The organism is Herbaspirillum sp. SJZ107 (assembly GCF_006715485.1).
GTDB lineage: Bacteria > Pseudomonadota > Gammaproteobacteria > Burkholderiales > Burkholderiaceae_D > Telluria.
Genome location: NZ_VFNH01000002.1, coordinates 744,446 through 802,116, shown reverse-complemented (window position 1 = coordinate 802,116; position 57,671 = coordinate 744,446). Strand labels below are relative to the sequence as shown.

Here is a 57,671-nt window from a genome sequence, read left to right as displayed (position 1 = left end):
GATCGAGCAGCAGATGAGCGGGATCGACAAGCTGATGTACATGGCCTCGACCAGCGACGACAGCGGCCGCTCGACCACGACCCTGACCTTCGAGACCGGCGCCGACCCGGACATCGCCCAGGTGCAGGTGCAGAACAAGCTGCAGCTGGCGATCCCCCAGCTGCCGACCCAGGTGCAGCAGTCAGGCGTGCGCGTGACCAAGTCGAGTCCCTCCTTCCTGATGGTGATCGGCTTCGTGTCGACCAACCACAGCATGAGCAAGTACGACATCGCCAACTTCCTGGTCTCCAAGGTCCAGGATCCGATCAGCCGCGTCAACGGCGTGGGCGACCTGAACGTGTACGGCACCCAGTATGCGATGCGGATCTGGCTCGACCTCTCGAAGCTGAACTCGTTCCAGCTGAATCCGACCGACGTCACCGCCGCCCTCACCGCCCAGAACGTGCAGGTCTCGGCCGGCCAGCTGGGCGGACTGCCGGCCGTGGGCAACCCGCAGGTGGCGGCCACCATCACCCAGGCCACGCTGCTGCGCACGGTCGAGGACTTCGGCGCCGTGGTGCTCAAGACCCAGCAGAACGGCGCGCTGGTGCGCCTGCGCGACGTGGCGCGCATCGAGCGCGGCCCGGAAAACTTCATCGTCGACAACCGCTACAACGGCGAGCCGGCGTCCGGCCTGGGCATCCAGCTGGCGCCCGGCGCCAACGCGCTCGAGACCGCGGAGCTGGTGCGCGCCCGCATCGCCGAGCTGCAGCCGGTGTTCCCGGCCGGCCTGAAGGTGGTGTACCCGAACGACGTCACACCCTTCATCCAGGTCTCGATCCATGAAGTGGTAAAGACCCTGCTCGAGGGCATCGTGCTGGTGGTGCTGGTGATGTACCTGTTCATGCAGAACATCCGCGCCACCCTGATCCCGTCGATCACGGTGCCGGTGGTCCTGCTCGGCACCTTCGGGCTGATGGCGGCGCTCGGCTTCACCATCAACACGCTGTCGATGTTCGGCCTGGTGCTGGCGATCGGCCTGCTGGTCGACGATGCCATCGTGGTGGTCGAGAACGTCGAGCGCATCATGCGCGAGGAAAAGCTGCCGGCCAGGGAAGCGACGTCCAAGGCGATGAGCCAGATCAGCGGCGCGCTGATCGGCGTGGCGATGGTGCTGTGCGCGGTGTTCGTGCCGGTGGCCTTCTCGCCGGGGACCGTGGGCGCGATCTACCGCCAGTTCGCGCTGACCATCGTGGTGTCGATGCTGCTGTCGGTGTTCGTCGCGCTGTCGCTGTCGCCGGCCCTGTGCGCCATCCTCCTCAAGGATTCGGCCGAACACGATCACGGCTTCTTCGGCTGGTTCAACCGCAGCTTCGAAAGCACCCGCGCCCACTACATGCGTGGCGTGAAGGGCGTGGCCAGGCGCTGGGTGCTGTGGATGCTGGTGTTCGCCGCCTCGCTGGCGGCGACCGCGTTCATGTTCCTGCGCCTGCCGACCTCTTTCCTGCCGAACGAAGACCAGGGCTACATGTTCGTGCAGGTGCAGACCCCGGCCGGGGCCACCCAGAACCGTACCGGACAGGTGCTGGACGAGATCAGCCAGTACCTGCTGCGCGACGAAAAGGCGATGGTCGACGCCACCTTCACCGTCAACGGCAACAACAACGCCGGCCGCAGCCAGAGCCAGGGCCAGATCTTCGTGCGCCTGAAGGACTGGGACGACCGCAAGGACGAGGAACTGGGCGTGGAAGCGCTCTCCGACCGCATCAAGAAGCGCTTCAGCTCCAGCAACGTGGCGATCATCTTCCCCACCAGCCCGCCGCCGATCCGCGGCCTGGGCAATGCCGCCGGCTTCGACCTGCAGCTGCAGGACCGCGGCGGCCTCGGGCACGACGCCCTGGCGCAGGCGCGCGACCAGCTGCTGGCCGCGGCGCGCAGCCATCCGGCGCTGGCCCAGGTGCGCTACAACGGCGTGGCCGACAGCCCCGGCTTCAAGGTCGACGTCGACCGCGAAAAGGCCGGCGCCTTCGGCGTCGCACCGAGCGACATCGACCAGGCCTTCTCGATCGCCTGGGGCTCGCGCTACGTCAACAACTTCCTCGATACCGACAACCGCATCAAGCGCGTGTACGTGCAGGCCGACGCGCCCTTCCGCATGAATCCCGAGGACCTCGGCAAGCTGTACGTGCGCAGCCAGTCGGGCAGCATGGTGCCGCTGACGGCGGTGGCCAGCGGCCAGTGGACCAGCGGCCCGTCGCAGCTGCAGCGCTACAACGGCGTCGAGTCGATGAACATCCAGGGCCAGGGCGCGGCCGGACGCAGCTCGGGCGAGGCGATGGAAGCGATGGAAGAACTGGCGAAAGCCCTGCCCAAAGGCATCGGCATCGCCTGGACCGGCACCTCCTACCAGCAGCAGCAATCCGGCAACCAGGCGCCGCTGCTGTATGCGCTGTCGATCCTGGTGGTGTTCCTCAGCCTGGCCGCGCTGTACGAAAGCTGGTCGATCCCGGTGGCGGTGATCCTGGTGGTGCCGATCGGCGTGCTGGGTGCGCTGGCGGCGACCATGGCGCGCGGGCTGACCAACGACGTGTATTTCCAGGTCGGCCTGCTGGTGACGATCGGCCTGTCGGCCAAGAACGCGATCCTGGTGGCCGAGTTCGCGCACGCGCGCCAGGCCGAAGGCGCCAGCGCCTTCGATGCCGCCGTCGAGGCCGCCCACATGCGGATCCGGCCGATCCTGATGACCTCCCTCGCCTTCATCCTGGGCGTGCTGCCGCTGGCGATCTCGCGCGGCGCCGGCGCCGCCAGCCAGCATGCGATCGGCACCGGCGTCATTGGCGGGATGCTGACGGCGACCCTGGTGGCGCCGCTGATGATCCCGATGTTCTATATCGTGGTGGCGCGCCTGTTCGGCGGACGCAAGAAGGCTGCGCCCGCGGGCGAAGCCGCGAAGCCGGAGACGGCCGAGCTGGATGCGGCGGGCAAGGGCTGATATCTTGAACAATAAAACAACATGTTTGGGCGATAATGGCGGCATGACACCGCACCCCGCTTCCGCTGTATGAACCCTACCCATGCATTCCCGCTCGGCGGCGGCCGGACCGGCGCGGCGATCCGTGCGCGCGACTGGTCCGGGTCGCCGCTCGGTGCGACCGAGACCTGGTCGACCACCCTGCGCGCCACCCTGAACGTGGTGCTGGCCTCGGCCTTTCCGGCCTTTATCGTCTGGGGACCGGAACGCGTCACGCTGTACAACGACGCCTATGCCGGCATCCTGCACGACAAGCACCCGGGCGCCATCGGCCTGCCCTTCCGCGAGGTGTGGCCGGAAATCTGGGACGTGCTGGCGCCGCTGGTGCATCGCACGATGGTCGAGGGCGAAAGCTTCATGATGGAAGACCTGCCCCTGCTCATGATGCGCAAGGGTTATCCCGAAGACACCTGGTTCACCTATTCGTACGCGCCGCTGCGCGAGGATGACGGCCCGATCCTCGGCCTGCTGTGCACCTGCATCGAGACCACCGAAGCGGTACAGGCGCGCGAACGCCAGGCCGCCAGCGAAGCCGCGCTGCGCAAGAGCGAAGCGGCGGCGCGCGAGAATGGCGAGCGCGTGCAGCTGGCGCTGCAGGCCGGCGCCATCATCGGCACCTGGTTCTGGGACTTGCCGAGCGACCGCTTCACCGTGGACGAGGGCTTTGCGCGGGTCTTCGGCCTGGACCCGGCACTCGGCCGCGAGGGCCTGAGCCTGGCGCAGGTGGTCGCCAACGTCCACCCCGACGACCAGGCCGGGCTGGCAGCCGCGATCGAGCAGGTGCGCACGCACGGCGGCCATTACGCCCACCAGTACCGGGTGCGGCGCGCCGATGGCCGCTATTACTGGATCGAGGCCAACGGCCGGGTCGACCTGGGGCCGGACGGCACCGGACTGTATTTCCCTGGCGTGCTGATCGACGTGGAAAAGCGCCGTGCGGTCGAGGCCGAGCGCGACCAGGCCATCGTCAAGCTGCGCGCGCTGAACGCCGAACTCGAACAGAAGGTGATCGCCCAGGCGCTGGCGCGCGGCCGCACCTGGCAGGTCAGTCCGGACATCCTGGGCGTGCTGAATGCCGACGGCTACTTCGAAGCCTCGAATCCGGCCTGGGAAACGACGCTCGGCTGGACCGAGGAGGAACTCGCCAGCACCCGCTTCACCGATTTCATCCACCCCGACGACCTGGCCCGGACCCAGGCCACCTGGCACGACATATTGGTGCGCAACCTGCCGGCGCTGCGTTTCGAGAACCGCTACCGCCACAAGGACGGCGGCTGGCGCTGGCTGTCGTGGGTGGCGGTGCAGGACGACGCCAAGGTGTACTGCTCGGCGCGCGACGTCACGGTCGAGAAGGAAGCCGAGGCGGCGCTGGCCGAGCGCACGGCGGAGCGCGACCGCATGTGGGACACCTCGCCCGACCTGCTGCTGGTGATCGGCTTCGACGGCGTGTTCCAGCGCGTGAATCCGGCCTGGACTGCCCTGCTCGGCTATGCGCCCGACGAACTGGTCGGCCACCACGTCAACGAGTTCGTGGTCGAGGAAGACCATGCGCAGACGGTCGGCGCCTTCGTCGAGGCAGCCGAGGGCGGCAAGCCGCGCATCGTCAACCGCTACCGCCACAAGGACGGCTCGCAGCGCTGGATTTCCTGGGCCGCGGTCCCGGAGGGCCAGCTGACCTATGCCACCGGACGCGACATCACCGTCGAGCGCGAGCGCATGGCCGAGCTCGAAGTGGCGCAGGAGCAGCTGCGCCAGGCCCAGAAGATGGAAGCCGTGGGCCAGCTCACCGGCGGCCTGGCGCACGACTTCAACAACCTGCTGGCCGGGATCACGGGCAGCCTGGAACTGATGAAGATGCGCATGGCGCAGGGCCGCATCGAGGACATCGAACGCTACATGACGGTGGCGATGGGCGCCAGCCGCCGCGCCGCGGCGCTGACGCACCGCCTGCTGGCCTTCTCGCGCCGCCAGACGCTGGCGCCGAAGCCGACCGACGCCAACGCGCTGGTCGGCGGCCTGCTGGACATGATCCGGCGCACGGTCGGACCGGGCATCGAGGTGGAAGCGGTCTGCATCAGCGGCCTGTGGCCGACCCTGGTGGACCAGCCGCAGCTGGAAAACGCGCTGCTCAACCTGTGCATCAACGCGCGCGACGCGATGCCGGACGGCGGCCGCATCACCATCGAGACCGCCAACCGCTGGGTCGACCGCCACGGTGCGAAAACGCTCGACATGCCCGAGGGCCAGTACATCTCGCTGAGCGTGTCCGACACCGGCACCGGCATGACGCCGGACGTGATCGCCAAGGCCTTCGATCCCTTCTTCACCACAAAACCGCTGGGCCAGGGCACCGGCCTGGGCCTGTCGATGATCTACGGCTTCGCCCAGCAGTCCGGCGGCCAGGTGCGCATCTATTCCGAAGTCGGCCAGGGCACCATGGTCTCGATCTACCTGCCGCGCCACCGCGGCGCCGCCGACCCCGACGACGCCCCGTCCTCCCTGCCCCTGGCCGCCCAGGCCGGCGCCGGCGAGACCGTGCTGGTGGTGGACGACGAACCGGCGGTGCGCATGCTGGTCACCGATGTCCTGCACGACCTCGGCTACACCGCCATCGAAGCCGCCGACGGCGCCGACGGCCTCAAGATCCTGCAATCGCAGGCGCGCATCGACCTGCTGATCTCCGACGTCGGCCTGCCGGGCATGATGAACGGACGCCAGATGGCGGACGCGGCGCGGGTCAACCGGCCTGGCCTGAAGGTACTGTTCATTACCGGATTCGCGGAGAATGCGCTGCTGAACAACGGGCAGCTGGAGCCGGGCATGTCGGTGCTGACGAAGCCGTTCCCGGTGGATACGCTGGCGGCAAGGATTCGGGAGCTGATCTCTGCATAGGAGGCAAGCCGTCCGCTTTACCGCTTTCTATTGCAATCCGTCATTGTTTGCATCCACGCATCCCTGCACTTGATGATGCTTGGCAATACTTGCTTTATTTCTTCATGACCTATTTTTCTCGAACAATGAATTTTCGTCAAAGTCGAGAATGACCGCGCCAATAGACTGTGCTTCCCTCAGCGTTGCGCATCAAGCACATGACGGAGGGCATGCGGGTATGTACCCGCATCGAACACAAACGTGAGGAAAACCATGAACGACCACATACAGCAAGTCGAAAACGATATCGTTGAAGTCTCCGTGACCGAAGTGATGGCTGCCGAAGGCGAGCTGGCCGGCATTTGCACCTCTGCGACGGTCTGCATCGAGGCAACCAGCAGGTTCATCTCCACCCTGTAATGCCGGCTTTTCCAGGGCGTCCGCGTCCTGGTTTCTCGGGGCGCCGCTGTGCGCCATTTCGAAAGCTTTGCACCGATATCCGCATAGAGGATTGGAATCGTCATGGCATCTGCTGCAGGCATATTCGATGAAGTTCCCTTGCAAAAACTGCGTCCGTCGGCCGTGTATCTGAATGCACGCCGCTACGGCATGAACCGGGACCGGGCACTCGCCTGCGCCGATACCTGGAAAAACGTCTTCAATACCTGTTTCACGCAACGCGTTGCCGGACAGTTCTACAAGGTCTCGTCGGTCAATCTGGTCGATTTCCCGGCCGAGCAGCCAACCGGCTGCCTGTTCGTGACAGCGCATTTTTCGGCCTATACCTTCGTCTCGATCGCGCTGGCCCGGCACTATAAAAAGAACCTTCATATCGTGGTCGGCACGCCGCCGAAGGAATTCGAGGATTACCTCGTCGACAGCCTTGCCGAAGCCGGTGTCGTCGCAACAATCATCCGCAGCGATTTCTCCCAGTTGCGCAAGATCCGGCGCGCGGTCGATGCGGGAGAATTGGTGGTTTCCCTGATCGACGTGCCCTGGCATCGCACGGTGATCAAGGACCGCCGGTATGAATATTTCAAGCTCGGCGCAGGAGAAATCCAGGCCAGCCGCTCGATTTTCAAGATCGCAGATCGCCTGGACCTGTTGCCGACCCTGGTCCTGTGCGTGCCCAACGGGGACGCCTTCGATATCGTCTTCCACGGCCATTCGTCGCAGCAGGCCAGTTTCGACATCCTGGCGGATTTGATCGAACGCCATCCTGGGCATTTCGAACGGTTTTGCGAGATGCACATGTACTACCGGGGCGGCCACCCATGCAATGACCTGACCACGTTTCTGATCGGTGCGCACCGCTACGTGGCCGTCGCCACGCGGCAGCGCTACTGGAAACTGGGCGCCGCCGCCACCCGGTACATCGAGGAACAACTCGGCCTGGACGACAACCGGGATGCAGCCTCGGCCACGATCAAGCACCTGGTGCGGCAACTGACGGGCGTGGATCATGACGACGTCATATATTTTTGATTCGCGTGCATTTTCGGGTGATGAGAATGGCGGCCGCGCAGCCTGTCGATGAAAATGAAAAAGCGTGCCTCGATTGTTTTATTGCCGCGTCAGGTCGTGCGCCTACTCGCTGCACCGATCGCCTGGCTGTGCGGACCGGTCACGATGGGCGCAGCACTGATCCTGGAAAGCGCCTGGCTGGCCGCCAATCTGCCGGCTCACGCGGGGTTTTTCCATGATTATGCTGAACTCGACGGTATTGCCAAGGCTGCCGTATTGGCGCTTGTGTTCGTATCCATCCTGTTCCACGAGTTATGCCATGCAGCAGTTGGCCTCAGGCGCGGTGGTGGTATCGGCGAGGTGAGACTCGGGACAATGGCCTGCATGCCCTATTGTTTCACCACCATCCCAGGCTTTTCCGCGATGACGAGGGCCGACCGGCTGGCTGTCTTGTTCGGCGGCATCGTAGGGCAGATGGCCCTCGCGATGATTGCACTGGCGCTGACGGCGCAAGGTACCTGGTTATATCTCGCAGCTGAAACCGCAATCCTTGTTGCGTTGTGCAATATGTTGCCGATAACCGGCCTGGATGGACACGGTATCTTGCGCGAACTTCGCGGCCGCGCACCGATCAGCGCCGCATGATGTGCGCCGCTGATTTATGCCGCTATTCCCGTGTCCCAGGTTTTTATTTGCAGCGATGTCCACATTGCCCAACCCAGTCATGCGACCACCATTTCGCCCCTGTTTTTTTGCGCTGACCCTATCGGTGCTTTCTTCCCATGCTGCAGCGGCGCCGACGATCGATCCGCTTTGGCAAAAGGCCAGGCAGGCGCTCGATGCATCGGTAACGACAATCCGCAATACGCCGCCGTGGCCCGGACCCGCTTCAAAATCGGACGCAGCCGCGATGGCGCGTGGCTGCCGGAATCGGCGGTTGTCGATGCGACGGTCCACATGTTGTTTGAAGAGCTGCGGGTCGTCAGCAAATACACGTTCCGCTCATGGGTCCCGCGGCCGGCGCCGGTATAAAAAAACCGGGACACATGGTCCCGGCTTCCGTTTCAACCTACTGATGACCGATCAACGCTTGCGCGGCGGCGGCAAGTCCGTGCAGCTGCCTTCGTAGACTTCGGCAGCCATGCCGATCGACTCGCCCAGCGTCGGGTGCGGGTGGATGGTCTTGCCGATGTCGACGCCGTCGGCGCCCATCTCGATGGCCAGCGCCACTTCGCCGATCATGTCGCCGGCATTGGTGCCGACGATGGTGCCGCCGACGATGCGGTGGGTTTCGGCGTCGAACAGCAGCTTGGTGAAGCCTTCGGCGCGGCCGTTGGCGACGGCGCGGCCCGAGGCGGCCCACGGGAAGTGGCCCTTCTCGACCTTGATGCCTTTTGCCTTGGCTTCGTCCTCGGTGAGGCCGGCCCATGCCACTTCCGGATCGGTGTAAGCCACCGACGGGATCACCTTGGCATCGAAGAAGGCCTTCTCGCCGTGCGCGGCTTCGGCGGCGACGTGGGCTTCATGCACTGCCTTGTGGGCCAGCATCGGCTGGCCGACCAGGTCGCCGATGGCGAAGATGTGCGGCACGTTGGTGCGCATCTGGCCATCGACTCCAATGAAGCCGCGGTCGGTCACTGCCACGCCGGCTGCCTCGGCACCGATCTTCTTGCCGTTCGGGCTGCGGCCGACGGCCACCAGCACCAGGTCGTAGGTCTGCGCTTCCGGTGCAGGCTTGCCTTCCTCGGCCGACTCGAACGTGACCTTGATCCCTTCCGGCAGCGCTTCCACGCCGACGGTCTTGGTCTTCAACATGATGTTGTCGAAGCGGTGCGCGTTGTACTTCTGCCAGACCTTGACGGCCTCGCGGTCGGCGCCCTGCATCAGGCCGTCCATCATCTCGACCACGTCGATGCGCGCACCCAGGGTCGAGTACACGGTCGCCATTTCCAGGCCGATGATGCCGCCGCCGATGACCAGCATGCGCTTCGGCACCTGGCGCAGTTCCAGCGCGCCGGTCGAGTCGACGATGCGCGGGTCTTCCGGCACGAAAGGCAATTTGACGACCGAGGAACCGGCCGCGATGATCGCCTTCTGGAAGCGGACGACCTTCTTGCCGCCATCCGCTGCCGTGACTTCGATGTGGTTCGGGGAGAGGAACTTGCCCACGCCCTGCACCACGTTGACCTTGCGGCCCTTGGCCATGCCGGCCAGGCCGCCGGTCATGGTCTTGATCACGCCGTCTTTATAGGCGCGCAGCTTGTCGATGTCGACGTCGGGCTTGGCGAAGCTGACGCCCAGGTCGGCCATGTGCGCGGTCTCGTCCATGATGTGCGCCACGTGCAGCAGCGCCTTGGACGGGATGCAGCCCACGTTCAGGCAGACGCCGCCCAGGGTCGCGTACTTCTCGACCAGCACGGTGTTCATGCCCAGGTCGGCCGAGCGGAAGGCGGCCGAGTAGCCGCCCGGACCCGCGCCCAGGACCATCATTTCGCATTCGACGTCAACCTGGCCGCTGTAGCTCGACGCGTTCGGTGCCGGTACCGAGTTCGGTGCGGCCGCATCGGCTTTATGGGCCGGCGCGTACGAGTCGGTCGGGCCGGCAGCGGCGGTCGGTGCCACGGCCTGGGCGCCGATCTGGGCGGCCGGCTTGTCCGAGGCTGCACCAGCCGCAGGGGCCGGAGCGGCAGCGGGAGCGGAGGCTGCGGCGCCGGCTTCTTCACTGATCGTCAGCAGCAGCGAACCTTCGTTCACCTTGTCGCCGACCTTGACCTTCAGTTCCTGCACGACGCCGGCGTGCGTGGACGGGATCTCCATGCTCGCCTTGTCGGATTCGACGGTGACCAGCGACTGGTCGACCTTGATGGTGTCGCCCGGCTTGACCATCAGCTCGATGATTTCGACGTCCTTGAAATCGCCGATGTTCGGTACTTTGACTTCAACGGTACTCATAGTGGTCGGCTCCTTACAGCAGCGTCTTGCGCAGGTCGGCCAGCACGTCGGCCAGGTAGGCCGCGAAGCGGGCAGCACCGGCGCCGTCGATCACGCGGTGGTCGTAGGACAGCGACAGCGGCAGGGTCAGGCGCGGCTGGAAGCTCGAACCGTCCCACACCGGCTTCATCGACGACTTGGACAGGCCCAGGATGGCCACTTCCGGTGCGTTGATGATCGGGGTGAACGCGGTACCGCCGATGCCGCCCAGCGACGAGATGGTGAAGGTCGCGCCCTGCATGTTCGACGGCGACAGCTTGCCTTCGCGCGCCTGTGCCGACAGCTCGCCCATTTCGGTGGCGATCTGCGAGATCGACTTCTTGTCGGCGTCCTTGATGACCGGGACCACCAGGCCGTTCGGGGTGTCGGCCGCGAAGCCGATGTTGTAGTACTGCTTCAGGATCAGCGCGCCGTTCGGCTCGTCCAGCGACGAATTAAACGCCGGGAACTTCTTCAGCGCGGCAACCGACGCCTTGATCACGAAGGCCAGCATGGTCAGCTTGGTCGGCGACTTGGCTTTCGCATAGGCGGCGTTGGACTCGACGCGGAAGGCTTCCAGGTCGGTGACGTCGGCATCTTCGAAATGCGTGACGTGCGGGATCATGACCCAGTTGCGATGCAGGTTCTGGCCACTGATCTTCTTGATGCGGGCCAGCGGCTGCGATTCGGTCGGGCCGAACTTGCTGAAGTCGAGCGACGGCCACGGCAGCAGGTTGATGCCGCCGACGCCGGCGCCAGCGGCGGCCGGGGCCGGTGCGGCGGCCGGAGGTGCGCTCATCACGCCTTTCACGAAGCCCTGCACGTCCTGCTGGGTGATGCGGCCCTTCGGACCGGAACCCTTGACCTTGCCGAGGTCCACGCCCAGTTCGCGGGCGAATTTACGCACCGACGGCGAGGCGTGGGCGCTGGCGAAGCTCGGGGCCGGCGCGGCGGCCGATGCTGCAGCCGGTGCAGCGGCCGGCGCTGCAGCCGGTGCGGCGGCCGGCGCCGGTGCGGCTGCGGACGGTGCGGCAGCAGGCGAGGCTGCGGCAGGCGCGCTCGGCGCTTGCGCCTCGCCAGCGGCGCCACCGGCCGCTTCGACCAGCAGCACCAGCGAACCTTCGGCGACCTTGTCGCCGACCTTGACCTTGATTTCCTTGACGGTACCGGCGTGGCTGGACGGGATCTCCATGCTGGCCTTGTCCGATTCGACCGTGATCAGCGACTGGTCGACCTTGATCTGGTCGCCCGGCTTCACCATCAATTCGATGACTTCGACTTCCTTGAAGTCGCCGATGTCCGGTACGGTGACTTCGACGATGCCACCCGACGCAGCCGGTGCGGCGGCAGCAGCGGGAGCAGCAGGTGCGGCGGCGGGCGCAGCAGCGGCAGGCGCGGCGGCGGGCGCCGCGGCCGGCGCGGCTTCGGCGCCGGCGGCTTCTTCGACCAGCAGCACCAGCGAACCTTCGGCGACCTTGTCGCCGACCTTGACCTTGATTTCCTTGACGACGCCGGCGTGGCTGGAAGGGATCTCCATGCTCGCCTTGTCCGATTCCACCGTGACCAGCGACTGGTCGACCTTGATGGTGTCGCCCGGCTTGACCATCAGTTCGATGACTTCCACTTCCTTGAAGTCGCCGATGTCGGGGACTTTGACTTCCACAATGCTCATGTTTATTAGCTCCGTGTTATTTTTAGCTCAGCCAAGATGCGTCATTCCCGCGCAGGCGGGAATCCAAGTTTTGCGAGTCGCTACAAACTTGGATCCCCGCCTTCGCGGGGATGACGTTCATACGCTATCTCAGCACTCAAGCATTACTGGGTCACAGGATTCGGCTTGTTCGGATCGATACCGTACTTGGCGATCGCGTCTGCAACAACCGATGCCGCGATCTTGCCTTCTTCTGCCAGCGACTTCAGCGCGGCGACCGTGATGTAGTAACGGTTCACCTCGAAGAACTCGCGCAGCTTGGCGCGGGAATCCGAGCGGCCGAAGCCGTCGGTGCCCAGCACCTTGTAGGTGCGGCCGTTCGGGATGTAGGCACGGATCTGCTCGGCGAACATGCGCATGTAGTCGGTGGTCGCGACGATCGGGCCGGTGGTGTCCTTCAGCAGCTGGGTCACGTACGGCAGGCGCGCTTCCTCGGCCGGGTGCACCAGGTTCCAGCGGTCGGCGTCCTGGCCGTCACGGGCCAGCAGCGTCAGCGACGGGCAGGACCAGACGTCGGCGGCGACGCCCCAGTCGTTCTGGAGCAGCTCGGCGGCGTACTCGGACTCGCGCAGGATCGTGCCCGAGCCCATCAGCTGGACGCGGTTGGCGGCGCCGGCCTGGCCTTCGCGCAGCAGGTACATGCCCTTCAGGATGCCCTCTTCCTGGCCTTCCTTCAGGCCCGGCTGCGGGTAGTTCTCGTTCATGATGGTGATGTAGTAGAACACATCTTCCTGCTTCTCCACCATGCGGCGCAGGCCGTCCTGGATGATGACGGCGACTTCGTGGCCGTAGGTCGGGTCGTAAGGAATGCAGTTCGGGACCGTGGCCGCGATGATGTGGCTGTGGCCGTCCTCGTGCTGCAGGCCTTCGCCGTTCAGCGTGGTGCGGCCTGCGGTGCCGCCCATCAGGAAGCCGCGGGCACGGATGTCGCCGGCCAGCCAGACCAGGTCGCCGACGCGCTGCATGCCGAACATCGAGTAGAAGGTGTAGAACGGGATCATCACGCGGTTGTTGCTCGAGTACGAGGTCGCCGCGGCGATCCACGAGCTCATGCCGCCCGCTTCGTTGATGCCTTCCTGCAGGATCTGGCCCGCCTTGTCTTCGCGGTAATACATCACCTGGTCCTTGTCGACCGGTTCGTACAGCTGGCCCTGCTGGTTGAAGATACCGATCTGGCGGAACAGGCCTTCCATGCCGAAGGTACGCGATTCGTCGACCAGGATCGGCACGATGCGCTGGCCCAGGCTCTGGTCCTTCAGCAGCGCGGTGATGGTGCGCACGTAGGCTTGCGTGGTCGAGATCTCGCGGCCGGCGGCGGTCGGATCAAGGACGGCCTTGAAGGTCGACAGCGGCGGCACGACCAGCTTTTCGTCGGCCTGCTGGCGGCGCGACGGCAGGTAGCCGCCGAGGGCCGCGCGGCGCTCGTGCAGGTACTTCATTTCAGGCGCGTCGTCGGACGGCTTGAAGAACGGAATGTCGGCCAGCTTGTCGTCCGGGATCGGGATGGCGAAGCGGTCGCGCATTTCGCGGATGGCCTCATCGTCCAGCTTCTTGGTCTGGTGCGCGGTGTTGCGCGCCTCGCCCGACTTGCCCATGCCGAAGCCCTTGACGGTCTTCACCAGCAGCACGGTCGGCGAACCCTTGTTCTCCTGCGCGTTCTTGAACGCGGCATAGATCTTGTGCGGGTCGTGGCCGCCGCGGGTCAGGCGCCAGATGTCGTCGTCGCTCATGTTGGCGACCATCTTCAGCAGCTCCGGATCCTTGCCGAAGAAGTGCTTGCGCACGTAGGCGCCGTCTTTCGCCTTGTAGTTCTGGTATTCGCCGTCGACGGTTTCCATCATCACGCGCTGCAGGATGCCATCCTTGTCCTTGGCCAGCAGGGCGTCCCAGCCCGGGCCCCAGACGACCTTGACGACGTTCCAGCCGGCGCCGCGGAAGTCGGCTTCCAGTTCCTGGATGATCTTGCCGTTGCCGCGCACCGGACCGTCCAGGCGCTGCAGGTTGCAGTTGACGACCATGACCAGGTTGTCGAGGCGTTCGCGGGCGGCCATGCCGATCGCGCCCATCGATTCCGGCTCGTCCATCTCGCCGTCGCCGCAGAAGACCCAGACCTTGCGCTCGGCCGTATCGGCGATGCCGCGGGCGTGCAGGTACTTCAGGAAGCGCGCCTGGTAGATCGCCATCAGCGGGCCCAGGCCCATCGACACGGTCGGGAACTGCCAGAAGTCCGGCATCAGTTTCGGGTGCGGGTAGGACGACAGGCCCTTGCCGTCGACTTCGCGGCGGAAGTTCAGCAGCTGCTCTTCGGAGATGCGGCCTTCCAGGAAGGCGCGCGCGTAGATGCCGGGCGACGAGTGGCCCTGGATGTACAGCAGGTCGCCGCCATGGTTTTCCGACGGGGCTTTCCAGAAGTGGTTGAAGCCGATGCCCAGCATGTTGGCCAGCGAAGCGAAGGACGAGATGTGGCCGCCCAGGTCGCCGTCGGCGCGGTTGGCCTTGACCACCATCGCCATCGCGTTCCAGCGCATCCACGAGCGCAGGCGCTCTTCGTATTCGAGGTTGCCCGGGCAGTGCTCTTCGAGGTGCGCCGGGATGGTGTTGACGTATGCAGTGTTGCTGGAGAACGGGACATGGGCGCCGCGGCGGCGGGCCAGGTCGACCAGGCGCTCCAGCAGGTAGTGGGCGCGATCGGTGCCTTCGAATTCGATGACGGCTTCGAGCGCGTCGAGCCATTCCTTGGTCTCGAGCGTATCCGGGTCGTTGGCGGCTTGGGCCGTCAACTGGTCGAGTTGAGCTGACATTACTGCGTCTCCTTGAGTTGGTGCCCCACCCGACCTTGGTCATGTCTTTGGACGTTTGGTGGCAGAAAAGACTTCCCTAATAAAGCCTGACGATTTTACCAGTGGATCAGCCGTTTTTCAAAATACGATATTCAATTTCATAATATGGAATTCCCCTATGAAAGCCGCATGGAATCGGCATTCCCGCGCTGTCGACAGGGTCAAACCAGTCATTTCTGGAGGTCTGCGGACGCATCTATAAATATGACAATGAACGTCCGCGGACGGCGCGCGATACCTGCGCCGCTTATAATTTCGTTTTTGTCCAGACAGTGAGTTTCCAGCCATGCCCGCCCAACTGATCGACGGAGTCCAACTTTCCAAACAACTGCGTGCCGACATCGCCGCGCGCGCCGCCACCCTCACCCAGGCCGGCCACCAGCCGGGCCTGGCCGTGATCATCGTCGGCGACGACCCGGCCAGCCACGTCTACGTGCGCAACAAGGTCAAGGCCTGCGGCGAAGTCGGCTTCCATTCGGTGCTGGAGAAGTACGAGGCCGATTTTTCGGAACAGGCACTGCTGGATCGCATCGCCGCGCTGAACGAAGACCCGGCAATCCACGGCATCCTGGTGCAGATGCCGCTGCCGAAGCACATCGACTCGTCGAAGGTGATCGAGGCGATCGCCACCAGCAAGGACGTGGACGGCTACTCGGTGCTGTCGGCCGGCGAACTGGTCGCCAACCTGCCCGGCTTCCGTCCGTGCACGCCGTACGGCTGCATGAAGCTGATCGAATCGACCGGCTACGATTTGCGCGGCAAGCACGCCGTCGTCATCGGCCGCTCGAACACGGTCGGCAAGCCGATGGCCTTGCTGCTCTTGCAAGCCAACGCAACCGTCACCATCTGCCATAGCGCAACGCCGGACCTGGGCTACCACACCCGCCAGGCCGACGTCATCGTGGCCGCCGTCGGCCGCCGCAACACCGTGACCGCCGACATGGTCAAACCGGGCGCGATCGTGATCGACGTCGGCATGAACCGCGACGACGCGGGCAAGCTGTGCGGCGACGTCGATTTCGCTGGCGTCAGCGAAGTGGCCTCGCACGTGACGCCGGTGCCGGGTGGCGTCGGTCCGATGACGATTACCATGCTGTTGATGAATACCGTCGAATCCGCGGAACGCGTGCTCGGCAAGAAGCAGGAACGCCCTGGACAGGCAGCAGGCATGATCCCGGCGCCCGGTGTTGCATAACCCACCGCATGACTATGGAAGGAAGACCATGAGTATCGACACCAGCAATCCCCTTCTCGACTTCTCGGGACTGCCCCGTTTCGACCTGATCCGTCCGGAACACGTGACTCCCGCGATCGATCAACTGATCGCCCATGCGCGCGAGGTGGTGACGCAGCTGGAAGCGCCCCTTGACACCGTCACCTGGGACAATTTTGTCGTACCGCTCGAGGAAGCGACCGAGCAATTCGGCCGCGCCTGGGGCGTGGTGAACCACCTGAACCACGTGATGGACACGCCGGAACTGCGTGCCGTCTATAACGAAAACCAGCCGAAGGTCACCGAGTTCTTCACCGAGCTGGGCCAGAACGAAGCGCTGTTCGCCAAATACAAGGCGCTGCACGCCAGCCCGGAATTCGTCACCCTGAGTCCGGCACGCAAGCGCATCGTCGACAACGCGCTGCGCGATTTCCGCCTGGGCGGCGCCGAGCTGCCGGAAAAGCAGAAGGAGCGTTTCGCCGAAATCCAGGAGCAGCAGGCCGCGCTGTCGACCCGCTTCTCGGAAAACGTGCTGGACGCCACCAACGATTTCAAGCTGCTGGTCGCCGATGAAGCCGACCTGGCCGGCCTGCCCGACGACGCCAAGAGCGCGGCCCGTGCCGCGGCCGAGCGCGACGGCAAGAGCGGCTGGCAATTCAGCCTGCATTTCCCGTCCTATTTCCCGATCCTGCAGTTCGCCGACAAGCGCGAACTGCGCGAACAGATCTACCGCGCCAACGCCACCAAGGCGTCCGAAATGGGCGTGGTGTTCTCGGAAGTCGAGAAGTGGGACAACACGGGCAACATCGCCCAGCTGCTGAAGCTGCGCGACGAGGAAGCCAAGCTGCTCGATTTCACCAGTTTCGCCCACGTGTCGCTGGAACCGAAGATGGCCGAGAGCCCGGAACACGTGATCGAGTTCCTGGAAGACCTGGCGCGCCGCGCGCGTCCGTATGCCGAGAAGGACCTGGAAGAGCTGCGCACGTTTGCCAGGGACGAGCTGGGCATCGCCGACATGCAGGCCTGGGACGTGGCCTACGCCTCCGAAAAGCTGCGCGAAAAGCGCTACGCCTTCTCGGCCCAGGAAGTCAAACAGTACTTCCCCGAGCACAAGGTGATCGACGGCCTGTTCGGCGTGATCTCGCGCCTGTTCGGCGTGACGATCGCCCTGGACCAGGCACCGGTGTGGCATCCGGACGTGCGCTTCTTCCGCATCGAAAAGAACGGCCAGCTGATTGGCCAGTTCTACCTCGACCTGTACGCGCGTCCGGGCAAGGGCCAGGGGGCGTGGATGGACGACGCCCGCGGCCGCAGGCTCACTACCGGCGGCATCGTGCAGACGCCGATCGCCTACCTCACCTGCAACTTCACCCCGCCGGCGCAAGTCGACGGCAAGCTGCAGCCGTCGCTGTTCACGCACGACGAAGTGACCACGCTGTTCCACGAGTTCGGCCACGGCCTGCATCACATGCTGACCGAAGTCGACGAATTGTCGGTGTCCGGCATCTCGGGCGTGGAATGGGATGCGGTCGAGCTGCCGTCCCAGTTCATGGAAAACTTCTGTTGGGAATGGGATGTCCTCCAGGGGATGACATCCCATGTCAAAACGGGCGAACCGCTGCCGCGCGCGCTGTACGACAAGATGCTGGCCGCGAAAAACTTCCAGTCCGGCATGCAGACGCTGCGCCAGGTCGAGTTCTCGCTGATCGACATGCACCTGCACTACGACTTCGACCCCAACAGCCAGCAGACCGTGCAGGCGCTGGTGGACGATGTGCGCAGCAAGTTCTCGGTGCTGGTGCCGCCATCGTTCAACCGCTTCCAGCACTCGTTCGGCCATATCTTTGCCGGCGGTTACGCGGCGGGGTACTATAGCTACAAGTGGGCGGAAGTCCTGTCGGCGGACGCGTATGCGGCCTTCGAAGAGGCGGTCGAGGCCGGCGGCGGCGAGCTGCTGGACCAGACCGGCAAGCGCTTCCACCAGGAGATCCTGTCGGTGGGCGGCTCGCGTCCGGCGCTCGAATCGTTCAAGGCCTTCCGCGGCCGCGAACCGAACATTGACGCGCTGCTGCGCCACAGCGGGATGCAGGCTTGACGCCATGACGCTGCGGAGGCTTCGATGAAGCGAACACACAATGGGCATCCCGGACACCGGCGGCTGGCAGCCGCCCTGCTCGGACTGGTCCTGCTGGTGATCGCCGAAGCCGCCGCCGCGCAGGTCTATAAATGGAAGGACGAGCACGGCGTGACCCACTACGGCGACACGCCGCCGCCGCGCGTCAAGTCCGACATCCTCAAGACCGACAGGCCGGTACCCACCCGGGCGCCGGTGCTGCCGTACGAACTGGCGCGCGCCGTGCAGGCGGCGCCGGTCGTGCTCTACACCACCGCACGCTGCGACGGCTGCGACCAGGGCCGCGCCCTGCTGCGCGCACGCGGCATTCCGTTTTCCGAACGCACCGTCAACAGCGGCGCAGACCAGCAGCAGCTGGAACGCGCCAACGACGGCAGGAGCGAGCTGCCGCTGCTGCTGGTCGGCAGCCGCAAGGTCGCCGGTTTCCAGGCCGCGGCCTGGCAGGATGCCTTGACGGCAGCCGCCTACCCGCGCCAGAAGATGCTGCCGCCGTCCTACCAGTTCGCGGCGCCGGTACCGGCGGCAGGCGCTTCCACCGTTGCGCCCCCGGCCTCCACTACCACGAGCGCCCCGCCGACCCCGCCCGTGCGCGGGCAGATGAAGATGCCGCCGGACGAGGCCGCGGCCCAGGCCGCCGACCAGCAGCCGCGCAGCCGGCAGTCCCCCGCGGCCGGCACGCCGCCCACGCAATAAGTTCACCCCGAGCCCCGTATGACCCGGATCGATTTCCATACCAATATCCCCGATAAGCTCAGCTATGCATGCCGGCTGGCGCGCAAGGCCTATGCGGCGCGCGGCAAGCTGGTGCTGCTGGCCGACGGCCCGGCCCAGGCCGCCGAGCTGAACGATGCCCTGTGGACCCTGTCCGGCACCGATTTCATCCCGCACGTGATGGCGGGCGACCCGCTGGCGCCGGAAACGCCGGTGATCGTCACCTTCGACGAAGCCGCCGAGCTGCCGCACCGCGACATGCTGGTCAACCTGACGCGCCGCACCCCGGCCGGCTTCGAGCGCTTCGAGCGCGTGTTCGAGATCATTTCGACCGACGAGGAAGACGCCGCGGCCGGCCGCGCGCGCTACGTCGCCTATAAACGGCAGTCGTATCCACTGACCCACTTCGTGGCGGGCAAGCCATGACCCCGACGCCTGCCTACGACGAGAGCATTCCGGTGCTGACCGAGGTGGTGGCCGAGGCGGCGCCGCCTGCCGAAGCCCCGCCTGCGGATGGAGTGCCTGCAGCGGACATCGTGGAAGCGGTGGCGCCCGCGGTGCCGGCCGCGGCACCGACCGCCGAAGACCACGAAAACAACGCCTGGCAAGCCCTCGAAGAACGCCTGGTCGCGCGCGTGCTCGACCGCCTGCAGGACCGCGTCGAACTGACGCTCGAAGACCAGATCCGCACCAGCCTGGCGCCGCTGCTCGACCACGTGGCCACCCGCCTGGCCGCCGAGCTGCGCGACGGCCTGCAGCACACCGTCGAACAGGTCGTGTCGCGCGCCGTGTCCCAGGAACTCGCGCACCTGAAATCGCGCACGCCCTGATCCTTTCCCGCCTCATCCGGGGGCGTGGCCGCACTGCACAGGTGCGGCCTTCATCAAGCTTTGCGAAGCCGGCAATTTGCTGTACCTTTGCCATGCGCAAATACGTTGCACTGCGGCCTTGAGAGCTTGGTTAATCCCCTTGGAGAATTGAACATGCAGGTCACCACCAGAATCATCCCGTTTGCCATCGCCCTGGCCTTTGCCGGATCGGCCGGCGCCCAGCAGGTCGTCAAGCTCGGCCACGTGGCGCCGATCTCCGGCCCCAGCGCCCACCTTGGCAAGGACATGGAAAACGCCGCGCGCATGGCGGTCGACGAGCTGAATGCCAAGGGTGTCGCCATCAACGGCCAGAAGGTGACGATCCAGCTGGTGTCGGAAGACGACGGCGCCGATCCCAAGCAGGGAACCGCAGTGGCGCAGAAGCTGGTCGACGCCCACGTCAACGGCATCATCGGCCACCTGAACTCGGGCACCTCGATACCAGCGTCGAAGATCTACCACGACGCCGGCATCGTGCAGATTTCGCCGGCGACCACCGCGCCGCAGTACACGGCGCAGCGCTTCCCCGGTGCCTTCCGTGTGGTGGCGAGCGACGTCAAGCTCGGCGCCACGATGGGCAAGTATGCGATCGACACGCTGAAGGCGAAGAACATCGCGATCATCGACGACCGCACCACCTATGGCCAGGGCGTGGCCGACCAGTTCGCCAAGGGCGTGAAGGGCGGTGCGGGCGTACGCGTCGTCGGCCGCGAATTCACCAGCGCGACCGCGACCGACTACACCGCCATCCTGACCTCGATCAAGGCCAAGAAGCCCGATCTGATCTTCTTTGGCGGGATGGATTCGGTGGCCGGTCCGATGCTGAAGCAGATCAAGGCGCTCGGCATCCCCGCAACCTTCATGGGCGGCGACGGCATGTGTACCGACGCGCTGGGCCGCCTGGCCGGGGCCGGCCTCGGCGAAGGCAAGGTGTTCTGCGCCGAAGCGGGTGGCGTCAAGGGTGCGCAGGAAAAGGTGATGGAAGACTTCCGCGCGCGCTACAAGAAGAAATTCAACATGGACGTGCAGCTGTACGCGCCCTACGTCTACGATTCGGTGATGGTGATGGCGACGGCGATGCAGAACGCCAAATCGGCGGACCCGGCCAAGTACCTGCCCGAGCTGAAGAAGATCAGGTACGAAGGCGTGACCGGCACCATCCAGTTCGACGACAAGGGCGACATCAAGGATGGCGCGCTGACCTTGTTCACCTACAAGGGCGGCAAGCGGACCAGGCTGGACGTGGTGCGCTGAGCCTGGCTTCCACGGCATAAAAAAAGCCACTGCATGCAGTGGCTTTTTTCTTGTTCATGGCGCGATCATTTCTGCGCCAGCACCCATTTCACCAGCGTGCGGGCTTCGGCCTCGCTCACCTGCGGATTGGCCGGCATCGGCACCGGACCCCAGACGCCCGAACCGCCCTTCAGGACCTTCTGCACCAGCTTGTCTTCGGCGCCCTTCTGGCCGGCATATTTGGCGGCGACGTCCTTGTACGCGGGACCGACCAGCTTGTTGCCGACAGCGTGGCATGCCATGCAATTCTTGGCCTTGGCCAGATCGGCTTGCGCAAAGGCGCTGGCGGACGACAATGCGGCCAGGGCAGACACCGCTATCAACATCAGGGACCGTTTCATTCTCTTTTCTCCAATAGAAAAAGCTCTACAGCTCAGATGTCCGATTCTAGCGTGTTTCACGCACCAGAGTGGCATCGACATATTCCGTAACGGCTGAAACACATTTTCGTTGACGAACAGGCAGGATTTCGTTGCCGGTAGGCATTACTGTTGTAGGATGCCAGTTGAAAGGAATTGCCATGCCATTGATCCTGTTGATCCTCGTTCTCGTTGTCCTGCGCTTCTTCGAAGTCTGGAAATTTGCCGGGCTGTCCTGGTGGTGGATCGTCGGCCTGATGGTCGCCGGCTTCATCTGGTTCGAGTTCATCGAAAAGATGCTCGGCCTCGATAAAAAGAAAGCCCACGCGGAAGACGAAAAGCGACGCCAGGCGCGCGTCAAGCAGAGCTTCGACAAACGCCGCTAAACATCAAACCGGGGTCAGAGCCCGATTTGAGACTTATCACTAATCGGTGACGGCGCCCTCGCTTGCCGGCTTGGCGAGCGCTGCGAATTTCGCCAGCACGCCGCGGGTGTAGCGCGGTGCCGGCGGGGTCCAGGCGGCGCGGCGGCGGGCGATCTCGTCGTCCGCGACGTTCAGCTGGATCAGCAGCCGGTGCGCATCGATCGTGATCGAATCGCCCTCCTCCACCAGCGCGATGGTGCCGCCCTCGAAGGCTTCCGGCGTCACGTGCCCCACCACCATGCCCCAGGTGCCGCCCGAGAAGCGGCCGTCGGTGATCAGGCCGACCGATTCGCCCAGTCCCTTGCCGATCAGCGCCGCGGTGGGCGCCAGCATTTCCGGCATGCCGGGGCCGCCGCGCGGCCCGAGGTAGCGCAGCACCAGCACGTCGCCGGCGTTGATGCGGTTGGCCAGGATGGTGTCCATGGCGCTGGCTTCGTCGTCGAACACGCGCGCCGGGCCGGTGATCACCGGGTTCTTCAGGCCGCTGATCTTGGCCACGCAGCCTTCCGGCGACAGGTTGCCCTTCAGGATCGCCAGGTGCCCTTCCGCATACAGCGCACGGTCGAGCGGCCGGATCACGTCCTGCCCGGCCGGCGGCGTCGACGGCACATTGGCCAGCTCCTCGGCCAGCGTGCGCCCGGTGATGGTCATGCAGCCGCCATGCAGCAGGCCGGCGTCCAGCAGCAGCTTCATGACCTGGGGGATGCCGCCGGCGCGGTGCAGGTCGGTCGCCACGTACTCGCCCGACGGTTTCAGATTGCAGATCACCGGTACGCGCCGGCGCACGCGCTCGAAATCGTCGATCGTCCATTCCACCTCGGCCGCGTGGGCGATCGCAAGGTAGTGCAGCACCGCGTTGGTCGAACCGCCGGTGGCCATGATCAGCGCCACCGCATTCTCGATCGATTCGCGGGTGATGATGTCGCGCGGCTTGAGGTCGCGCTCCACCGCCTCCACCAGCACGCGCGCCGACTCGGCGGCGGAATCGGTCTTTTCGTCGTCGGGATTGGCCATCGTCGACGAATACAGCAGCGACATGCCGAGCGCCTCGAACGACGAGGACATCGTGTTCGCGGTGTACATGCCGCCGCAGGAGCCGGACGACGGGCAGGCGTTCTTTTCGATGCCGTCGAAATCTTCCCGGCTCATGCGCCCCGCCGTGAATTCGCCGACCGCCTCGAAGGCCGACACGATGGTCAGGTCCTTTCCTTTCCAGTGCCCGGGCCGGATGGTGCCGCCGTACACATAGATGCCCGGCACGTTGGTGCGCGCCAGCGCGATCATCCCGCCCGGCATGTTCTTGTCGCAGCCGCCGATCACGACCACGCCATCCATCCACTGGCCGTTGACGCAGGTCTCGATGCTGTCGGCGATCACTTCGCGCGAGATCAGCGAGAACTTCATGCCCTCGGTGCCCATCGACATGCCGTCCGAGATGGTCGGCGTGCCGAACACCTGCGGATTGGCGCCGGCATCCCTGACCGCCGCCACCGCGGCGTCGGCCAGCTTCTGCAGGCCGGCATTGCAGGGCGTGATGGTGGAGTGGGCGTTGGCGACGCCGATCATCGGCTTGTCGAAATCGGCTTCGCGGTAACCCATCGCATAGTACATCGAGCGGTTCGGGCTGCGGGCGACCCCTTCGGTGACGTGGCGGGAACGGCGGTTGTAGGGCATGGCGGTCTCCTCGATATGCGTATACAAAAAGCATGCACCGCACACAGCGTCAGGTCAAATGAGTTTCCGCACCGTGTGATATTCTCGGCGAATCACAGCATCGAAAACCACGATAAATACATATCGCCGAACGTCTGCCCATGCACCTTGAACTGCGCCAGCTACGTTATTTCGTCACCGTCGCCGAAGAGCTCCACTTCGGCCGCGCCGCCGTGCGCCTGCACATGACGCAGCCGCCGCTGTCGCAGGCCATCGCCGCCCTCGAAGACCAGCTCGGCGCGCCGCTGTTCCTGCGCAACCGCCGCACCGTGGCCCTGACGCCGGCCGGCGCCGCCCTGCTGCCCGAAGCGAAGCGGCTGCTGGCGGAAGCGGAGTCGCTGCCGGAGCTGGTACGGCGCGCCGCCGCCGGCGAAGCGGGCCGGCTGGCGATCGCCTTCATCACCTCGGCCGACTACAGCGTGCTGCCGCCCTTCCTGCGCCGCTACAGCGAGCGCTATCCGGACGTGCACCTGAGCCTGCACGAAGCGACTTCCGACGTGCAGGTCGAGGAACTGCTGCGCGGACGCATCGACGCCGGCTTCCTGATCCCGCCGCTGCCCGACCGGGCGCTGGCGCAACTCGACTACCTCAAGGTGCTGGACGAGCCGCTGATCCTGTGTGCGCCCACCGGCCTGGCGCTGCCGCCGGATGGTGCCGCGGTGCGGCTGCAGGACGTGCCGCACCTGCCGCTGATCATTTTCCCGCGCGAGGTCTCGCCGGCCCTGCACGACGCCATCCTGTCGTGCTGGCGCGCGGCCGGCATCACGCCCGCCGTCGGCCAGCAGGCGATCCAGATGCAGACCATCGTCAGCCTGGTCTCCGCGGGCATGGGCTTGGCACTTGTGCCACAATCCGTCTCCAACCTGATGCGGCCGGGCGTAGAATACCGTGCCCTCGCCGACCCGACGCCGCGCGTCGACACCGGCATCGCCTGGCGCCGCGACAACCCGTCGCCGGTACTGCAGGGTTTTCTGGAATTATTGAGGACTATCTAATATGCTCGTACACCCGCACCCGAATCCGATCGCCTTCAGCATCGGCCCCGTCGACATCCACTGGTACGGGATCATGTATGTGCTCGCCTTTGCCCTGTTCGTGATCCTGGGCCGGGTGCGCATCAAGACCCAGCCCCACGTCGCCGCGCAAGGGTGGAAGAACGAAGACCTGGACGACATGCTGTTCTACGGCATGCTGGGCGTGGTGATCGGCGGGCGCCTGGGCGAAGTGCTGTTCTACCGGCCCGATTACTTCCTGGCGCACCCGGCCGAGATCTTCATGACCTGGCATGGCGGCATGTCCTACCACGGCGGCTTCATCGGCGTGCTGATCGCGATGGCCTTGTGGGCGAAAAAGCGCGGCCGCAACCTGCTCGACGTGTATGACTTCATCGCGCCGATGGTGCCGATCGGCTATGCCTGCGGCCGCCTGGGCAATTTTATCAACGCCGAACTGCCGGGCCGCGCGGCCGATCCTTCCCTGCCCTGGGCCATGAAATGGTGGGTCGATTCGCCGGCGCTGGTGCACCCGTCGCCGCTTTACCAGATGCTGGTCGACGGTGTCCTGTGCTTCATCATCGTGTGGCTGTTCGCGCGCAAGCCGCGGCCGCGCCTGGCGGTCGGCGCGCTGTACACCCTGCTTTACGGCTGTGCCCGCTTCTTCACCGAGTGGTTCCGCGTGCCGGACTGGGAAACCCATGTGTTCGGCCTGCCGATCACCTCGGGCCAGGTACTGTCGCTGCCGATGATCGTTGCCGGCATCATCATGCTGGGCTGGGCTTATTCGAACGGTAACAAACGCACCGTGCATGCCTGAGCTGCGTTAGCCGCCGCACGCAAATGACAAAGGGAAGCCATGCGCTTCCCTTTTTCGTTAATTGGAGCACCGTTCCGGGCACGCCACGCCATTATCTTTTTGACATGGCAAAGCAAATCTCACCCAAAAAGATGTACGCGATGCAGCGCATGGCGGCCGCCCTGCGGCGCGCCGCGGCCGCACGGCCTTTCGGCCCGGCGACCGATCGCGCGCTGCGCTGGGCTGCGGCCTGGGGCATGGCGGCGGGCATCCGGGTACAGGGCAGCCACCTGCGGCTGCGGCGCCATACCCTGATCGGCGTCAGCGCGTAACGAAACTTACTCGGCCTGTCCGGTTCTCAGGCCGCGCGAATTGGCATCGGTACGGAACAGGATCGGTTGCGCGTTGCCGGCATGGACGGCCGGCGCGGCGGCGGCGCGTGCGGCAAAGGCGATCACCTGGTCGACCTCGTGCCGCCGCGGCGACTTGGCGCAGACCGGGTCGGTGGCGGCGGCGTCGCCCGCCAGCATGAAGGCCTGGCAGCGGCATCCGCCCAGGTCGCGCCCCTTTTCGTCGCAGCTGCGGCAGGGTTCCTGCATCCAGTCGTTGCCGCGGTAGGCATTGAAGGCGCGGCTGTCGCGCCAGATCGCGGCCAGCGGCATGTCGCGCACGTTCGGCAGATCGAGTCCGGGCAGGTCGCGCGCGTTATGGCAGGGCAGCGCCACCCCGTCCGGCGCCACCCCGAGGAAAACCTGGCCCCAGCCGTTCATGCAGGCCTTGGGCCGGTTCTCGAAGTAGTCGGGCACCACGAACAGCAGCTTGCAGCGCTCGCCGATGCGCTCGCGGTAGCCGGCCACCACGCGCTCGGCTTCGCGCACCTGCTCCAGCGTCGGCATCAGCTGGTCGCGGTTCTTCATGGCCCAGCCGTAGTACTGGGTGTTGGCCAGTTCCAGGTACTCGGCACCCAGTTCCAGCGCCATCTCGATGATCTTGCCGACGTGCGGCAGGTTGTAGCGGTGCAGCACGCAGTTCATCACCATCGGGTAATCGTACTGCTTGATCAGCTTTGCGACCTTCAGCTTGAGTTCGAAGGTCTTGGTGCTGCTCAGGAAATCGTTGAGCTCGCGCGTCGAATCCTGGAACGACAGCTGGATGTGATCGAGCCCGGCCTGCTTGAGCGCGGCGATGCGGGTTTCGGTCAGGCCGACGCCGGAGGTGATCAGGTTGCTGTAGAAGCCGAGGCGGCGCGCTTCCGCGACCAGTTCCTCGAGATCGTCGCGCGTCAAGGGCTCGCCGCCCGACAACCCCAGCTGCACGGCGCCGAGCGCGCGCGCCTGGCGCAGCACGTCGATCCACTCGCCGGTGCTCAGTTCGTTGCGCACGCCTTCGTAGTGGAGCGGGTTGTAGCAGAACGCGCAGTGCAAGGGACAACGGTAGGTCAGTTCGGCCAGCAGCCAGAACGGCGGCGGCGGCGATGCAGCGGGTGTCGTGGCGGGTTGCATCACACGACCCACCCCTGCTGGCTGGCGTAGGCCAGGAAATGCTCGATGTCGCCGCGCAGGCCCTGGGTCTGGAACTTCGCTTCCAGCATGGTCACGATCTCGTCGACGCTGCGCACGCCGTCGCAGCAGGCCAGGATCTCGCCGGCGCTGGCGTTCAGCTTGACCATCCCTTCCGGGTACAGCAGGACGTGGCTGTCCTGGGCCGGTTCCCACTGCAGGCGGAAGCGGCGGTTGATCGACGGGGTGGCCGGGATCGCCGGGGTGGCGGGGGTGGATGCAGTACTCATTCGGGATAGGCCTTTTCGATGGCATCCAGCATGGCCCACAGGATGTCCAGCTTGAATTTCAGGATGGCGAGTGCGCGCTCCTGCTGTTCGCGCGTCGTGAAATAATCGAGCGTGACCGACAGGCCGTGCTCGACGTCGCGCTGGGCCAGCGGGATGCGGGTACGGAAGTAGGTCAGTCCGTCCGCCTCGACCCACGGGTAATGCGCGGGCCAGCCGGCCAGCCGGTCCTTGTGGATCTGCGGCGCGAACATCTCGGTCAGCGACGAGCACACCGCTTCCTGCCAAGGCGAACGGCGCGCGAAGTCGACATAGGCGTCGCAGGCGAAGCGCACCGCCGGCACCACGTGCTGCAGCGACCACAGCTCGGCGCGCGGGATGCCGGCGGCCTCGCCCAGCCGGGTCCAGGCTTCCATGCCGCCCTCGGCGTCGCCCTGGTAGTCGCCGTAGCCGTCGTGGTCGAGGATGCGCGCGATCCACAGCCGGCGCGTCTCGCGGTCGTCGCAGTTCGACAGGATCGCCGCGTCCTTCTTGGGGATGATGAACTGGTAGTAGAAGCGGTTGGCGATCCAGCCGCGGATCTGCGCCGGCGAGCACAGGCCCGCGTTCATGCGCACGTTGAACGGATGGTGGATGTGGTAGCCCTTGCCCATCGCGCGCAGCTGCGCTTCGAATTCGGCGCGCGACCACGGCTGCGTGGCGTCGCTGCGGGTGATGTCGTTCATAGTTCGATGTCCATGCCGTCCAGGGCGACCTCGATGCCGTGCGCGGCCAGCACGGCGCGCTGCGGCCCGTCCTCGCGCAGGATCGGATTGCTGTTGTTGATGTGGATGAGGATCTTGCGGCTTGCGGGCATGCGGTCGAGCAGCTCGATCATGCCGCCGGGGCCGGATTGCGCCAGGTGGCCCATCATGCGCGCGGTCTTTTTCGACAGGCCCATGGTGAGCATCTCGTCGTCGCTCCAGCAGGTGCCGTCCACCAGCAGCACGTCGGCGCTGCGCATGGCCTCTTCCACGGCCGGCGTGATCTCGCCCAGCCCGGGTGCATAGAACAGGCTCTTGCCGCTGGCGCCGTTGCGGATCGTCAGGCCGATGTTGTCGCCCGGGTGCGGGTCGTCGCGGTGCGGCGAATACGGCGGCGCCTTGCTCAGCAGCGGCACCGGCAGGATGGTGGTGGCGGCCAGCGGCGGAATCGCCAGCGCGGCGCCGTCGATGGCGAGCTGGCGCGCATCGACGCCGCAGTAGTGCCCGAGCACGCGCGTGATCGGCAGGGCCTGGGCCAGGTCGGCCAGCACCTGTTCGGTGGCGTACAGCGGCAGCGGGCTGCCGCGCTCGCGCAGCATCAGGAGACCGGTGACGTGGTCGATCTGCGCGTCCATCAGCAGGACCGCGGCGATGCCGCTGTCGCGGATCGCGCGCGCCGGCTGCAGGGCCGGATTGGCGCGGATCTGGGCCAGGATGTCGGGCGAGGCGTTGATGAGGAGCCAGTCGGTGTCGTTTTCACTGACGGCGATCGAGGATTGGGTGCGCGGGACGGCGTCGATGGTGCCCTTGCGCACGCCATCGCAGTTGACGCAGTTGCAGTTCCATTGCGGGAAACCGCCGCCGGCCGCCGAACCGAGGATACGGATTTTCAAAGGGTGTTCCAGGTGATGAAGGCAAGCGGTGCCGGCGGGCGACGGAACGCGTCCGAGGCCTGCCGGCGGTTGACGATCAACGGTTCGAAATGTACATCGTGATTTCGAAGCCGAGGCGAACGTCGATCGCTTGCGGGGTTTGCCAGGTCATGATGCGTCTCCTTCGGTGGATGTCGCGGTTGGACGAAATGCCGGCGGCGCTTGCGGTGCCGCCGATGAGCATTGTGACAAAATCCGGCCGATCCTGCCAGATCATGAACATGCAAGCGTGCGCAGCGTGGCCGCCGCGGCACGTCATTACGCCGCTTGGTACGCCGCTTGGTACGCCACTCAGGACGCCAACAAGGCGCCCAGGTCGAGCGGGTCCAGCCCGGCCAGATCCTGCCCGCCGGCGCCGGCAAAGGCGGCGCGGCTGGCGCCCGCCGGCAACAGCCAGGCGGCGGCCGCGGCGCGCACCTGCGCCGGGGTGCAGGCCAGCACGGCGCTGCGCAGGCGCCCACGCAGGGCCGGGGCGATGCCGGCGCGCCCCATGCGCCAGGCATGCAGCGCATCCCGGTGCGGCGGCAGCGGCCGGTCGATGCCCTTGATCGCGCTGACGATGGCCTCCTCGAAGGATGCCGGATCGGGGCCGGCATCGGCCAGCGCGTCCAGCGCGGCACTGAAATCGGCATAGGTGCCGGCCAGGCGCGGGTCGTGCACGGAAGCCATGGCGAACAGCTGCGCGTCGCCGTCGTAGTGCGCAAGGGCGCCGTAGGCCCCGCCCTGTTCGCGCAGCGCGCGGTGCAGCCGGGCCGCCAGCAGTTCGGCCGCCAGCGCCAGCGGCGCGGCATCCGGATGATCGATGCCGGGAGCGCGCCAGGCGATGGCGCAATGGTTGACCTGACCGCCGGCCTGCAAGGCGACGTTGGCCGGCGCTGCCTGCGCAATGATGGCGCCACTCTGTGCGGTGCCGGCGGCGGCCGTACCGGATGCAGCCGTACCGAAGGCACCCGGCGCCGCCAGCAGGCGTGCCAGCGCGCTTGCGGCGGCATCAGCGCCGATGCACAGGCGCGCCGGCGCCGCGGCCGTCACCCGCGCATGCACGGCCGCCAGGCGCGCACCCAGCTGCGCCACGCCCGCCGGGGTGCGGCACAGCTGCCTCAGCCCTCGGTAAAACGCCAGCGCCGGCACCCCGTCGACCGCGTTGCGGAACCGGTAGACCGGCGAGCATGGCGCGCATGCAGCCAGCATCGCGTACTGGCGCCCGGCGCCGGCCAGGCCGTCGCAGCGCTCCTGCACCAGGCGCTCGGCCAGGAAGGCCAGGCGCGCGCTCTCGTCGAAGCGCGCCCCGGCGACGCTGGCCGCCAGCAGGCCGGCGAGCGCCGCCTCGTCGCCATCCAGGCCGGCGGCGGCAAAGGCAACGTCGAGATGCAGCCTGCCGTCCGGCGCCAGGGCGGTCTCGACGACGGCCTGGAAGTCCGGTGCCGCCGCGCGCCGCCAGGCCGCAGCGGCAGCGAAATCGCGGGTGCCCGTCCCCAGGCCCGGCAGCAGCCGCACGTACAGGTCCAGCCACGGCCAGTCGTCGGCATCGAAGTCCGAGACGGGGTACAACGCCCTGGCATGGACGATGCCGTTGGTGGCCGCGGCGACCACCGCGCTGCCGTCCACGGTGCGCGGCGCGGCCACCGGCGGCCCGGGGTCGGCACCGATGTCGGCGGGCCGGATGCGCGGCAGCAGCGCCTTGTCGTCCGCCATGGCCTGGCGTGCGGCCAGCGCCGCGGCGTCGGCGTCGATGCGGGCGCGCCCGGCGCCGGACAGCGCCGCCTGGCGCGTGGCCAGCATCTGCCGCTCGGCCTCGGCGCGTGCCGCGAAAAAGCCGGGGTCGGGCACGACATGGGTCACCAGGCGAGTCGGATTGTCGAGCAGCGCGCGCACCAGTCCCTTGAAGAAGCGCGGATCCTCGATGCGCTCGTCCAGCGCCGCCAGCGTGCGTTCATTGTCGAACCCGTCCAGCACGTCGCCGCCGTACAGCGCCAGCGGCAAGGCCTGCAGCAGGCGGCGCAGCGCGAACGGCGTGTGGCCGCCGCCGTCGGTATCGCGCTGGCGGTAGCGCAGGTCGCGCAGCGCCGCGCGCAGGGGCGCCGGGGGTACGCCATCGTCGGCCACCCGTTCCAGCGTGGACAGGATCAGGCCGGAAGCGTCGCCGGCCTGCGCCGCATGCAAGCCTTCCATGCCGACATGGAACACCATCTGGCGCATGTCCGTCTCCAGCCCGTTCAGGCGCGACGGCCGCCCGAACCCCGCCGACTCCAGGGCCGCGCGCAGGGGCGCCGCGGCGCCGCCGAGCAGGCCGGCCCACAGCAGGTCGGCGCAGCAGCGGCCAAAGGCATCGTTCGTTTCGCCGAGCAGCCAGGCCAGTTGCAGGCCGTGCCCGTCCGGCTGCTGCCCTTGCGCCGGCACGCGCAGCTGCTGCTCGCGCGGCGCGCGCCACGACGCCGCCAGTGCAGGCTGCAGGCGCGGCATGCGGCTGCCGGCGGGCACCGGCACCTGGCTGGCGATGCGCTCCTGGATCCGTGACGGCGCGATCCGGCCCGCGCTCATGAACACCGCCTGCGAGGGATGATAGTGGCGCGCGTGGAAGGCGCGCAGCATGGCGTGGCTCAGGCCAGGTATCGCCAGCGGATCGCCGCCCGGATCGACTGCGTAGGTGGTGCCGGCCAGCAGCGGCGCTAGGATGCCGCGCCGCAGCGCATGCATCGGGTCGGCCATGGCACCCTTCATCTCGTTGAGCACGACGCCCTGCAAGGCCAGTTTCCCGTCCTTGAACACGTGGCGCCAGCCTTCCTGCAGGAAGTCCAGGTAGTCCAGCGTCGGCTGGAAGCAGGCGTCCAGGTAGACCTCGAGCAGGTTGAAGAAGTCGCGCTCGTCGGTACTGGCGAACAGGTAGGCGGTGCGATCGGCCTCGGTACGGGCGTTCATGTGGGTCGCGAGCGAGCGCCGCAGCATCGAAAAGAACGGCGCGCGCACCGGGAAACGCTGCGACCCGCTCAGGGCCAGGTGTTCGAGGATATGGGCGCGGCCGTCGCTGGCATCGGGCAAGCTCGGAAAACCCGCCAGGAAGGCGCTTTCCCGCGCATCGGTGGCCATGTGGATGTGGCGCGCGCCCGAGTGCGGATCGCGGTACTGTTCGATGGTGGCGCGCAGCGCGGGCACGGCATCGCTGCCGGTCTGTTCAAAGCGGGTCGATAGGGGCGGCATGCGGCGGTATCCTCAGCTGAATCGTCCAGACACGGCTTTCCACAGCATGTACGCCGCCAGCAGGTAAAAAATGCCGGCGAAGATGCGCTTGAGCTTGACCACCGGCAGCCGGTGCGCCAGCTTTGCGCCCAGCGGCGCCACCGTCATGCTGGCGACTACGATCAAGGCCAGCCCCGGCACCCAGATGAAGCCGAGCGCGCCGGCCGGCAGGTCGGGCTCGCTCCAGCCGTAATAGATGTTCGCCGCGGTGCCCGCCAGCGCGATCGGGAACCCGAGCGCGGCGCTGGTCGCCACCGCGTTGTGGATCGGGATGCGGCACCAGGTCATGAACGGGATCGAGACGAAGCCGCCGCCGGCGCCGAGGAAGCCGGACAGCAGCCCGACCACCCCGCCGGCCGCCAGCATGCCGGGCGTGCCGGGCAGGTCGCGCCCGCCGCCGGGGCGCTTGTTGAGCAGCATCTGGGTCGCCGAAAAGGCGACGAAGGCGGCGAAGAACAGCGACAGCATGGCGGTATTCATCTGCTTGCCGATCCAGGGACCGATGAGGGAACCGATCACGATGCCCGGCGCCAGCAGCCGCGCCACCCGCCACAGCACGGCGCCGTGGCGGTGGTGGGCGCGCATCGACGACATCGAGGTAAACAAAATGGTGGCCAGCGAGGTGGCGATCGCCATGTGCACGACCAGGTGCGGGGCGAAGCCGCGCGCCGTGAAGATCATCGTCATGAAGGGCACCAGCACCATGCCGCCGCCGATGCCGAGCAGGCCGGCCGAAAAGCCGCCGAAGCAGCCCATCGCCAGCAGGATGAGGATCAGGCCGGGGTCGAGTCCGAGGAAGCCGGCTCCCATCGACGGTATCGGTTCAGGCAGCCTGGCCGGCGGCCGCGGCGGCGACGGTATCGGCGACACCGGCCAACGCCAGGATGCGCTTCCACTGCCCCGCCGTGACCGGCGACACCGACAGCCGGCTGCCCTTCTGCAGCAGCACCATGTCCTCGAGTTCGGGCACGCCGCGCAATTCGGTCAGCGGCAGGTAGCGCCCCTGCGCCACCGCCTTGACGTCGACCGAGATCCAGCGCGGGTTGTCCGGCGTGGCCTTGGGATCGTGGTAGGGGCTGGCCGCGTCGAACTGGGAGGCGTCCGGGTAGGGCGTGCTGGCCACCACCGCGATGCCGGCCACGCCGGGCACGGCGCAGCTGGAATGGTAGAACAGGATGCCGTCGCCGGGCTGCATCGCGTCGCGCATGAAATTGCGGGCCTGGTAGTTGCGCACGCCGAACCAGGCGACGGTCTGGCCGGGGGCGGCCAGCACGTCGTCGAAGCTCACTTCGTCGGGTTCGGATTTCATCAGCCAGTAAGGCATGCGTACAGACTCCAGCACAAATAAAAAAGCGGCTGCGCACCTGGGTGTCGCAACCGCTCCGGATTATAGCCCCGCCTGTGCCGTTATTGCCGGCATCCCGAACCTGACGGCTCAAGGTGGTCACAGTCAGCTCAATTTCGGGTTCGTCAAACAAGTGACGATCACGCCCACCGAGAATGTTCCGCAACCTATGCGATTGAATGGTTCAAGGAATATATGGCAAATCTCGAACACCGCAGGGTAGGCGCCAGTTTACTACGATGCACCGGCTTGTCAAACGAAATCCGGCTCAGAGTAAATTTTCCTGCGGAGCCAGCACACTGTCCAACACCGCGTGCATCGACTCCAGTTTCTGCTTGACTTCCATCATGGTCATATCCGACAGCGGCCCCTGCGGCGATTTCACCGACAGGAACTCGGCCGCCACCGACAGCGCCGCCATCACCGCGATGCGGTCGGTGCCCCTGACCTTGCCCGAATCGCGCAGCGCGCACATCTTGGCGTCCAGGTAGGCCACGGCTTCGCGCAGCGTCTTCTGCTCGCCGTCGCGGCAGGCCAGGCGGTAGGGCTGGCCCATGATCAGTACGTCCAGGTTGATCATCGTGCGGCCTCGCTGTCGTCAGGGGTGGAATCTTGTTCGGCGGGTGCCGGCGGCTCGAGCTGGGCCAGCATCGCCTCGACGCGTTGCTGGGCGGCGATCAGCCGGTGCTTGAAGTCGACGTTCTCGGCGCTCAGCAGCGCATTCGCCTGGCGCAGCAGGTAATTCTCGCTGCGCAGCGACTGCGCCAGCTGCGCGAGCCGGTCGATCTTGTCGGATAGGTCTTGGAATTCGGAAATCATTCATAACTATAGGTCCGACTCGATTTTTTCGTCAACAAGGTTCGCTGGCGTGCGCACCTGCGCAGGCGAAGAATGATAGGCTTCCGTGCTTATGCATTTACTGAACGCTACGACACAGCCGGCTACTCAGCCTCCGTTTGTGTCGCAAACGGCAGGGAGGTGCATTGCCTCAGCGCCGATTTTCGCTTGCGCCTTCTCAAAAAAGACAGTTAAAACGCCAACATAGCTGCTTGAAAAGGCAAATTATCGTCCCTATAATTAGCACTCGTTAGTGTAGAGTGCTAACACCTCTTTACACCGGCCTCGGTCTGAACCGGGGTCTTCCGTAAAAACGATATTCAATTATTAACTAAGGAGTTTTGCATGAACCTTCGCCCCTTGCACGATCGCGTGATCGTGAAGCGTCTCGACCAGGAAACGAAAACTGCGTCCGGCCTGATCATCCCTGATGCCGCAGCCGAAAAGCCGGACCAGGGTGAGGTCCTCGCCGTGGGCAACGGTAAGGTGCAAGAAAACGGCAACGTCCGTCCGCTGGAAGTGAAAGTCGGCGACCGCGTCCTGTTCGGCAAATACTCGGGCCAGGCCGTCAAGGTCAATGGCGAAGAGCTGCTGGTCATGCGCGAAGAAGACATCATGGCCGTCGTGGCCCAGTAATCCAGTCCATCCTACGAACGGAGAAATAACAAATGGCAGCTAAAGATGTAGTGTTCGGCGACGTAGCACGCGCCAAGATGGTCGAAGGCGTGAACATTCTCGCCAACGCAGTCAAAGTCACCCTGGGCCCGAAAGGCCGCAACGTCGTTCTCGAGCGCTCGTTCGGCGCCCCGACCGTCACCAAGGACGGTGTCTCGGTCGCGAAAGAGATCGAACTGAAAGACAAGCTCATGAACATGGGCGCGCAGATGGTCAAGGAAGTCGCTTCGAAGACCAGCGACAACGCCGGCGACGGCACCACCACCGCGACCGTGCTGGCACAAGCCATCGTGCGCGAAGGCATGAAGTTCGTTGCCGCCGGCATGAACCCGATGGACCTGAAGCGCGGCATCGACAAGGCCGTCGCAGCGACCGTCGAAGAACTGAAGAAAATCGCCAAGCCGACCACCACCTCGAAAGAGATCGCCCAGGTCGGCACCATCTCGGCCAACTCGGATTCGTCGGTTGGCGAGCGCATCGCTGAAGCGATGGAAAAAGTCGGCAAGGAAGGCGTCATCACCGTCGAAGACGGCAAGTCGCTGAACGACGAGCTGGACATCGTCGAAGGTATGCAGTTCGACCGCGGCTACCTGTCGCCGTACTTCATCAACAACCCGGACAAGCAGGTTGCCGTTCACGAGAACCCGTTCGTCCTGCTGTGCGACAAGAAGATCTCGAACATCCGTGACCTGCTGCCGGTGCTGGAGCAAGTCGCGAAAGCCGGCCGTCCGCTGGTGATCGTCGCCGAAGACATCGACGGCGAAGCCCTGGCGACCCTGGTGGTCAACAACATCCGTGGCATCCTCAAGACCGTCGCCGTCAAGGCCCCGGGCTTCGGCGACCGCCGCAAGGCCATGCTGGAAGACATCGCCATCCTGACCGGTGGCCAGGTCATCGCCGAAGAAGTCGGCCTGACCCTGGAAAAAGTCACCCTGAACGAACTGGGCCAGGCAAAGCGCATCGAAGTCGGCAAGGAAAACACCATCATCATCGACGGTGCCGGCCAGGCTGAAGCGATCGAAGGCCGCGTCAAGATGATCCGCGTCCAGATCGAAGAAGCGACCTCGGACTACGACCGCGAAAAACTGCAGGAACGCGTGGCCAAGCTGGCCGGCGGCGTTGCCGTGATCCGCGTCGGTGCTGCCACCGAAGTCGAAATGAAAGAGAAGAAAGCCCGCGTGGAAGACGCGCTGCACGCTACCCGTGCCGCCGTCGAAGAAGGCATCGTGCCTGGCGGCGGCGTGGCCCTGCTGCGCGCCCGTGCTGCGATCAACGTCCAGGGCGACAACCCGGACCAGGAAGCCGGCATCAAGATCGTGCTGCGCGCGATGGAAGAGCCGCTGCGCATGATCGTCCAGAACGCCGGTGAAGAGCCGTCGGTCGTCGTGTCGGCCGTGCTGGCCGGTACCGGCAACCATGGCTACAACGCTTCCAACGGCACCTATGGCGACATGGTCGAAATGGGCGTGCTGGACCCGGCCAAGGTCACCCGCTCGGCACTGCAGAACGCAGCGTCGATCGCCGGCCTGATGCTGACCACCGACGCGATGGTCTCCGAGATCGCCGAAGACAAGCCGGCCGGCGGTATGGGCGGCATGGGCGGTATGGGTGGCATGGGCGGCATGGACGGCATGATGTAATAGCCGGACGGCGTCAGCCAACCGAGTCATAAAGTAAAGCCCGCGGGGTTCGCTCCGCGGGCTTTCTTTTTTGGTCGGGTGCGCCACGGCTTTGCAAATGGTGGTCTGATAGAACACAAGATAGCCAATGGAGTGAACGACATGCCAGCTGTAAAACTCGACGAACTCGAAAACGCGGCCATGATGGTCGAAGATGGAAACGGCGAAGCCAAGGCCCTGGTGTCGCGCGCGAGCGGCATGATCCACCTGCTGAATGACGAATACATGGACGAGGAAGCGCCGCTGCCGTCCGACGTGGAAGCCCAGGGCGAATATGTCCCGGTCCCCGCCGCCAGCGCGCTCGGGATCGGCGATGCGCTGGTGTTCCGGTTTACCGGCAGCCACCTGCCCGGCGACGAAGCCAGGGTGCGCGAGCTGTTCCGGGAGCAGGACGACGAAGGCTTCTTCCGCCTACTGGAAGAGCGCGGTGCGGCCGAGCGCTGGCGCAGCTTCCGCGAACAGGAAACCAGGACCGCCTTGTCCCGCTGGTGCCAGGAGCATGGCCTGGAACTGGCAAGCTGATTCCGGCAGCAGGCGCCACCCCTCCCTCCTCCCGCCGCGCAACATTTGCGCAACAGTGCGCCCGCCGTTCAATTTCTACACAGCAAGTTTGATTTATACTCGCCACATGGCCCCGTAAAGACGTTGGCCAGGTGGCGTCCAGGCGTCGCGCAAGGTCTTCGCTCTTCAGGCACCGCTGTCGGTGCGCCTTACTCTTTTCTTAATTACCCCATGAACTTCAAGAATATGAGAGTCGGTACCCGGCTCGCCCTCGGCTATGGATTGGTGTTCTGCCTGCTTGGCGGCATTGTCGCTACGGGCGTGTTCAAAATGCAGCAGATGCAGGCGCGCACTGCGACGATTACCGATGTCAACAATGTCCAGATCACCCTGATCGGCAAGATGCAGGACAGCATCAGCGATCGCATGATCGCCCTGCGCAACCTGGCTTTGCTGACAGACATGAATGCGATGCGGCCGGAAGCGCAGCGCATCCGCGATCTCGAAGCCGCCTACAAGGATGCCATGGCCCAGCTGGGCAAGACGTTCGAAGACCCCGCGACCACGCCGGAGGAGAAAGCCTTTTTCCGCCAGCTGCAGGAACAGGAGCATGCCGTCCTGCCCCTGATGGCCGAGGCCGAAAAGCTGGGCCTGGCGAACAATGCCGACGAGGCCACCCCGCTGCTCATGAACAAGGTCGGTCCGCTGCAGGCTGCCTGGCTCGACACCATGAACAAGCTGGCGCGCTGGGAAGAGAAACTGAACAATGACGCCGCACTGGACTCCAGGGAGGCCTACCACAGCGCCGTCACCACGATGCTGCTGCTGGCCGCCATCGCGGTCGTTGTCGGCGTCGGCTCGGCGCTGCTGGTCAGCCGCTCGCTGCTCAAGCAACTGGGTGGCGAGCCCAACGAAGCCGCCGAGGTTGCGCGGCGCATCGCGGCCGGCGACCTGACGGTGGAGGTCCAGGTCAAGCCGAACGACCGCGCGAGCCTGATGCTGGCCATGCGCGACATGCGCGACAAACTGGCCGCCATCGTTGCCGAAGTGCGCGCCGGCACCGATACCATCGCCACCGCCGCTGCCCAGGTCTCGACCGGCAATCTCGACCTGTCCGCCCGTACCGAACAGCAGGCCGGTTCCCTCGAAGAAACGGCGTCCTCGATGGAAGAACTGACGTCGACGGTGCGCCAGAACGCCGACAATGCCCAGCAAGCGAACACGATGGCCGTCTCGGCCTCGGAAGTGGCGCAAAAGGGTGGCCAGATCGTCGCCGAGGTGGTCGGCACCATGGATGCCATCACGACGTCCGCCAAGAAGATCACCGATATCATCAGCGTCATCGACGGCATCGCTTTCCAGACCAATATCCTGGCACTGAATGCCGCGGTCGAAGCCGCGCGTGCCGGCGAGCAAGGCCGTGGGTTCGCGGTCGTGGCCGGTGAAGTCCGCAACCTGGCCCATCGCGCCGGTTCGGCGGCCAAGGAAATCAAGCTGCTGATCGACGATTCGGTGCAGAAGGTCGGCGCCGGTTCGGCCCTGGTCGGCGAAGCCGGGGTCACGATGGACGAGATCGTGGGCCGCGTGAAGGGCGTGACCGACATCATGGCCGAGATTTCGGCCGCAAGCCGCGAGCAGAGCAGCGGCATCGAGCAGGTCAACCAGGCAATTTCGCAGATGGACCAGGTGACGCAGCAGAACGCGGCGCTGGTCGAGGAAGCGAGCGCGGCATCGCAGGCGATGCAGGATCAGGCCGCCCGACTGGCCGAACTGGTCGGCACGTTCAAGCTGGCCGCCGGCGGCGCGCCGGGCCGCAGCCAGCCTGCAGCGCGCAGGCACGCCGTGCCCGCTGCGGCCAGCCTCGCCAAGCCGGCGGCCCGCAAGCCGGCCGCGGTGGAGAACACGGCCGCCTGGGAAGCGTTCTGAGGCGCTCCACGCGCGCGTAAAAAAGCCCGCGCGGCATGGCCGGCGGGCGATCGGATCGAGCAGGCGCTACATCAGGCCGGGCGCGGCAGCGCCAGCCCGGGTTCGCGCCGGTGTTGCGCTGGGGTGGCCTTGGCAGCGTCGGCCATCTTGAAGACGCCGACCACGCGCGCCAGCTGGCGCGCCTGGTCCTGCATCGCGGCGGACGCGGCGGCAGCTTCCTCGACCAGCGCCGCGTTCTGCTGGGTGACCTGATCCATCTGGGTGACGGCGTCGTTGATCTGGCCGATGCCGGCACGCTGTTCCTCGGTGGCGGCGCTGATCTCGCCGATGATGCCGGTCACGCGCTGCACGCTGCCGACGATCTCTTCCATCGTGGTGCCGGCCTGGTCGACCAGGCGCGCGCCGCTGCCGACCTTGTCCACCGAGTCGGTGATCAGGTCCTTGATTTCCTTCGCGGCTGCGGCCGAGCGGTGCGCCAGGCTGCGCACTTCCCCGGCGACGACGGCAAACCCGCGGCCCTGCTCGCCCGCGCGCGCCGCCTCGACCGCCGCATTCAGGGCCAGGATATTGGTCTGGAAGGCGATGCCGTCGATGACGCCGATGATGTCGGCGATCTTCTGCGACGAGGCGTCGATCGAGCGCATCGTGTCGACCACCTGCGCTACCACGGCGCCGCCGCGTGCCGCCACGTCGCTGGCCGCCGCGGCCAGCTGGGCGGCCTGGCGCGCGTTGTCGGCGGTCTGGCTGACGGTCGAGGTCATTTCTTCCATCGACGACGCGGTTTCTTCCAGCGCGCCGGCCTGCTGCTCGGTGCGTGCCGACAGGTCGAGATTGCCGCTGGCAATCTCCGACGATGCGGTGGTGATCGCTTCCGACCCCTCGCGGATCTCGCGCACGATGCGCTGCAGCTGGCCGTTCATGTGCTGCAGCGCTTCCTGCAGCTGGCCGATTTCATCCTTCGACTCGACCTGCGGGTCCGCGCTCAGGTCGCCATCGGCCACGCGCCGGGCCACCTCGACCGCCCTGGCGACCGGACGCACGATGCTGCGGGTGAGCCAGGTGGCGCAGGCGATGCTGAGGGCGATCGCCAGGCAGCCCAGCAGGACGACCATGTTGCGCGCCTTGTGGCGGATGTCTTCGATGCGCTGGTGCAGCTGGTCCAGGCGCGTGCGCTGCAGGGTCAGCAGCGCGCCGATCGATTGCTGGTAGACCTCGGCGGCGGGCAGGTAGACCTTTTCCAGCACTTCGTTCGACGCTTCCAGCTGGCCGGCTTCCTTCAGCTTGAGTGCGCGGTTGCGGCTGTCCTGGTAAGTAGTGCGGACGCTCATCGCCTTGGTATAGGCAGCCTTTTCCGCCTCGCTCGTCAGCATCGGTTCGAGCTGCTTCACGTACTCGCTCGTGGTGCGGTTGGTTTCCTCGGTGCCCTTGGCAAAGAATTGCACCAGCGAGGTGTCGCTGCTCTTGATGATCGCCGAGGTGCGGGTCACCGACACGTTGGTGTTCTTGCTCCAGTCGCTGGCGAGGCGCTCTTTCTTGATCGGTTCGTCCAGCATGGCCTGGGCCGCGTCGGCCAGGGCGTTCAGCTGGACGAGGCTGAGGGTGGTGGTGAAGATCGACAGGGCCAGCACGATGGCGAAGCCAAGGGCCAGACGCTGGCCGATTCGCAGGTCGGAAAGAAATTTCATGATGATGGGAAGCCGGTACGCGAAGCACCAGTGGTTTTCGGAGAGATTTTGAACGGCAAAATATGTTCGCATACTAACGAAAATATTGCGCTAAATCAATACGTGGTAGCCGATGTGTGTGCTTCCGCAACATCAGCGGCATGGCGCCGCTGAAGGAAAGATGGCCGCGAAATGGCCGATTATCGGGCGTTACCGGCCATGGCGCGCCGTCAGGACAGGCGCGGCACCAGCGTGGCAACTGCCTGGCGGCGTGGTGCAGCCGGGCGTGCGCGGGCGGCGTCCCCGGTGCCGAGCTTGAATTCGCTGACCACCTGCGCCAGGTGCAGCGCCTGCTCCTGCATGGCACCGGAAGCGGCGGCCGCTTCCTCGACCAGCGCGGCGTTCTGCTGGGTGACCTGATCCATCTGGTTGATGGCCTGGTTGATCTGGCCGATGCCGGCACGCTGTTCTTCGGTCGCGGCGGTGATGTCGCCGATGATGTCGCTCACGCGCCTGACGCTGCCGACGATCTCGTCCATGGTGGCGCCGGCCTGGTTGACCAGCCGCGTACCGACCTCGACCTTGTCCACCGAGTCGGTGATCAGTTCCTTGATCTCCTTGGCGGCGGCGGCCGAGCGCTGCGCCAGCGAGCGCACTTCACCGGCCACGACCGCAAAGCCGCGGCCCTGCTCACCGGCACGCGCCGCTTCCACCGCCGCGTTCAGCGCCAGGATATTGGTCTGGAACGCGATGCCGTCGATGACGGCGATGATGTCGACGATCTTCTTCGACGACGCGTCGATCGAACCCATGGTGTCGACGACCTGTGCGACCACCGCGCCGCCGCGGCCCGCCACTTCCGATGCCGATGCGGCCAGCACGTTGGCCTGGCGCGCGTTTTCGGCATTCTGGGTCACCGTCGAAGTCAGTTCTTCCATCGACGACGCCGTTTCCTCGAGCGAGCCGGCCTGCTGTTCGGTACGGCTGGACAAGTCGAGGTTGCCGCTGGCGATTTCGGACGAGGCGGTGGTGATCGTATCCGCACCCTGGCGGATGTCACGCACCATGCGCAGCAGCTGGTCGTTCATGTGCTTCAGCGCCGACTGCAGCTGGCCGATCTCGTCGCGGCCGCCGCTTTGCGGGTTGGCCGTCAGGTCGCCGGCCGCCACGCGCTGCGCAAGTTCGACCGCCGTACGCACCGGACGGGTGATGCTCAGCGTCAGCCACCAGGCGCAGAGGATGCCCAGGAGCGTGCTCAGTCCGCCGAGCAGCAGGACGGTACGGCGGCTTTCCTGCTTGATCGCCAGGATCTGGCCGCTCAGCTCGTTGACGCGGTCGCGCTGGATCGCGACCAGCTTGTTCATGCCGGCCTGGTAAGCTTCGGCGGCTGGAATGTAGATCTTGTCGTGCAGGTCGTTGGATTCCTGGATCTGGCCGGCCTGCTTGAGCCGGATCGCTTCCTTGCGCCCGCCGGCGTAGCCCTCGCGCAGTTTCATCATCGTGGCAAAGATCTGTTTTTCCTCGACCGTGGTCAGCAAGGGTTCGACGTCCTTCAGGTATTGCTGCGCTTTCTTGTTGGTTTCTTCCGTATTCCTGGCGAAGAACTGGATCAGCGAGGCGTCGCTGCTCTTGATGATGGCCGAGGTGCGGATCACGGCGACGCTGATATTCGCGCTCCAGGCGCTGATCAGGCGTTCTTTCTTGACCGGCTCGTCGAGCATGCGCTCGGCGGCATCGGCGACAGCATTCAGCTTGACGATGCCGATTGCAGTTGTAATGATCGACAGGACGAGAACGATGGCAAAGCCAAGCGCGAGACGCCGTCCGATTTTTATGTTGGCTAGGAAGTGCATGCTTTTAATGACAATTAAGCGGCTTTAAAGGCGAAATATTACACCGCTTCAATTTTGTTGGCTTACGGCAACACTATTGTAAATATTGTCAGCATGCCCGTGACTGTGACCCTTATCCGTTTTTTGCCACTTATTTATTACTTGAAGGATCCCATGTTCAAACCAGGCACATTGTCGACTTTTCATTCCTTGCTGTTGGTGCCGGCGGCGTTGATGCTCAGCCTGGCATTGGCAGGGTGCCAGCGCGAAAAACCGCCCGCCCCAGCCAAACCGGCGGCCTCCCAGCCTCCGGCCCAGCCCGTGCGCACGCGCGACCAGGCGATCGCGTCCGTGATGGCACTGCCCGAAATCAAGACCTGGTCGGAACAGATCGAAAAGGGGTCGCGCGGCGCCGCCCACGGCGCGGTGATCGAAGACGATCCGGCCCCGCGCCTGATCGGCGGCAAGCCGTATTACCAGCTCAGCTTCGTGGAAAACCGCAAGCAGAACATCCACCGCCGCGCCAGCTTCCTGGTGGCGCAGCAGGGTGACGATATCCTGGTCGAAGATGCGGAGACGGATGCGGTGCAGTCGCTGTCGGAGTGGCGGCGCAATATCCGCAATATCGAGCTGAAGTCGCGTTGAAAGATGGCGCACGTCGCAATGACGTCCGGGTATGACGCCATTGCAGCATGTCGATTGAACGTCGGTTCAGTGCTTGCCTTTCTTGCCTGCGCCAAGCTCGCGCCAGTCGCTTTCATCCAGCGCTACGTCGAACTTTTTCGCCGCCGCGCGGATACGCGCCCACGCTTCATCCCGCTCGTGGTCCGTCACATCCTTCACCTGGTCGAAGCGGGCAATGGCATTCCTTACGTGGCTCGCGTCCTCGAGCGGTTCCTTCCGTTGCTTGGGAAAAGCAAATTGTCGGGCAGAGATGGCGTTGCGGTCTTCCTGATCCAGCTTGCTCATGGGGTGCCTCCTCGATATGCGTTGAAACTGGAGCATGATCGATTATGCGTTTTCGGGGCGCCCGGTAATGGTTTGATCGGCGACAAGCCACTATTTCGGGCGGCGCCTATTGTGGGAAGTGCTGCCGGCCGCGCGTAGCGCCGTTCACGCGATTGCCTCATGCGTGTTCAGCGATACCACTCCTCCCCCGGCCGGCAGCACCCTCCCCTGCTACGCACACTACCGCGCTAACTGTCCAGGTGCGAAATCAGCGCCCGCCCTTCCAGCTCGCCTTCCGGCGCGCCATCCACCCCGGCGCGCGCATGGTGCACGTCGACCGATACCCCCACCGCCATGATGTCGATCAGCAGCAATTGCAGGATACGCGAAATCATCGACAGGAAATGGGTGCTGTCCTCGGCATGATCGACCGCCAGGCAGACCGTGGCGCGGCGCGCCAGCGGCGACTGGCTGCTGGTGATGGCGATCACGTCGGCACCGGCGGCGCGGGCGGCGTCGACCGCGGCCAGCAGTTCGGGCAGTCCGCCCGAATTCGAGATCGCGACCACCACGTCGCCCGGCCCCAGCAGGCCGGCGGCCAGCGTGAACAGGTGCGAGTCGCCGTACAGCGCGCTCGGGATGCGGAAGCGGAAGAATTTATGCTGGCCGTCCAGCGCCACCACGCGCGAATTGCCCAGCGCGTAGAACTCGATGCGGCGCGCGCGGCTGACCAGTTCGATCGCGCGGTCGATCGCGTGCACGTCGAGCTGGTCGCGGAATTTCAGGATCGCCGACACGGTGTTGTCGATGACCTTCGCCGACAGGTCGTGGGTGCTGTCGCTGATCCGTACCTGGCTGTGGCGCACCGGGATCGACCCGGTCAGCGAGCTGGCGAACTTCAGCTTGAAATCGGCCAGGCCCAGGAAACCGAGCGAGCGGCAGAAGCGGATCACGGTCGGCTGGCTGACGTCGGCCAGCCTGGCGATTTCGGCGATCGGTTCGTTCAGCACCAGGCGCGGCTGCTCCAGCACCAGCGTGGCGACGCGCTGCTCGGCCGGCGTCAGTTCGTGCTGCAGCTGCTGGATGCGGTCCATCAGCGTATTCGCGCCGCTGCGGCCGCGCAGGTGTTCGGACAGGATGGTCGCCACGCCGTCGAAGGCGACGTGGGGCGTGCTGATGACGAAGGTCGGGATGTCGGCGATGTAGTCCGTGAAGCGGCCCTTCGATTCGAAGCGCGTGCGGAACGGCGAGGTCTTGAACCACTCCTTCAAACGCGGGACGATGCCGCCGCCGATGAAGATGCCGCCGAAGGCGCCCAGCGTCACCGCCAGGTTGGCCGCGGCGCTGCCCAGCATGCCGCAGAAGCATTCCAGCGTCTCGATGCAGAGCGCATCCTTTTCTTCCAGCGCGCCGGTGATGATGGCCGCCGAATCGCGCGTGCGCGCATTCACGCCGTTGCGATGGGCCAGCGCGCGGTACACGATCTCCATGCCGGGGCCGGAGATCAGGCGCTCGTTGGAGACGTGCTTCCACTCGCGCCAGGCCAGCTGCAGCACCGCGAACTCGCGCTCGTCGGCGGGTGCGAAGTTGACGTGGCCGCCCTCGCTGCCCAGCGTGACGAAGCCGTCCAGGGTCGGGATCACGCCGGATACGCCCAGGCCGGTCCCCGGTCCGAGCACGCCGATCACCGCGTTCGGTGCCGGCTTGCCCGAGCCGACCTGCATCAGGTCGTCGGCCTTCAGGCCCGGGATCGCCATCGCCAGCGCCGTGAAGTCGTTCACGATCAGCAGCGTGGTGAGGCCGAGTTCGCGCCGCACCGCATCGGTCGAGAATTCCCAGGGCCGGTTGGTCATGCGCACGTAGTCGCCGCTGACCGGGTTGGCCAGCGCCAGCGCCGCATGGTGCAGGCGCGTGTCGGCGTGCTCCTGCAGGTAGAAACGCAGCAGCGGGACGATGCCGGCGAAGTCGTCGCACTTCAGCACGCGTACCGAGCGGTAGGTGCCGGGCGCGGTCTGCAGCGCGAAGCGGGCGTGGGTCGCACCGATGTCGGCCAGCAGGCGCGGGCCGTCGGCGAAGGCGGTGCGGGTATTGTCCGGCTGTTCCTGCATGCTGTTACGCCTTCAGGGTGCCGAACCAGCCGCCGTAGGCCGGCAGCGTGACCTTGCCATCGGCGACCTCGCCCGGCAGGCCGTGGCCCTCGAGTGGCGCCGCGCCGGCGGCTTGCGGCCAGTCGAACGACAGCGGCTGGTCGGTCACGTTGAACACGGCCAGTACCGGCGCATGTCCAGGCAAGTCGCGCCGCAGGGCCAGCGCCTGTTCCGGCACGTCGTAGAAGGCGATCTCGCCGCGCAGCAGCTGTGGCATGGTGCGGCGCCAATGGATGATGGCGCGCTGGAAGTTCAGCATCGATTGCGGGTCCTGGTCCTGCACCGACTCGGCCAGCGCCAGGTGCTCGGCCGGCACCGGCAGCCATGGGGTGCCGGTGGTGAAGCCGGCGTTGGGCGCCTCGGACGTCCACGGCATCGGCGTGCGGCAGCCGTCGCGGCCCTTGAACTCGGGCCAGAAGGTGATGCCGTACGGGTCCTGCAGCAGTTCGAACGGGACGTCGGCTTCGGTCAGCGCCAGTTCGTCGCCCTGGTACAGGCAAGGGGTGCCTTTCAGGGAAAGCTGCAGTGCCAGCACGAGTTTCGACAAGGCCGGCGTCGGCTTTCCATTTGCCCAGCGCGTCGCCACGCGGATCGCGTCGTGGTTGCCGACCGACCACGAGCCCCAGCCATCCTTGACGCGCTCGTTGAACTCTTCCACCTGGCGGCGGATGTGGGCGCTGGAGAATTCCGGCGTCAGCAGGTTGAAGCTGTAGGCCATGTGCAGCTTGTCGTCGCCCGAGGTGTACTCGGCCATCTGGGCCAGCGCATCGTCCGAGCTGACTTCGCCGATCGACACGGCGCCGAATTCGTCCAGCAGCGTGCGCACCTTCTGCAGGAAGGCGATGTTCTCCGGCTGGGTCTTGTCGTGGATGTGCGCCTGCATGCCGTACGGGTTGACGTCGGTGACGGTCGAGGTGTCGCGCACCAGCGCCGGCGGGTTGCTGCGCAGCTGGCGGTCGTGGAAGTGGAACACGCAGGCATCCATGCGCACGCCGTCGACGCCGCGCTCGAGCCAGAAGCGCAGCGAATCTAGGTGCGCCTGCTGCACGTCCGGATTGTGGAAGTTCAGCTGCGGCTGGCTGACCAGGAAGTTGTGCATGTAGTACTGCTTGCGGCGCGTGTCCCACTGCCACGCCGAGCCGCCGAACACCGACAGCCAGTTGTTGGGCGGATTGCCGTCCGGGAGCGGATCGGACCACACGTACCAGTCCGACTTCGGATTGTCGCGGTTGGCGCGGCTTTCGACGAACCACGGGTGGGCGTCCGCGGTGTGCGACATCACCTGGTCGATCATGATCTTCAGCCCGACGCTGTGTGCCTTGGCGATCAGCCTGTCGAAGTCCTCGAGGGTGCCGAACAGCGGATCGACGTCGCAATAGTCCGAGATGTCGTAGCCGAAGTCCTTCATCGGCGACTTGAAGAACGGCGACAGCCACACGATGTCCACGCCCAGGCTGGCGATGTAATCGAGCTTGGCGGTAATGCCCGGCAGGTCGCCGACGCCGTCACCGTTGGTGTCGAGGTAGCTGCGCGGATAGACCTGGTAGATGATGGCTTCCTGCCACCACGGCGCGTTGTCGTTCGATGAAGGGGTCATGGCTGTGTAGAGTTTGGTAATTTTTACGCAATATACAGGATAGGTCCTGCGCTGACAATCGGCGCCAATCCAGTATATTCTGGCAAATATCCTTAAAAATCATTGGATTAGCATGCATATAGCCGAACAATATCAAGCACAGCAGTAGTCAAACTACATATTCAATGTCACGTGAATGAGCTGGCCGAACAAGTTCTTGTTGCCAAGATGAGCAGGGTTGCATAGGATCGCGGCACGATACACGTCAGGAGACCCCGATGACCCAGACCCCGCCATCGGTAGCAGCCCCCGCCGGGACCGGCCGCATGCCGCGCCAGATCCCCTACATCATCGCCAACGAAGGCTGCGAGCGCTTCAGCTTCTACGGCATGCGCAACATCCTGACGCCCTTCCTGATCTCGTCGCTGCTGCTGTTCCTGCCCGAAGCCCAGCGCGCCGGCGAGGCCAAGGACGTGTTCCACACCTTCGTCATCGGCGTCTACTTCTTCCCGCTGCTGGGCGGCTGGCTGGCCGACCGCTTCTTCGGCAAGTACAACACCGTGTTCTGGCTCAGCCTCGTGTACTGCGCCGGCCACGCATGCCTGGCCGCGTTCGAGGACAACGTGCGCGGCTTCTACCTCGGCCTGTTCCTGATCGCGCTCGGCTCGGGCGGCATCAAGCCGCTGGTGTCCTCGTTCGTGGGCGACCAGTTCGACCACACCAACAAGGACCGCGCCAAGGTGGTGTTCGACGCCTTCTACTGGATCATCAACTTCGGCTCCTTCTTCGCGTCCCTCCTCATGCCGGTGTTCCTGCGCGACTACGGTCCGGCGGTGGCCTTCGGCATCCCCGGCATCCTGATGCTGATCGCGACGCTGGTGTTCTGGAGCGGCCGCAGGAAATACGTGCACGTGCCGCCGAGCGCGGCCGATCCGCATTCGTTCACGCGCGTGGCGCGCACCGCCCTGCTGGCCAGGAAGCCGGGCGCCGGCCGGCCCGGCCTGGCGGTCGCCTGCATCGGCGCGGCGGGTGCCGTGACCTCGCTGGCCATGAGCCCGTCCTGGGGCTTCGTGATCGCCGCCTGCACGGCCCTGGTGCTGCTGCTCGCCTTTGGCGGCATCGGCGTCGCCATGCAGCTGGAACGCGCGCGCGGGATCCACCCCGACGAGGCGGTCGACGGCGTGCGCGGCGTGCTGCGCGTGCTGATCGTGTTCGCGCTGGTGACGCCGTTCTGGTCGCTGTTCGACCAGAAGGCCTCGACCTGGATCGTGCAGGCGGGCGGCATGCTGCGCCCGACGCTGCATCTGTTCGGCAGCGAGTTCCGCTTCGAGCCGGCCCAGATGCAGGCCCTGAATCCGCTGCTGGTGATGCTGCTCATCCCGGTCAACAACCTCGCCGTGTTCCCCGCATTGCGCCGCCTCGGCTGGGAGCCGACCGCGCTGCGCCGCATGACCGCCGGGATCGCGTTATCAAGCCTGTCCTGGGTCGCGATCGGCACCATCCAGGTGGTGATGGATGGCGGCACGGCGGTCTCGATGGCCTGGCAGATCCTGCCCTACGCGCTGCTGACCATGGGCGAGGTGCTGGTCTCGGCCACCGGCCTCGAATTCGCCTACAGCCAGGCGCCGCGCTCGATGAAGGGCGCGATCATGGCCTTCTGGTCGCTGGCGGTGACGGTCGGCAGCCTGTGGGTGCTGATCGTGAACGCCAGCGTGCGCAACGAGACCGTGCTGGCCCACATCGCCAGCACCGGGCTGGGCGTGATGGCCTTCCAGATGTACTTCTTTGCCGCGTTCGCCTTCATCGCCGCATTGGCCTTCGGCTGGTATGCGACACGCTACCGCATGGTAAACAACTACCGTAATGAAGCCGCTTAGTCAGTCCGACAAGCGGTCCCGCTTTTGTTTCACGATTCTCGATTCATGAATAGAACCTTCCCCACCGCCGGCGCCGCATCGATCATGTCGATGGCGCTGCTGGCCGGCGGCGCGCATGCCGCCGTCACCCCCGAGGCCTGCGAAAGCAGCGCCTTCCAGATCAATCAGCACCCGGCCGCCGCCAGCTTCGATGCGCGCGCCGTCTGGCTCGGCAAACGCCTGCTCAAATGGCCGGGCGCCGACGCCGGCGCCGTCTTCAAGCTGTACTACGCAGCGAACGGCACGATCACGGCGCCGGCCGGCGGCAAGGCCGGCGGCGCGAGCGGCTTCATCACGCTCGAGCGCTTCACCGGCACGGTGCCGGCCGCCGCCGCGGCGCGCTTCAAGTACCTGGCCGACGGTCCGGTCCTGCAGGTGCGCGAGAGCGATGCCGACGACGTGCGCGCCCTGCTGCGCCAGCAGCTGGTGCTGGTGCAGGAAGACGCACAGGGCAGCGTGCGCGCCGCCACCCGCATCCAGGTGGCCGGTGCGCTGGACGACCTGTACGCGGCCGCGGCCGGCCTCGACAAGCTGGGCGCGAGCGTGGCCGCCAACCGCACCGCCTTCACCCTGTGGGCGCCGACCGCCCAGCAGGCCGCGGTCTGCATCTACAACGGCCCGGCCAAGCCGACCGGCTCGGTGTACCAGATGCGCTTCGACGACAAGACCGGGACCTGGAGCGTGGCGCTGCCGGGCGACCTCTCGGGCAAGTACTACAAATACGCGGTCGACGTGCCGGTCGACGGCGCCGGCATCGTGCGCAACATGGTGACCGACCCGTATTCGGTCAGCCTGAGCGCGGACTCGAAGCGCAGCTACATCGGGCGCCTGGATGCGCCGCGCCTGAAGCCGGCCGGCTGGGATGCCGCCCCGGCGCCGCAGACGGTGAAGAATCCGACCGACATGGTGGTCTATGAACTGCACGTGCGCGACTTCTCGATCAACGACGGCAGCGTCCCATCCGAGCACCGCGGCAAATACCTCGCCTTCACCGACACCGGCAGCAAGGGCATGCAGCACCTGGCGGCGCTGGCCAGGTCCGGCCTGACCGACGTCCACCTGCTGCCGGTGTACGACATCGGCAGCGTGCCCGAAACCGGCTGCGCCGTGCCGGCCCCCTTCGGCGCGGCCGACGGCCTGGCCCAGCAGGCGCTGGTCAAGGAGACTGCCCAGGCCGACTGCTTCAACTGGGGCTACGACCCGTATCACTACAACGCGCCGGAAGGCAGCTACGCCACCGATCCGGCACGCGCCGAAGTGCGCGTGCTCGAGTTCCGCAAGATGGTCGACAGCCTGCACAAGGCCGGCCTGCGCGTCGGCATGGACGTGGTGTACAACCACACCTTCAAGGCCGGCCAGGACGGGAAATCGGTGCTGGACCGCATCGTGCCCGGCTACTACCACCGCCTCGATGCGAAAGGCGCCGTCGAGCAGTCGACCTGCTGCGACAACACCGCCACCGAAAACCTCATGATGGGCAAGCTGATGATCGATTCGGTGACGCTGTGGGCGACCGAGTACAAGATCGATTCCTTCCGCTTCGACCTGATGGGCCACCAGCCGCGCGCGGTGATGGAACAGTTGCAGCAGAAAGTGAACGCTGCCGCCGGCCGCCAGGTGCAGCTGCTCGGCGAAGGCTGGAATTTCGGCGAAGTGGCGGACGGCGCGCGCTTCGTGCAGGCGTCGCAGCTGTCCCTGAACGGCAGCGGGATCGGCACCTTCAACGACCGCACCCGCGATGCGGTGCGCGGCGGTTCGGCGGGGGATGCCGGCGAAGCGCTGTTCAAGCGCCAGGGCTGGATCAACGGCCTGGTGTACGACCCGAATGCGCATGCAGGACAAGTGCCGGCGGCCGAACTCTCGAGGGCGGCCGACCTGGTGCGCGCCGGCCTGGCCGGCTCGATCCGTTCCTACCCGCTGCAGACCTACGACGGCCAGGTGAAGACGCTGGAGTCGATCGACTACAACGGCCAGCCGGCCGGCTACGCGGCCGAGCCGGGCGAAGTGGTCAACTACGTCGAGAACCACGACAACCAGACGCTGTTCGACATCGGCGTGTTCAAGCTGCCCGCGGGTACGTCGAGCCAGGAGCGCGCGCGCGTGCAGGTGCTGGGCATGGCGGTGGATGCCTTCAGCCAGGGCATCGCCTACTACCACGCCGGCATCGACGTGCTGCGCTCGAAGTCGCTCGACCGCAACAGCTTCAATTCGGGCGACTGGTTCAACCGCCTCGACTGGAGCTACCGCGACAATTATTTCGGCACCGGCCTGCCACCCGAAGCCGACAACGGCAAGGACTATGCGCTGATCAAGCCGCTGCTGGCCAACGCCGCGTTCAAGCCGGCGCCAGGCGATATCGCCTGGACCCGCGACGCCTTCCGCGACCTGCTGGCGGTGCGCGCCAGCTCGACGCTGTTCCGCCTGCCAAGCGCTGCCGAGATCAGGCGCCGCCTGCGTTTCTTCAACACCGGCGCGCAGCAGATCCCGACCGTAGCGGCGGCGTATCTGGACGGCCGCGGCTACGAGGGCGCGGCATTCAACGGCGTGGCCTACTTCATCAACGTCGACAAGATCGGCCACACGGTCGCCGACCCGCAGGCGGTGGGCAAGCGCATGCGCCTGCATCCGGTGTTCACCGCCGCCGGCGTCGCCGACAAGCGTGCCACGCAGGCGCGCTTCGACAGCGCCACCGGCAGCTACGAAATCCCGCCGCGCACGGCGGTGGTCTTCGTCGAGGACTGACTTACCAGCGGCAGGTCAGGCGCAGGGTCTCGCCCTCGCGTGCGACCACGCGTCCCGGGGCGGTATCGTGGCAGCGGTAGACCACGCGCAGGCGTTTCGGGATACCGCCTGCCGGATCGCCGCACAGCCCGTTGTCGACCTGGATCGCGCCGCGGTTGCGCACGACGTCGCGCTGGACTGCGCGGCGCGCGTCGCACATGCGGCCGCGCGCGCCATATTCGGCTTCCAGGATGCGTACGCGGTCCCAGCGCGGGCCGCGCGGGCCGCCGCGGTCACCACGGTCGTATTGGGCGTCGCGCTGGCCCGCTTCGTAGCCGGCGTCGAAACCACGGCGCGCTTCCTGGCTTTGGGCAAACGAGGAAGTGGCTGCAGCAGTCAGGGCCAGGGCGGCTGCGATACGCATGAGGGTTGGCTTGGCGAATTTCATGATGTTTTCCTTCTCTATATCGATGGCAAATGCTACCGCGCAACTTTGAGTGCGCTCTGTACGGACGTTCACAGTGTGCCGCCAAGTGCCCCAGAAAGCTGTTCACGGGCCTGTAAGAGACGTTTCAAGGTGTTAAATCAAAATACCGGCCACGTCGGCTCGGCCGGATTGCGCCACGAGCGCGGGGACCTTGCAGGCCGCTGGCAGGCGCTCGCCTTTGTCGAAAGCGCACCGGCGCCCTGCCGGCGCTGGCCGGCGCCCAGTCGTCGGTGCGCGGCTGGCTGAGCGCCGGCAAGGCCTTCTGAGGACTGCTGCCGTTCAGCTGTCCAGGTGCGAGATCAGCAGGCGGCGGCGCTCGCTGTCGCCCTCGCCCGCCGCTTCTCCCTGCGGCCCCAGCGAAATCCCCACCGCCATGATGTCGATGAGCAGCAGCTGCAGGATGCGCGAAATCATCGACAGGAAGGTCGTCGAATCCTCGGCGTGGTCGACCGCCAGGCAGATGCTGGCCTTGCGCGCCAGTGCCGACTTGCTGCTGGTGATGGCGATGACGTCGGCGCCGGCGGCGCGCGCGGTGTCGACCGCGCCCAGGAGCTCGGGCAGCTGGCCGGCGGTCGAGATCGCGATCACGACATCGCCGGGGCCGAGCAGCTCGGCCGCCATCGAGAACAGGTGCGAGTCGCCGTAGGAGCTGGTCGGGATGCGGAAGCGGAAGAACTTGTGCTGGCCGTCGAGCGCCACCACGCGTGAATTGCCCATCGCGTAGAACTCGATGCGTTTTGCCTTGCGCAGGATCTCGATGGCGCGGTCGATCGAGTGCACGTCGAGCTGGTCGCGGAATTTCAGGATCGCCGACACCGTGTTGTCGATGACCTTGGCCGACAAATCGTGGGTGCTGTCGGTCATGCGCACCTGGCTGTGGCGCACCGGGATGGTGCCGGTCAGGCTGCCCGCGAATTTCAACTTGAAGTCGGCCAGGCCGGTAAAGCCGAGCGAGCGGCAGAAGCGGATCACGGTCGGCTGGCTGACGTCGGCCAGCTTCGCGATCTCGGCGATCGGCTCGGACAATACCTTGCGCGGATGCTCGATGACCAGGCTGGCGACGCGCTGTTCGGCCGGCGACAGTTCGTGCTGCAGGTTCTGCACGCGCTCCATCAGGGTGTTGGCGCCGCTGCGGTTGCGCAGGTGCTCGGACAGGATCGCCGACACCCCGTTCAGCGCCGGATTCGGCGTCATGATCACGTAGGTCGGGATCTGGGCCACGTAGTCGGTGAAGCGGCCCTTGGCTTCGAAGCGCGCGCGGAACGGCGACGTCTTGAACCATTCGCCCATGCGCGGCACGATGCCGCCGCCGATGAAGATGCCCCCGAAAGCGCCGAGCGTGACGCCGAGGTTGGCCGCCGCGCCGCCCAGCATGCCCGAGAAGCATTCCAGCACCTCCAGGCACAGCGGGTCATGCTGGTCGAGCGCGCCGCTGATGATCTCGGCCGAGCTGCGTATCTTCACGCTGACGCCATTGCGCTGCGCCAGCGCGCGGTAGATGATTTCCATGCCGGGGCCGGAAATCAGGCGCTCGTTCGAGACGTGGCGCCATTCGCGCCAGGCGTACTGCAGGATCGCGAACTCGCGCTCGTCGCTCGGCGCGAAGTTGACGTGGCCGCCCTCGCTGCCGAGGGTGACGAAGCCGTCCACGGTCGGGATCACGCCCGACACGCCCAGGCCGGTACCGGGGCCGAGCACGCCGGCCACCGCGTTCGCCTGCGGCTTGCCGCCGCCTACCTGCATCAGGTCTTCCGGCCGGAAGCCTGGCAAGGCCATCGCCAATGCCGTGAAGTCGTTCACGATCAGAAGCGTGTTCAGGCCGAGCGTGCGCCTTACCTCGTCGGTGGAGAACTGCCAGTCGCGGTTGGTCATGCGGATGAAATCGCCGCTGATCGGATTGGCCAGCGCGAATGCGGCGTGGCTGATGCGGCCGGCATTAGCCTGCGCCAGGTAAGCCTGCAGCAGCGGTTCGATGCCCGGGTAGTCGTCGCACAGCAGCACCGCCACGTCGCGCAGCGCGCCCGGCGCGGTTTCCAGCGCAAAGCGCGCATGGGTCGCGCCGATGTCGGCCAGGAGGCGCGGGCCGTCGCTGTAGGCGGCGCGCGGGTGTTTGGGTTCGGATGTTGGTTCGCTGGCGGGCTGGTGCTGGGGCTGGGCCTGGGTCGTCATGATGTCTCGATTGGGTAGAATTTCCCTTATTGCACCAAGGATACCATTGATTGAATTGCATTCTTTAAATGTCCCCTGCGACACAAATTGAACAAGCAAATTATCATTGCAGTAACAATCGGTTCACCTTGTGGATCGACTCACCAATTTACTGGCAAGGCGGCACTATGACTATTCATCCAGAAAGAATCCCGACCGGGATCCCGGAGTTCGACGCGGTCTTGCATGGCGGCCTGGTACCGCGCCGCATCCACCTGGTCGAAGGACGGCCGGGTACCGGCAAGACGACGCTCGGCCTGCGTTACCTGCTCGAAGGTGCAAGAATGGGCACGGCCGGGCTGTACCTGAGCCTTTCGGAAGGCGAAGACGAACTGCGCGAAACCGCGGACAACCATGGCTGGTCGCTCGACGGCATCGACATCGTGGAAATGATCCCCCTGCCCGAGGAGACGTCGCCGCAGACCATCCTGCTGCCGACCGACACCGAGCTCGTCAGTCTGGTGAACCGCATCGCCGACTGTGTCGCCCAGGCCGGCGCGGTGCGCGTCGTGATCGATTCGATGGTCGAGATCCGCCTGCTGGCGCGCGACAGTGCCCACTACCGGCGCCAGATCATCGCCCTGCGCCAGCGCCTGACCAAGATCGGGGCCACCGTGCTGCTGCTCGACGATATCACTGCGGATGGCCGCGAATACGAGCTGCAGAGCGCGGTGCACAGCGTCGTTTCGCTGGAGTACATCGAGCGCAGCTTCGGGGCTGCACGGCGCCGCCTGCACATCGTCAAGATGCGCGGCGGTAGTTTTCAAACCGGATGGCACGACTACTCGATCGTGACCGGCGAGATCCTGGTTTTCCCCAGCCTCATTGCGCAAGAACATCATCGCCCCCCTGAAGAGTTCACCATACCGAGTGGCGTCGAGGCCTTCGACACCTTGTTCGGCGGGCCGTTGACGGCCAGCAGTTCGACCATGATATTGGGTCCTTCCGGCACCGGAAAATCCACGCTCGCCTTGCAGTACGCATCGTCCGCCCTGAAAACCGGGCACAAGGTCGCCTATTTCAACTTCGACGAGTCGGAGACGACGCTGCGTTCGCGCATGGTGGCAGGCATGCCGGCAGGCGAAGCGAAACAGGGCGATACCGGCAGCCAGGAGCCGGATGCGGACACCGGCGCTCACCGCTTCTTCCTGCGCCGCGTCAACCCCTCGCGCATTTCGCCGGGCGAATTCATCTGGAACGTACGGCGCCTGGTCGAAGACAAGGACGTGAAACTGGTCATCATCGACAGCATCAATTCCTATCTGGACGTGATCAGGGAAGAAAAATCGCTGCTGCTCCAGATGAATGAACTGTTTTCCTACCTGAACAACATGAATGTGACGGCGATCGTGGTTGGCGCCCATTCGGCGCAACTGGATACGTCGAAGGAACCGGACGCGCTCAGCATTATTACGGACAACATCATTTCCATGCGCTACTATGAAAGGGATAACACCGTGTACAAGGCGGTGTGCGTGCTCAAGAAGCGCCAGGGGCCGCATGCGCATGACATCCACGCGCTCGAACTGACCGATGCGGGCATCCGCATCGGCGAACGTATCCGGGGAAATGATGACGAGTTCGGAGCGGGCCCTCTCGATGCCTGAGCCGCGCCAGGCGCTGGTAGTGTTTGCCCCGGTTGCGGGCGACGCCGGCACCCTGCGTGCGCTCATCGAGTCCGAAGGCGTGCAGGCCTGCGTGTGCGCCGATGCGGCGGCGTTCTACGCGGCGGCGGACGACAGCGCCCTGGCCCTCGTCATTACCGAGGAGGGGCTGGCGCGTTGCTCCCTGCAGGACCTGAGCGCAAGACTGGGCCATCAGCCGGCGTGGTCCGACCTGCCGATCGTGGTGCTGGCCAGCGACGAGAGCCGCGAGATCGACACCGACCGCTACACCCGGCTGGCAGGCATCGGCAATGTGATCCTGCTGACGCGCCCCACCACCCGCCTGGCATTGACCATGGCCCTGCGTTCGGCCCTGCGTACGCGCCGCCTGCAATTCGCGGTGCGCGACCAGCTGGACGAATTGTCGACACATGCGGGCCGGCTGGAGTCGACCGTCGAGGAACGCACGCGCCTGCTGCAACACGAAGTGCAGGAGCGCCACCGGGCCGAACAGTCGCTGGCCGAGGCGCGCCGCCTGGAATCGCTGGGCCAGCTGACCGGCGGCATCGCCCATGACTTCAACAATATCCTGCAAGTGGTGGCAGGCAGCGAAATCCTGCTGCGCATGCTGCTGGCGAAGACCGACGATCCGCGCGTGACGCGCGCACTCGACGCCATCCGCCGCTCGGCCGGACATGGCGCTTCGCTGACCCAGCAGTTGCTGGCCTATGCGCGCCGCCAGCCGCTGGCCAGCGTCGCCATCGACATGCGCATCCACCTGCGCGCGACCTCCGAGATGATCCTGCGCACCCTGGGGCCGGACGTGCGCTTTCACATGGAACTGGCATCGTCGCTGTGGGCAGTGCTGGCCGATCCGGCGCAGCTCGACGCGGCGCTGCTGAACATCGCCGGCAACGCGCGCGACGCCATGCCCGATGGCGGCGCCCTGACCCTGCAGGTGCGTAACTGGGTATTGCCCGATCCGGCACTGCCGCAAGGGGACCGCCTCAGCGGCGACTTCGTCGGGGTGTTCATGACGGATGAAGGCGAAGGGATGTCCGAAGCCACCGCGCAGCAGGCGTTCGAACCCTTCTTCACGACCAAGCCGATCGGCAAGGGCACCGGGCTCGGCCTGTCCCAGGTGTACGGATTCGCCATCCAGAGCCATGGCCTGGCCTTCATCCGGCACGAGGCGGTCGGCACCACGATCGGCATCCTGCTGCCGCGCAGCCGGGAGCAGGCACAGGCAGCGCCCGTCGATCCGTCCACACTGCGTGCCGGCGGCCTGGCGGGGCTGCGCGTGCTGTACGTCGAGGACGACCCCGCGGTCGCCGACGCCACGGTCGGCCTGCTGCAGTCGCTGAAGGCCGGCGTGCGCGTGGTCGACAGCGCCGATGCGGCGATCCGGGAAGACTTACGGGACATCGACCTCGTGTTTTCCGACGTCATGATGCCCGGCACGATGGACGGCATCGACCTGGCGCGCTGGCTGGCCGAGCGCCATCCGGCGCTGCCGGTGGTACTGACCAGCGG

47 protein-coding genes and 1 other RNA gene (2 of these 48 running past the window's edge) are annotated in these 57,671 nt (G+C 65.8%); 25 read left to right on the top strand and 23 right to left on the bottom strand.

Annotated features, from left to right (window positions below; translation table 11 throughout):
* The 6 genes from FBX97_RS13185 to FBX97_RS13165 form a co-directional block, all read left to right on the top strand.
* Positions 1-2,971: the 3' portion of an efflux RND transporter permease subunit gene (locus FBX97_RS13185; protein WP_141832286.1), read on the top strand. The gene continues 191 nt to the left of window position 1, outside the view; 2,971 of the gene's 3,162 nt are visible here — the last part of the coding sequence; its start codon lies off the left edge, out of view; it ends in the stop codon at positions 2,969-2,971.
* Positions 2,972-3,040: 69 nt separating this feature from the next.
* A complete protein-coding gene (locus tag FBX97_RS13180; RefSeq protein ID WP_141832284.1) occupies positions 3,041-5,902 on the top strand; it encodes a hybrid sensor histidine kinase/response regulator in 2,862 nt (953 codons plus the stop codon).
* 252 nt (positions 5,903-6,154) lie between these two features.
* Positions 6,155-6,301 carry a hypothetical protein gene (locus FBX97_RS29600; RefSeq protein WP_185748580.1) on the top strand — a complete coding sequence of 49 codons (147 nt, stop codon included), beginning with the start codon at positions 6,155-6,157 and terminating at the stop codon, positions 6,299-6,301.
* Between the two features lie 102 nt (positions 6,302-6,403).
* Positions 6,404-7,366: a hypothetical protein gene (locus FBX97_RS13175; protein WP_141832283.1), complete on the top strand. Its 963-nt coding sequence runs from the start codon at positions 6,404-6,406 to the stop codon at positions 7,364-7,366.
* A 48-nt stretch (positions 7,367-7,414) separates the two neighbouring features.
* The gene (locus tag FBX97_RS13170) at positions 7,415-7,990 is read left to right on the top strand and encodes a hypothetical protein (protein ID WP_141832282.1); all 576 of its coding nucleotides are present in this window, start codon (positions 7,415-7,417) and stop codon (positions 7,988-7,990) included.
* Positions 7,991-8,020: 30 nt separating this feature from the next.
* Positions 8,021-8,377: a hypothetical protein gene (locus tag FBX97_RS13165; RefSeq protein WP_141832280.1), complete on the top strand. Its 357-nt coding sequence runs from the start codon at positions 8,021-8,023 to the stop codon at positions 8,375-8,377.
* Between the two features lie 51 nt (positions 8,378-8,428).
* Here the strand turns inward: FBX97_RS13165 and lpdA are convergent, their stop codons facing one another.
* From lpdA to aceE, 3 genes are all read right to left on the bottom strand, one after another.
* Positions 8,429-10,297, bottom strand: a complete 1,869-nt coding sequence (gene lpdA / locus FBX97_RS13160; RefSeq protein ID WP_185748579.1) for a dihydrolipoyl dehydrogenase — start codon at positions 10,295-10,297, stop codon at positions 8,429-8,431.
* 13 nt (positions 10,298-10,310) lie between these two features.
* Entirely contained in the window at positions 10,311-11,987 is a 1,677-nt protein-coding gene (gene aceF, locus FBX97_RS13150; RefSeq protein ID WP_141832278.1) for a dihydrolipoyllysine-residue acetyltransferase, read from the bottom strand.
* Between the two features lie 143 nt (positions 11,988-12,130).
* On the bottom strand, positions 12,131-14,827 hold the full coding sequence (gene aceE, locus FBX97_RS13145) for a pyruvate dehydrogenase (acetyl-transferring), homodimeric type (RefSeq protein WP_141832276.1): 2,697 nt from the start codon (positions 14,825-14,827) through the stop codon (positions 12,131-12,133).
* Positions 14,828-15,152: 325 nt separating this feature from the next.
* On the opposite strand from aceE, the gene folD reads away from it, so the two are divergent.
* The 6 genes from folD (at position 15,153) to FBX97_RS13115 (ending at position 21,047) form a co-directional block, all read left to right on the top strand.
* A complete protein-coding gene (gene folD, locus FBX97_RS13140) occupies positions 15,153-16,061 on the top strand; it encodes a bifunctional methylenetetrahydrofolate dehydrogenase/methenyltetrahydrofolate cyclohydrolase FolD (protein ID WP_141832274.1) in 909 nt (302 codons plus the stop codon).
* 28 nt (positions 16,062-16,089) lie between these two features.
* Positions 16,090-18,174: a M3 family metallopeptidase gene (locus tag FBX97_RS13135; protein WP_185748578.1), complete on the top strand. Its 2,085-nt coding sequence runs from the start codon at positions 16,090-16,092 to the stop codon at positions 18,172-18,174.
* 24 nt (positions 18,175-18,198) lie between these two features.
* Positions 18,199-18,906 carry a glutaredoxin family protein gene (locus tag FBX97_RS13130; protein WP_141832272.1) on the top strand — a complete coding sequence of 236 codons (708 nt, stop codon included), beginning with the start codon at positions 18,199-18,201 and terminating at the stop codon, positions 18,904-18,906.
* Between the two features lie 18 nt (positions 18,907-18,924).
* Positions 18,925-19,350 (top strand): DNA polymerase III subunit chi, encoded by a 426-nt coding sequence (locus FBX97_RS13125; protein ID WP_141832269.1) that lies wholly within the window; start codon positions 18,925-18,927, stop codon positions 19,348-19,350.
* Positions 19,347-19,754, top strand: a complete 408-nt coding sequence (locus FBX97_RS13120; RefSeq protein WP_141832267.1) for a hypothetical protein — start codon at positions 19,347-19,349, stop codon at positions 19,752-19,754. The genes FBX97_RS13125 and FBX97_RS13120 overlap by 4 nt, the downstream gene beginning before the upstream one ends.
* A 153-nt stretch (positions 19,755-19,907) precedes the next feature.
* Entirely contained in the window at positions 19,908-21,047 is a 1,140-nt protein-coding gene (locus tag FBX97_RS13115) for a branched-chain amino acid ABC transporter substrate-binding protein (RefSeq protein ID WP_141832265.1), read from the top strand.
* 65 nt (positions 21,048-21,112) lie between these two features.
* On the opposite strand, the gene FBX97_RS13110 is transcribed toward FBX97_RS13115, so the two are convergent.
* A complete protein-coding gene (locus FBX97_RS13110) occupies positions 21,113-21,427 on the bottom strand; it encodes a c-type cytochrome (protein ID WP_141832263.1) in 315 nt (104 codons plus the stop codon).
* A 179-nt stretch (positions 21,428-21,606) separates the two neighbouring features.
* Here FBX97_RS13110 and FBX97_RS13105 point away from each other — a divergent pair, with 179 nt between their 5' ends.
* Entirely contained in the window at positions 21,607-21,831 is a 225-nt protein-coding gene (locus FBX97_RS13105; RefSeq protein WP_141832261.1) for a TIGR04438 family Trp-rich protein, read from the top strand.
* A gap of 39 nt (positions 21,832-21,870) precedes the next feature.
* Here FBX97_RS13105 and ilvD read toward each other — a convergent pair whose 3' ends face one another.
* The gene (gene ilvD / locus FBX97_RS13100; RefSeq protein ID WP_141832259.1) at positions 21,871-23,544 is read right to left on the bottom strand and encodes a dihydroxy-acid dehydratase; all 1,674 of its coding nucleotides are present in this window, start codon (positions 23,542-23,544) and stop codon (positions 21,871-21,873) included.
* Positions 23,545-23,684: 140 nt separating this feature from the next.
* Here ilvD and FBX97_RS13095 point away from each other — a divergent pair, with 140 nt between their 5' ends.
* The 3 genes from FBX97_RS13095 (at position 23,685) to FBX97_RS13085 (ending at position 25,706) form a co-directional block, all read left to right on the top strand.
* Positions 23,685-24,578, top strand: coding sequence for a LysR family transcriptional regulator (locus FBX97_RS13095; protein WP_141832258.1), 894 nt, complete (start codon positions 23,685-23,687; stop codon positions 24,576-24,578).
* 1 nt (position 24,579) lies between these two features.
* Positions 24,580-25,395: a prolipoprotein diacylglyceryl transferase gene (gene lgt, locus FBX97_RS13090; RefSeq protein WP_141832256.1), complete on the top strand. Its 816-nt coding sequence runs from the start codon at positions 24,580-24,582 to the stop codon at positions 25,393-25,395.
* A 104-nt stretch (positions 25,396-25,499) separates the two neighbouring features.
* A complete protein-coding gene (locus tag FBX97_RS13085; RefSeq protein ID WP_141832254.1) occupies positions 25,500-25,706 on the top strand; it encodes a hypothetical protein in 207 nt (68 codons plus the stop codon).
* Positions 25,707-25,712: 6 nt separating this feature from the next.
* Here FBX97_RS13085 and pqqE read toward each other — a convergent pair whose 3' ends face one another.
* The 11 genes from pqqE to FBX97_RS13030 form a co-directional block, all read right to left on the bottom strand.
* Positions 25,713-26,876, bottom strand: a complete 1,164-nt coding sequence (gene pqqE / locus FBX97_RS13080; protein WP_141834419.1) for a pyrroloquinoline quinone biosynthesis protein PqqE — start codon at positions 26,874-26,876, stop codon at positions 25,713-25,715.
* Positions 26,876-27,163 carry a pyrroloquinoline quinone biosynthesis peptide chaperone PqqD gene (gene pqqD / locus FBX97_RS13075; RefSeq protein WP_141832252.1) on the bottom strand — a complete coding sequence of 96 codons (288 nt, stop codon included), beginning with the start codon at positions 27,161-27,163 and terminating at the stop codon, positions 26,876-26,878. The genes pqqE and pqqD overlap by 1 nt, the downstream gene beginning before the upstream one ends.
* Positions 27,160-27,885, bottom strand: a complete 726-nt coding sequence (gene pqqC, locus FBX97_RS13070) for a pyrroloquinoline-quinone synthase PqqC (protein WP_141832250.1) — start codon at positions 27,883-27,885, stop codon at positions 27,160-27,162. The genes pqqD and pqqC overlap by 4 nt, the downstream gene beginning before the upstream one ends.
* Positions 27,882-28,796 (bottom strand): pyrroloquinoline quinone biosynthesis protein PqqB, encoded by a 915-nt coding sequence (gene pqqB / locus FBX97_RS13065; RefSeq protein ID WP_141832248.1) that lies wholly within the window; start codon positions 28,794-28,796, stop codon positions 27,882-27,884. The genes pqqC and pqqB overlap by 4 nt, the downstream gene beginning before the upstream one ends.
* 76 nt (positions 28,797-28,872) lie before the next feature.
* Positions 28,873-29,058 (bottom strand): pyrroloquinoline quinone precursor peptide PqqA, encoded by a 186-nt coding sequence (gene pqqA / locus FBX97_RS29860; RefSeq protein ID WP_221631802.1) that lies wholly within the window; start codon positions 29,056-29,058, stop codon positions 28,873-28,875.
* A gap of 68 nt (positions 29,059-29,126) precedes the next feature.
* Positions 29,127-32,033 (bottom strand): insulinase family protein, encoded by a 2,907-nt coding sequence (locus FBX97_RS13055; protein ID WP_141832246.1) that lies wholly within the window; start codon positions 32,031-32,033, stop codon positions 29,127-29,129.
* Positions 32,034-32,045: 12 nt separating this feature from the next.
* A complete protein-coding gene (locus tag FBX97_RS13050; RefSeq protein WP_141832244.1) occupies positions 32,046-32,882 on the bottom strand; it encodes a sulfite exporter TauE/SafE family protein in 837 nt (278 codons plus the stop codon).
* A 13-nt stretch (positions 32,883-32,895) separates the two neighbouring features.
* Complete coding sequence (locus FBX97_RS13045; RefSeq protein ID WP_141832242.1) at positions 32,896-33,396, bottom strand: EVE domain-containing protein; 501 nt, start codon at positions 33,394-33,396, stop codon at positions 32,896-32,898.
* A 64-nt stretch (positions 33,397-33,460) separates the two neighbouring features.
* Positions 33,461-33,641, bottom strand: a non-coding RNA gene (ssrS, locus tag FBX97_RS13040) — 6S RNA.
* A gap of 44 nt (positions 33,642-33,685) precedes the next feature.
* Positions 33,686-33,997 (bottom strand): cell division protein ZapA, encoded by a 312-nt coding sequence (locus tag FBX97_RS13035; RefSeq protein ID WP_141832240.1) that lies wholly within the window; start codon positions 33,995-33,997, stop codon positions 33,686-33,688.
* On the bottom strand, positions 33,994-34,236 hold the full coding sequence (locus tag FBX97_RS13030) for a hypothetical protein (RefSeq protein ID WP_141832238.1): 243 nt from the start codon (positions 34,234-34,236) through the stop codon (positions 33,994-33,996). Before FBX97_RS13030 ends, FBX97_RS13035 begins: the two co-directional genes overlap by 4 nt.
* A 363-nt stretch (positions 34,237-34,599) precedes the next feature.
* On the opposite strand from FBX97_RS13030, the gene groES reads away from it, so the two are divergent.
* From groES to FBX97_RS30395, 4 genes are all read left to right on the top strand, one after another.
* Complete coding sequence (groES, locus tag FBX97_RS13025) at positions 34,600-34,890, top strand: co-chaperone GroES (protein ID WP_056130611.1); 291 nt, start codon at positions 34,600-34,602, stop codon at positions 34,888-34,890.
* Positions 34,891-34,922: 32 nt separating this feature from the next.
* The gene (groL, locus tag FBX97_RS13020; protein WP_141832236.1) at positions 34,923-36,569 is read left to right on the top strand and encodes a chaperonin GroEL; all 1,647 of its coding nucleotides are present in this window, start codon (positions 34,923-34,925) and stop codon (positions 36,567-36,569) included.
* Between the two features lie 141 nt (positions 36,570-36,710).
* Complete coding sequence (locus tag FBX97_RS13015) at positions 36,711-37,130, top strand: hypothetical protein (protein ID WP_141832234.1); 420 nt, start codon at positions 36,711-36,713, stop codon at positions 37,128-37,130.
* Between the two features lie 210 nt (positions 37,131-37,340).
* A complete protein-coding gene (locus tag FBX97_RS30395) occupies positions 37,341-39,035 on the top strand; it encodes a methyl-accepting chemotaxis protein (protein ID WP_304599194.1) in 1,695 nt (564 codons plus the stop codon).
* A gap of 71 nt (positions 39,036-39,106) precedes the next feature.
* Here the strand turns inward: FBX97_RS30395 and FBX97_RS13005 are convergent, their stop codons facing one another.
* Together FBX97_RS13005 and FBX97_RS13000 are read right to left on the bottom strand one after the other, a co-directional pair.
* Positions 39,107-40,720, bottom strand: a complete 1,614-nt coding sequence (locus FBX97_RS13005; RefSeq protein ID WP_141832232.1) for a methyl-accepting chemotaxis protein — start codon at positions 40,718-40,720, stop codon at positions 39,107-39,109.
* Positions 40,721-40,929: 209 nt separating this feature from the next.
* The gene (locus FBX97_RS13000) at positions 40,930-42,552 is read right to left on the bottom strand and encodes a methyl-accepting chemotaxis protein (protein ID WP_141832230.1); all 1,623 of its coding nucleotides are present in this window, start codon (positions 42,550-42,552) and stop codon (positions 40,930-40,932) included.
* 153 nt (positions 42,553-42,705) lie between these two features.
* Here FBX97_RS13000 and FBX97_RS12995 point away from each other — a divergent pair, with 153 nt between their 5' ends.
* The gene (locus FBX97_RS12995) at positions 42,706-43,176 is read left to right on the top strand and encodes a hypothetical protein (RefSeq protein WP_141832228.1); all 471 of its coding nucleotides are present in this window, start codon (positions 42,706-42,708) and stop codon (positions 43,174-43,176) included.
* Positions 43,177-43,242: 66 nt separating this feature from the next.
* On the opposite strand, the gene FBX97_RS12990 is transcribed toward FBX97_RS12995, so the two are convergent.
* The 3 genes from FBX97_RS12990 to FBX97_RS12980 form a co-directional block, all read right to left on the bottom strand.
* Positions 43,243-43,500, bottom strand: coding sequence for a DUF6582 domain-containing protein (locus FBX97_RS12990; RefSeq protein WP_141832226.1), 258 nt, complete (start codon positions 43,498-43,500; stop codon positions 43,243-43,245).
* Positions 43,501-43,727: 227 nt separating this feature from the next.
* Entirely contained in the window at positions 43,728-45,587 is a 1,860-nt protein-coding gene (locus FBX97_RS12985; protein WP_141832224.1) for a glucokinase, read from the bottom strand.
* 4 nt (positions 45,588-45,591) lie between these two features.
* Complete coding sequence (locus FBX97_RS12980) at positions 45,592-47,223, bottom strand: alpha-amylase family glycosyl hydrolase (protein WP_185748577.1); 1,632 nt, start codon at positions 47,221-47,223, stop codon at positions 45,592-45,594.
* A 257-nt stretch (positions 47,224-47,480) separates the two neighbouring features.
* On the opposite strand from FBX97_RS12980, the gene FBX97_RS12975 reads away from it, so the two are divergent.
* Together FBX97_RS12975 and FBX97_RS12970 are read left to right on the top strand one after the other, a co-directional pair.
* A complete protein-coding gene (locus FBX97_RS12975; protein ID WP_141832220.1) occupies positions 47,481-49,079 on the top strand; it encodes an oligopeptide:H+ symporter in 1,599 nt (532 codons plus the stop codon).
* A 45-nt stretch (positions 49,080-49,124) separates the two neighbouring features.
* Positions 49,125-51,860 carry an alpha-1,6-glucosidase domain-containing protein gene (locus tag FBX97_RS12970; RefSeq protein ID WP_255517451.1) on the top strand — a complete coding sequence of 912 codons (2,736 nt, stop codon included), beginning with the start codon at positions 49,125-49,127 and terminating at the stop codon, positions 51,858-51,860.
* Between the two features lies 1 nt (position 51,861).
* On the opposite strand, the gene FBX97_RS12965 is transcribed toward FBX97_RS12970, so the two are convergent.
* Both FBX97_RS12965 and FBX97_RS12960 read right to left on the bottom strand, forming a co-directional pair.
* Positions 51,862-52,287 (bottom strand): DUF3395 domain-containing protein, encoded by a 426-nt coding sequence (locus FBX97_RS12965; protein WP_141832218.1) that lies wholly within the window; start codon positions 52,285-52,287, stop codon positions 51,862-51,864.
* 318 nt (positions 52,288-52,605) lie between these two features.
* Positions 52,606-54,495, bottom strand: coding sequence for a glucokinase (locus FBX97_RS12960; RefSeq protein ID WP_141832216.1), 1,890 nt, complete (start codon positions 54,493-54,495; stop codon positions 52,606-52,608).
* Between the two features lie 68 nt (positions 54,496-54,563).
* Between FBX97_RS12960 and FBX97_RS12955 the strand changes: the two genes are divergently transcribed.
* Entirely contained in the window at positions 54,564-56,141 is a 1,578-nt protein-coding gene (locus FBX97_RS12955) for an ATPase domain-containing protein (RefSeq protein ID WP_141832214.1), read from the top strand.
* Positions 56,134-57,671, top strand: the 5' portion of a protein-coding gene (locus tag FBX97_RS12950; protein WP_185748576.1) for a response regulator. Its footprint extends 139 nt past the window's final position; only the first 1,538 of its 1,677 coding nucleotides appear in the window; its start codon is at positions 56,134-56,136; the stop codon falls past the right edge of the window. The genes FBX97_RS12955 and FBX97_RS12950 overlap by 8 nt, the downstream gene beginning before the upstream one ends.

Bases quoted from the DNA above. Each gene is read 5' to 3' on its own strand.
- FBX97_RS29600 (WP_185748580.1), top strand. From the start codon at position 6,155: ATGAACGACCACATACAGCAAGTCGAAAACGATATCGTTGAAGTCTCC.
- FBX97_RS13170 (WP_141832282.1), top strand. From the start codon at position 7,415: ATGAAAATGAAAAAGCGTGCCTCGATTGTTTTATTGCCGCGTCAGGTC.
- FBX97_RS13115 (WP_141832265.1), top strand. From the start codon at position 19,908: ATGCAGGTCACCACCAGAATCATCCCGTTTGCCATCGCCCTGGCCTTT.
- FBX97_RS12985 (WP_141832224.1), bottom strand. From the start codon at position 45,587: ATGCAGGAACAGCCGGACAATACCCGCACCGCCTTCGCCGACGGCCCG.
- groES (WP_056130611.1), top strand. From the start codon at position 34,600: ATGAACCTTCGCCCCTTGCACGATCGCGTGATCGTGAAGCGTCTCGAC.
- FBX97_RS13095 (WP_141832258.1), top strand. From the start codon at position 23,685: ATGCACCTTGAACTGCGCCAGCTACGTTATTTCGTCACCGTCGCCGAA.
- FBX97_RS13125 (WP_141832269.1), top strand. From the start codon at position 18,925: ATGACCCGGATCGATTTCCATACCAATATCCCCGATAAGCTCAGCTAT.
- pqqA (WP_221631802.1), bottom strand. From the start codon at position 29,058: ATGTTCATGATCTGGCAGGATCGGCCGGATTTTGTCACAATGCTCATC.
- FBX97_RS13045 (WP_141832242.1), bottom strand. From the start codon at position 33,396: ATGCCTTACTGGCTGATGAAATCCGAACCCGACGAAGTGAGCTTCGAC.
- groL (WP_141832236.1), top strand. From the start codon at position 34,923: ATGGCAGCTAAAGATGTAGTGTTCGGCGACGTAGCACGCGCCAAGATG.
- ilvD (WP_141832259.1), bottom strand. From the start codon at position 23,544: ATGCCCTACAACCGCCGTTCCCGCCACGTCACCGAAGGGGTCGCCCGC.
- aceE (WP_141832276.1), bottom strand. From the start codon at position 14,827: ATGTCAGCTCAACTCGACCAGTTGACGGCCCAAGCCGCCAACGACCCG.
- FBX97_RS13015 (WP_141832234.1), top strand. From the start codon at position 36,711: ATGCCAGCTGTAAAACTCGACGAACTCGAAAACGCGGCCATGATGGTC.
- FBX97_RS13110 (WP_141832263.1), bottom strand. From the start codon at position 21,427: ATGAAACGGTCCCTGATGTTGATAGCGGTGTCTGCCCTGGCCGCATTG.
- FBX97_RS13055 (WP_141832246.1), bottom strand. From the start codon at position 32,033: ATGCCGCCCCTATCGACCCGCTTTGAACAGACCGGCAGCGATGCCGTG.
- FBX97_RS12970 (WP_255517451.1), top strand. From the start codon at position 49,125: ATGAATAGAACCTTCCCCACCGCCGGCGCCGCATCGATCATGTCGATG.
- FBX97_RS13180 (WP_141832284.1), top strand. From the start codon at position 3,041: ATGAACCCTACCCATGCATTCCCGCTCGGCGGCGGCCGGACCGGCGCG.
- FBX97_RS13175 (WP_141832283.1), top strand. From the start codon at position 6,404: ATGGCATCTGCTGCAGGCATATTCGATGAAGTTCCCTTGCAAAAACTG.
- FBX97_RS12955 (WP_141832214.1), top strand. From the start codon at position 54,564: ATGTCCCCTGCGACACAAATTGAACAAGCAAATTATCATTGCAGTAAC.
- pqqE (WP_141834419.1), bottom strand. From the start codon at position 26,876: ATGCAACCCGCCACGACACCCGCTGCATCGCCGCCGCCGCCGTTCTGG.
- FBX97_RS12990 (WP_141832226.1), bottom strand. From the start codon at position 43,500: ATGAGCAAGCTGGATCAGGAAGACCGCAACGCCATCTCTGCCCGACAA.
- FBX97_RS12995 (WP_141832228.1), top strand. From the start codon at position 42,706: ATGTTCAAACCAGGCACATTGTCGACTTTTCATTCCTTGCTGTTGGTG.
- FBX97_RS13050 (WP_141832244.1), bottom strand. From the start codon at position 32,882: ATGGGAGCCGGCTTCCTCGGACTCGACCCCGGCCTGATCCTCATCCTG.
- lpdA (WP_185748579.1), bottom strand. From the start codon at position 10,297: ATGAGTACCGTTGAAGTCAAAGTACCGAACATCGGCGATTTCAAGGAC.
- FBX97_RS13085 (WP_141832254.1), top strand. From the start codon at position 25,500: ATGGCAAAGCAAATCTCACCCAAAAAGATGTACGCGATGCAGCGCATG.
- FBX97_RS13120 (WP_141832267.1), top strand. From the start codon at position 19,347: ATGACCCCGACGCCTGCCTACGACGAGAGCATTCCGGTGCTGACCGAG.
- FBX97_RS12975 (WP_141832220.1), top strand. From the start codon at position 47,481: ATGACCCAGACCCCGCCATCGGTAGCAGCCCCCGCCGGGACCGGCCGC.
- FBX97_RS12980 (WP_185748577.1), bottom strand. From the start codon at position 47,223: ATGACCCCTTCATCGAACGACAACGCGCCGTGGTGGCAGGAAGCCATC.
- aceF (WP_141832278.1), bottom strand. From the start codon at position 11,987: ATGAGCATTGTGGAAGTCAAAGTCCCCGACATCGGCGACTTCAAGGAA.
- FBX97_RS12965 (WP_141832218.1), bottom strand. From the start codon at position 52,287: ATGAAATTCGCCAAGCCAACCCTCATGCGTATCGCAGCCGCCCTGGCC.
- FBX97_RS13105 (WP_141832261.1), top strand. From the start codon at position 21,607: ATGCCATTGATCCTGTTGATCCTCGTTCTCGTTGTCCTGCGCTTCTTC.
- FBX97_RS13030 (WP_141832238.1), bottom strand. From the start codon at position 34,236: ATGATTTCCGAATTCCAAGACCTATCCGACAAGATCGACCGGCTCGCG.
- lgt (WP_141832256.1), top strand. From the start codon at position 24,580: ATGCTCGTACACCCGCACCCGAATCCGATCGCCTTCAGCATCGGCCCC.
- FBX97_RS13000 (WP_141832230.1), bottom strand. From the start codon at position 42,552: ATGCACTTCCTAGCCAACATAAAAATCGGACGGCGTCTCGCGCTTGGC.
- FBX97_RS13035 (WP_141832240.1), bottom strand. From the start codon at position 33,997: ATGATCAACCTGGACGTACTGATCATGGGCCAGCCCTACCGCCTGGCC.
- FBX97_RS30395 (WP_304599194.1), top strand. From the start codon at position 37,341: ATGAACTTCAAGAATATGAGAGTCGGTACCCGGCTCGCCCTCGGCTAT.
- pqqC (WP_141832250.1), bottom strand. From the start codon at position 27,885: ATGAACGACATCACCCGCAGCGACGCCACGCAGCCGTGGTCGCGCGCC.
- FBX97_RS13005 (WP_141832232.1), bottom strand. From the start codon at position 40,720: ATGAAATTTCTTTCCGACCTGCGAATCGGCCAGCGTCTGGCCCTTGGC.
- FBX97_RS13130 (WP_141832272.1), top strand. From the start codon at position 18,199: ATGAAGCGAACACACAATGGGCATCCCGGACACCGGCGGCTGGCAGCC.
- folD (WP_141832274.1), top strand. From the start codon at position 15,153: ATGCCCGCCCAACTGATCGACGGAGTCCAACTTTCCAAACAACTGCGT.
- FBX97_RS12960 (WP_141832216.1), bottom strand. From the start codon at position 54,495: ATGACGACCCAGGCCCAGCCCCAGCACCAGCCCGCCAGCGAACCAACA.
- FBX97_RS13135 (WP_185748578.1), top strand. From the start codon at position 16,090: ATGAGTATCGACACCAGCAATCCCCTTCTCGACTTCTCGGGACTGCCC.
- pqqD (WP_141832252.1), bottom strand. From the start codon at position 27,163: ATGAGTACTGCATCCACCCCCGCCACCCCGGCGATCCCGGCCACCCCG.